At 68.9% G+C, this 55572-nt stretch carries 54 protein-coding genes and 1 pseudogene (2 of these 55 only partly in view); 28 read left to right on the top strand and 27 right to left on the bottom strand.

Features of this window, described 5'->3' with window-relative positions; genetic code table 11:
- From ACGFZW_RS01380 to ACGFZW_RS01370, 3 genes are all read left to right on the top strand, one after another.
- Positions 1-160, top strand: the 3' end of a protein-coding gene (locus ACGFZW_RS01380) for a peptide MFS transporter (protein ID WP_393890912.1). It extends 1247 nt beyond the left edge of the window; only the last 160 of its 1407 coding nucleotides appear in the window; its start codon lies beyond the left edge, outside the window; its stop codon occupies positions 158-160.
- A gap of 364 nt (positions 161-524) precedes the next feature.
- A complete protein-coding gene (locus tag ACGFZW_RS01375) occupies positions 525-995 on the top strand; it encodes a pyridoxamine 5'-phosphate oxidase family protein (RefSeq protein ID WP_393890911.1) in 471 nt (156 codons plus the stop codon).
- A 336-nt stretch (positions 996-1331) separates the two neighbouring features.
- Positions 1332-1886 carry a hypothetical protein gene (locus ACGFZW_RS01370; RefSeq protein WP_393890910.1) on the top strand — a complete coding sequence of 185 codons (555 nt, stop codon included), beginning with the start codon at positions 1332-1334 and terminating at the stop codon, positions 1884-1886.
- A 546-nt stretch (positions 1887-2432) separates the two neighbouring features.
- Here the strand turns inward: ACGFZW_RS01370 and ACGFZW_RS01365 are convergent.
- The gene (locus ACGFZW_RS01365) at positions 2433-2870 is read right to left on the bottom strand and encodes a cytidine deaminase (protein WP_393890909.1); all 438 of its coding nucleotides are present in this window, start codon (positions 2868-2870) and stop codon (positions 2433-2435) included.
- Positions 2871-3229: 359 nt separating this feature from the next.
- On the opposite strand from ACGFZW_RS01365, the gene ACGFZW_RS01360 reads away from it, so the two are divergent.
- The 3 genes from ACGFZW_RS01360 (at position 3230) to ACGFZW_RS01350 (ending at position 5451) form a co-directional block, all read left to right on the top strand.
- Positions 3230-3703, top strand: a complete 474-nt coding sequence (locus ACGFZW_RS01360; RefSeq protein ID WP_393890908.1) for a carboxymuconolactone decarboxylase family protein — start codon at positions 3230-3232, stop codon at positions 3701-3703.
- A 140-nt stretch (positions 3704-3843) separates the two neighbouring features.
- On the top strand, positions 3844-4767 hold the full coding sequence (locus ACGFZW_RS01355) for an RNA polymerase sigma-70 factor (protein WP_393890907.1): 924 nt from the start codon (positions 3844-3846) through the stop codon (positions 4765-4767).
- Positions 4768-4872: 105 nt separating this feature from the next.
- A complete protein-coding gene (locus ACGFZW_RS01350) occupies positions 4873-5451 on the top strand; it encodes a MepB family protein (protein WP_393891272.1) in 579 nt (192 codons plus the stop codon).
- Between the two features lie 126 nt (positions 5452-5577).
- Here the strand turns inward: ACGFZW_RS01350 and ACGFZW_RS01345 are convergent, their stop codons facing one another.
- The gene (locus ACGFZW_RS01345; protein WP_393890906.1) at positions 5578-6798 is read right to left on the bottom strand and encodes a PucR family transcriptional regulator; all 1221 of its coding nucleotides are present in this window, start codon (positions 6796-6798) and stop codon (positions 5578-5580) included.
- A gap of 125 nt (positions 6799-6923) precedes the next feature.
- On the opposite strand from ACGFZW_RS01345, the gene ACGFZW_RS01340 reads away from it, so the two are divergent.
- Positions 6924-8438, top strand: coding sequence for a flavin-containing monooxygenase (locus ACGFZW_RS01340; protein ID WP_393890905.1), 1515 nt, complete (start codon positions 6924-6926; stop codon positions 8436-8438).
- Between the two features lie 142 nt (positions 8439-8580).
- Here the strand turns inward: ACGFZW_RS01340 and ACGFZW_RS01335 are convergent, their stop codons facing one another.
- On the bottom strand, positions 8581-9885 hold the full coding sequence (locus ACGFZW_RS01335) for an aldehyde dehydrogenase family protein (RefSeq protein ID WP_393890904.1): 1305 nt from the start codon (positions 9883-9885) through the stop codon (positions 8581-8583).
- 223 nt (positions 9886-10108) lie between these two features.
- On the opposite strand from ACGFZW_RS01335, the gene ACGFZW_RS01330 reads away from it, so the two are divergent.
- A complete protein-coding gene (locus ACGFZW_RS01330; RefSeq protein ID WP_393890903.1) occupies positions 10109-10789 on the top strand; it encodes a trimeric intracellular cation channel family protein in 681 nt (226 codons plus the stop codon).
- A 159-nt stretch (positions 10790-10948) separates the two neighbouring features.
- Here ACGFZW_RS01330 and ACGFZW_RS01325 read toward each other — a convergent pair whose 3' ends face one another.
- From ACGFZW_RS01325 to ACGFZW_RS01295, 7 genes are all read right to left on the bottom strand, one after another.
- Entirely contained in the window at positions 10949-11305 is a 357-nt protein-coding gene (locus tag ACGFZW_RS01325; protein WP_393890902.1) for an FCD domain-containing protein, read from the bottom strand.
- Between the two features lie 49 nt (positions 11306-11354).
- The gene (locus ACGFZW_RS01320; protein WP_393890901.1) at positions 11355-11588 is read right to left on the bottom strand and encodes a GntR family transcriptional regulator; all 234 of its coding nucleotides are present in this window, start codon (positions 11586-11588) and stop codon (positions 11355-11357) included.
- A gap of 400 nt (positions 11589-11988) precedes the next feature.
- Complete coding sequence (locus ACGFZW_RS01315; RefSeq protein WP_393890900.1) at positions 11989-12378, bottom strand: VOC family protein; 390 nt, start codon at positions 12376-12378, stop codon at positions 11989-11991.
- Positions 12379-12653: 275 nt separating this feature from the next.
- Positions 12654-13397 (bottom strand): class I SAM-dependent DNA methyltransferase, encoded by a 744-nt coding sequence (locus ACGFZW_RS01310; RefSeq protein WP_393890899.1) that lies wholly within the window; start codon positions 13395-13397, stop codon positions 12654-12656.
- A 359-nt stretch (positions 13398-13756) separates the two neighbouring features.
- Positions 13757-13855, bottom strand: a complete 99-nt coding sequence (locus tag ACGFZW_RS01305; RefSeq protein WP_393890898.1) for a MerR family DNA-binding protein — start codon at positions 13853-13855, stop codon at positions 13757-13759.
- A 4-nt stretch (positions 13856-13859) separates the two neighbouring features.
- Entirely contained in the window at positions 13860-14072 is a 213-nt protein-coding gene (locus ACGFZW_RS01300; protein WP_393890897.1) for a hypothetical protein, read from the bottom strand.
- 199 nt (positions 14073-14271) lie between these two features.
- A complete protein-coding gene (locus ACGFZW_RS01295) occupies positions 14272-15120 on the bottom strand; it encodes an SDR family oxidoreductase (RefSeq protein WP_393890896.1) in 849 nt (282 codons plus the stop codon).
- 101 nt (positions 15121-15221) lie between these two features.
- On the opposite strand from ACGFZW_RS01295, the gene ACGFZW_RS01290 reads away from it, so the two are divergent.
- On the top strand, positions 15222-15683 hold the full coding sequence (locus ACGFZW_RS01290) for a MarR family winged helix-turn-helix transcriptional regulator (RefSeq protein ID WP_393890895.1): 462 nt from the start codon (positions 15222-15224) through the stop codon (positions 15681-15683).
- Between the two features lie 184 nt (positions 15684-15867).
- Here ACGFZW_RS01290 and ACGFZW_RS01285 read toward each other — a convergent pair whose 3' ends face one another.
- The gene (locus ACGFZW_RS01285) at positions 15868-16452 is read right to left on the bottom strand and encodes a lipoprotein (RefSeq protein ID WP_393890894.1); all 585 of its coding nucleotides are present in this window, start codon (positions 16450-16452) and stop codon (positions 15868-15870) included.
- Positions 16453-16974: 522 nt separating this feature from the next.
- The gene (locus ACGFZW_RS01280; RefSeq protein ID WP_393890893.1) at positions 16975-17724 is read right to left on the bottom strand and encodes a TioE family transcriptional regulator; all 750 of its coding nucleotides are present in this window, start codon (positions 17722-17724) and stop codon (positions 16975-16977) included.
- Positions 17725-17782: 58 nt separating this feature from the next.
- Here ACGFZW_RS01280 and ACGFZW_RS01275 point away from each other — a divergent pair, with 58 nt between their 5' ends.
- A complete protein-coding gene (locus tag ACGFZW_RS01275; protein WP_393890892.1) occupies positions 17783-19003 on the top strand; it encodes an erythromycin esterase family protein in 1221 nt (406 codons plus the stop codon).
- Between the two features lie 115 nt (positions 19004-19118).
- Positions 19119-19292: pseudogene (locus ACGFZW_RS01270) on the top strand (transposase); the annotation flags it as partial.
- 59 nt (positions 19293-19351) lie between these two features.
- On the opposite strand, the gene ACGFZW_RS01265 reads toward ACGFZW_RS01270, so the two are convergent.
- The 3 genes from ACGFZW_RS01265 to ACGFZW_RS01255 form a co-directional block, all read right to left on the bottom strand.
- The gene (locus ACGFZW_RS01265) at positions 19352-19954 is read right to left on the bottom strand and encodes a hypothetical protein (RefSeq protein WP_393890891.1); all 603 of its coding nucleotides are present in this window, start codon (positions 19952-19954) and stop codon (positions 19352-19354) included.
- Between the two features lie 110 nt (positions 19955-20064).
- Positions 20065-20763 carry an LPXTG cell wall anchor domain-containing protein gene (locus ACGFZW_RS01260; RefSeq protein WP_393890890.1) on the bottom strand — a complete coding sequence of 233 codons (699 nt, stop codon included), beginning with the start codon at positions 20761-20763 and terminating at the stop codon, positions 20065-20067.
- A 1141-nt stretch (positions 20764-21904) separates the two neighbouring features.
- Entirely contained in the window at positions 21905-22528 is a 624-nt protein-coding gene (locus tag ACGFZW_RS01255; protein WP_393890889.1) for a TIGR03086 family metal-binding protein, read from the bottom strand.
- 267 nt (positions 22529-22795) lie between these two features.
- On the opposite strand from ACGFZW_RS01255, the gene ACGFZW_RS01250 reads away from it, so the two are divergent.
- Positions 22796-23338, top strand: a complete 543-nt coding sequence (locus ACGFZW_RS01250) for a GNAT family N-acetyltransferase (protein ID WP_393890888.1) — start codon at positions 22796-22798, stop codon at positions 23336-23338.
- A 202-nt stretch (positions 23339-23540) separates the two neighbouring features.
- On the opposite strand, the gene ACGFZW_RS01245 is transcribed toward ACGFZW_RS01250, so the two are convergent.
- Together ACGFZW_RS01245 and ACGFZW_RS01240 are read right to left on the bottom strand one after the other, a co-directional pair.
- Positions 23541-23948: a GntR family transcriptional regulator gene (locus ACGFZW_RS01245; RefSeq protein WP_393890887.1), complete on the bottom strand. Its 408-nt coding sequence runs from the start codon at positions 23946-23948 to the stop codon at positions 23541-23543.
- Positions 23941-24738 carry a hypothetical protein gene (locus ACGFZW_RS01240; protein WP_393890886.1) on the bottom strand — a complete coding sequence of 266 codons (798 nt, stop codon included), beginning with the start codon at positions 24736-24738 and terminating at the stop codon, positions 23941-23943. Before ACGFZW_RS01240 ends, ACGFZW_RS01245 begins: the two co-directional genes overlap by 8 nt.
- Before the next feature lie 382 nt (positions 24739-25120).
- Between ACGFZW_RS01240 and ACGFZW_RS01235 the strand changes: the two genes are divergently transcribed.
- The 3 genes from ACGFZW_RS01235 (at position 25121) to ACGFZW_RS01225 (ending at position 27800) form a co-directional block, all read left to right on the top strand.
- Positions 25121-25801, top strand: coding sequence for a class I SAM-dependent methyltransferase (locus tag ACGFZW_RS01235; protein ID WP_393890885.1), 681 nt, complete (start codon positions 25121-25123; stop codon positions 25799-25801).
- 258 nt (positions 25802-26059) lie between these two features.
- The gene (locus tag ACGFZW_RS01230) at positions 26060-26731 is read left to right on the top strand and encodes a HEAT repeat domain-containing protein (RefSeq protein WP_393890884.1); all 672 of its coding nucleotides are present in this window, start codon (positions 26060-26062) and stop codon (positions 26729-26731) included.
- Positions 26732-26795: 64 nt separating this feature from the next.
- Positions 26796-27800: a MerR family transcriptional regulator gene (locus tag ACGFZW_RS01225; RefSeq protein ID WP_393890883.1), complete on the top strand. Its 1005-nt coding sequence runs from the start codon at positions 26796-26798 to the stop codon at positions 27798-27800.
- Between the two features lie 204 nt (positions 27801-28004).
- Here ACGFZW_RS01225 and ACGFZW_RS01220 read toward each other — a convergent pair whose 3' ends face one another.
- Positions 28005-28526 carry an AAA family ATPase gene (locus ACGFZW_RS01220; RefSeq protein ID WP_393890882.1) on the bottom strand — a complete coding sequence of 174 codons (522 nt, stop codon included), beginning with the start codon at positions 28524-28526 and terminating at the stop codon, positions 28005-28007.
- 468 nt (positions 28527-28994) lie between these two features.
- Here ACGFZW_RS01220 and ACGFZW_RS01215 point away from each other — a divergent pair, with 468 nt between their 5' ends.
- From ACGFZW_RS01215 to ACGFZW_RS01190, 6 genes are all read left to right on the top strand, one after another.
- Positions 28995-29696, top strand: coding sequence for a 2-phosphosulfolactate phosphatase (locus ACGFZW_RS01215; protein WP_393890881.1), 702 nt, complete (start codon positions 28995-28997; stop codon positions 29694-29696).
- 464 nt (positions 29697-30160) lie between these two features.
- On the top strand, positions 30161-30415 hold the full coding sequence (locus ACGFZW_RS01210; protein WP_393890880.1) for a polyprenyl synthetase: 255 nt from the start codon (positions 30161-30163) through the stop codon (positions 30413-30415).
- Positions 30416-30422: 7 nt separating this feature from the next.
- The gene (locus ACGFZW_RS01205) at positions 30423-31460 is read left to right on the top strand and encodes a polyprenyl synthetase family protein (protein ID WP_393891271.1); all 1038 of its coding nucleotides are present in this window, start codon (positions 30423-30425) and stop codon (positions 31458-31460) included.
- 25 nt (positions 31461-31485) lie between these two features.
- Entirely contained in the window at positions 31486-32649 is a 1164-nt protein-coding gene (locus ACGFZW_RS01200; protein WP_393890879.1) for an oxygenase MpaB family protein, read from the top strand.
- 455 nt (positions 32650-33104) lie between these two features.
- Positions 33105-33761 carry a TetR/AcrR family transcriptional regulator gene (locus tag ACGFZW_RS01195; protein ID WP_393890878.1) on the top strand — a complete coding sequence of 219 codons (657 nt, stop codon included), beginning with the start codon at positions 33105-33107 and terminating at the stop codon, positions 33759-33761.
- A complete protein-coding gene (locus ACGFZW_RS01190) occupies positions 33758-35131 on the top strand; it encodes a phenylacetate--CoA ligase family protein (RefSeq protein WP_393890877.1) in 1374 nt (457 codons plus the stop codon). The genes ACGFZW_RS01195 and ACGFZW_RS01190 overlap by 4 nt, the downstream gene beginning before the upstream one ends.
- Positions 35132-35225: 94 nt before the next feature.
- Here ACGFZW_RS01190 and ACGFZW_RS01185 read toward each other — a convergent pair whose 3' ends face one another.
- The 4 genes from ACGFZW_RS01185 to ACGFZW_RS01170 form a co-directional block, all read right to left on the bottom strand.
- Positions 35226-35987, bottom strand: a complete 762-nt coding sequence (locus ACGFZW_RS01185) for a GNAT family N-acetyltransferase (RefSeq protein WP_393890876.1) — start codon at positions 35985-35987, stop codon at positions 35226-35228.
- A 668-nt stretch (positions 35988-36655) separates the two neighbouring features.
- Entirely contained in the window at positions 36656-37405 is a 750-nt protein-coding gene (locus ACGFZW_RS01180; RefSeq protein ID WP_393890875.1) for a hypothetical protein, read from the bottom strand.
- Between the two features lie 493 nt (positions 37406-37898).
- Complete coding sequence (locus ACGFZW_RS01175) at positions 37899-38042, bottom strand: hypothetical protein (RefSeq protein ID WP_393890874.1); 144 nt, start codon at positions 38040-38042, stop codon at positions 37899-37901.
- 23 nt (positions 38043-38065) lie between these two features.
- Entirely contained in the window at positions 38066-38458 is a 393-nt protein-coding gene (locus ACGFZW_RS01170; RefSeq protein WP_393890873.1) for a hypothetical protein, read from the bottom strand.
- 303 nt (positions 38459-38761) lie between these two features.
- Between ACGFZW_RS01170 and trxA the strand changes: the two genes are divergently transcribed.
- A complete protein-coding gene (gene trxA / locus ACGFZW_RS01165; protein WP_393890872.1) occupies positions 38762-39091 on the top strand; it encodes a thioredoxin in 330 nt (109 codons plus the stop codon).
- A gap of 607 nt (positions 39092-39698) precedes the next feature.
- Here trxA and ACGFZW_RS01160 read toward each other — a convergent pair.
- Positions 39699-40295: a TetR/AcrR family transcriptional regulator gene (locus ACGFZW_RS01160; protein WP_393890871.1), complete on the bottom strand. Its 597-nt coding sequence runs from the start codon at positions 40293-40295 to the stop codon at positions 39699-39701.
- Between the two features lie 84 nt (positions 40296-40379).
- Between ACGFZW_RS01160 and ACGFZW_RS01155 the strand changes: the two genes are divergently transcribed.
- From ACGFZW_RS01155 to ACGFZW_RS01135, 5 genes are all read left to right on the top strand, one after another.
- Positions 40380-40829: a DUF1707 domain-containing protein gene (locus tag ACGFZW_RS01155; protein WP_393890870.1), complete on the top strand. Its 450-nt coding sequence runs from the start codon at positions 40380-40382 to the stop codon at positions 40827-40829.
- Between the two features lie 475 nt (positions 40830-41304).
- Positions 41305-41880, top strand: coding sequence for a hypothetical protein (locus ACGFZW_RS01150; protein WP_393890869.1), 576 nt, complete (start codon positions 41305-41307; stop codon positions 41878-41880).
- Positions 41881-42155: 275 nt separating this feature from the next.
- Positions 42156-43478, top strand: a complete 1323-nt coding sequence (locus ACGFZW_RS01145; RefSeq protein WP_393890868.1) for a M64 family metallopeptidase — start codon at positions 42156-42158, stop codon at positions 43476-43478.
- A 321-nt stretch (positions 43479-43799) separates the two neighbouring features.
- On the top strand, positions 43800-44402 hold the full coding sequence (locus ACGFZW_RS01140; RefSeq protein WP_393890867.1) for a TetR/AcrR family transcriptional regulator: 603 nt from the start codon (positions 43800-43802) through the stop codon (positions 44400-44402).
- A 224-nt stretch (positions 44403-44626) separates the two neighbouring features.
- On the top strand, positions 44627-45562 hold the full coding sequence (locus ACGFZW_RS01135) for a TauD/TfdA dioxygenase family protein (RefSeq protein WP_393890866.1): 936 nt from the start codon (positions 44627-44629) through the stop codon (positions 45560-45562).
- Positions 45563-45788: 226 nt separating this feature from the next.
- Here ACGFZW_RS01135 and ACGFZW_RS01130 read toward each other — a convergent pair whose 3' ends face one another.
- On the bottom strand, positions 45789-46757 hold the full coding sequence (locus ACGFZW_RS01130; protein ID WP_393891270.1) for an aldo/keto reductase: 969 nt from the start codon (positions 46755-46757) through the stop codon (positions 45789-45791).
- Positions 46758-46861: 104 nt separating this feature from the next.
- Here ACGFZW_RS01130 and ACGFZW_RS01125 point away from each other — a divergent pair, with 104 nt between their 5' ends.
- Entirely contained in the window at positions 46862-48298 is a 1437-nt protein-coding gene (locus ACGFZW_RS01125) for a glycoside hydrolase family 5 protein (protein WP_393890865.1), read from the top strand.
- A gap of 28 nt (positions 48299-48326) precedes the next feature.
- Here the strand turns inward: ACGFZW_RS01125 and ACGFZW_RS01120 are convergent, their stop codons facing one another.
- The 3 genes from ACGFZW_RS01120 to ACGFZW_RS01110 all read right to left on the bottom strand — a co-directional run.
- Complete coding sequence (locus ACGFZW_RS01120; protein ID WP_393890864.1) at positions 48327-49490, bottom strand: LCP family protein; 1164 nt, start codon at positions 49488-49490, stop codon at positions 48327-48329.
- Complete coding sequence (locus tag ACGFZW_RS01115; protein ID WP_393890863.1) at positions 49487-51580, bottom strand: bifunctional polysaccharide deacetylase/glycosyltransferase family 2 protein; 2094 nt, start codon at positions 51578-51580, stop codon at positions 49487-49489. The genes ACGFZW_RS01120 and ACGFZW_RS01115 overlap by 4 nt, the downstream gene beginning before the upstream one ends.
- A gap of 1235 nt (positions 51581-52815) precedes the next feature.
- On the bottom strand, positions 52816-55572 hold the 3' portion of the coding sequence (locus tag ACGFZW_RS01110) for a TIR domain-containing protein (protein ID WP_393890862.1). Its footprint extends 141 nt past the window's final position; 2757 of the gene's 2898 nt are visible here — the last part of the coding sequence; its start codon lies off the right edge, out of view; the stop codon is at positions 52816-52818.

Raw genomic sequence — 55572 nt, 5'->3', positions numbered from 1 at the left:
GGGGTCGTCCCTGGCAGGCCTGCTCGGGCAGCTGTTCACCGAGATCGACAATGCCTCCTACTTCACCCTCACCGCTGTCTGCGGCATTGGCATCGGCCTGGCCCTGTTCGCCGTGCGCGGGCCGGTGGGACGTCGCCTGGAGGCAGGGTTGGAGCGCTGACCAGGTGGTTTCCAAGTCCGGGCCTGGCCCCGGCCCCGGCCGCGTCAGGCCGGGGCCGGGGCGCCGTCTCCTCAGCCCTTGATGGCACGTCATGGGTCATTGACCGCCCCGTACAAGCCGTCGAAGCGGCTGGTCGGCTATGCGGACAACGACGCCAAACACCTGGGTGCCGGCCGATGAGGAGCCGTCCCACCTCGACGAGCAGCTGCCGCTCGCCCCCCATCGGGAGTGGGCGGTCGTCGCCGCCGGGACCACCGGCGTCACTGCGCTGATGTGACTACGCCCAGTACGACGACGTCCTCCGTCCAGAGCCCTAGTTCTGCCGCCGGATGTGATCGAGCGCTTCGCGCCATAGCCTCACCCCATGACATCAGTTGACTCTCGCCCCAGCGGACCGCGCAGCCAGGAGCAGCGCAAGCGCGAGGCGCTGGAACGGCTCGTGCGGGACAACGACGTATGGGTCGCCACGGCAGACGCTTCCGGCGAACCGTGCCTCGTTCCGCTTGCCTTCTGGTGGGATGGCGAGGCGGTGTGGCTGGCCACCCGCGACACCAACCCCACCGGGCGAAACCTACGTGCCTCGGGCCGGGTTCGACTCTCCTTCGGCCATACCCGGGACGTCGTCCTGGTCCACGGCACCTCGCGCATGCTGACCCGGGAGGAGCTCCCGGCCGAGGTGGGCGACGCCTTTGCCGCCAAGGATGGCTGGGACCCTCGCAAGGACCACCCGTCGTACGTCTTCTTCCAGGTCACCCCGCAGTTGCTGCAGGCGTGGGGAACGGTTCCCGAGATGGCCGGACGGACCCTGATGCGCGACGGGAAGTGGCTGGTCTAAGGCGTGCTCCGATGTGGGCACAGCCACTCGTTGAAGGCCGCGACCAGCACCGCCGATTCAGGGCGGACCGCGTGCTTGTCGTACCTGGTGGCCAAGCGGGCTCCGTGCCTTTCAAGGCGATTGTGCCTTGAGGGGCTCGGTAAGTCGCGTGAAGGCGACGCGCCCCCGGGTAGCCCCCTCGCTATCCAGCCCCGGCGGCGCGCCACACAGCTCGTTCCTACTCCACGATGCGTCTGCGTCGTCCGGAAGGCAGGGAAAGGAAGCACCGGGTCGCCGTGCAGCGGGCGGTGGGGCCTCGGGCGTTGCTGCCGGCGGGCGCTGCCATAGGGTCTGTCCATGCCAACCACAAGTGACCTGCGGCCCACCATCACAGGCCGCGCCGCAGGCGCCATCGGCCTGCTGGTAGCCCTCGGCATCTGCGGCATATCCATATCCCAGGCCGCCGTCGCGAGCGGTCTCGTGGGCACTGCCGGCAAGCTGACCGTCAGCGACTGCCACGACGGAGGTGGCAACGGGGGAGGCACGCGCCACTGCTACGGCACCTTCCACCCGGCCGAGGAGAGCGATGGCCGGGCGAGCGATCCGCGCGCGCGAGTGAACACCCGGGAGGCCGACCCCGGCGACACGCTCCAGGTCCGCAAGGGGAGCGGCGGCTACGTCGTCGCAGGCATGGGCTCGGCCTGGGTCCTCGTCGCTTTCGCCTTCCTGGGCCTGGCGATCGGCTCAGCGGCGCTACCCGTAGCGGCGAGCGGCGTCTTGCCGGGAAGGGGCTCGGGGCAGGACCTCTTCGCAGCGGTACGCGGCACCCGGCTCGCCTGGATCGCCAAGCGCTCGGCGCTGACCTCCATCGCCGGAATAGCCATCTCTGCCTACCTGGCCTGGCTGTTCTGACCCTGCACGTACGCCATGGACTCGGCGGAGGGCCGGCTGATCATCACCGCCCGCGGCTGACGGGCTTAGGGGCTTGGCAGTCATCGGGCGCCTACGAGGGCAGTCTCGGGCACGGTCGAACCATGGGCGTCATTCGGGTGGGGCGCAGACATGGGTTCGCGAACTGAGGAGTTCGGGTCATCGTACGAAGGGGCGCCGCGGTCAGTGCTCGCGAAAGCAGCGAGGCTCGGTGGGGCGCCCGCCCGGCATCAGCCCCTCCTCGTCGGTGACTGCGGCTGCCCGGAGGAACCCGTCGTGGGACGCGGCTGCGGCACCGTCTTTCGCGTCGCAGCTTCGGCAGCCGCTCGGTCACTGGCAGCCTGGGCAGCCCTGCTCGCGGCCGCGCGGCGAAGGGCAGTGATCTTGGTGCTCGTCATATCGATGCCAACGTTCGAGCGCACGATCCGTAATGGCTCCTGGGCCGAATGGGGCGGCGAAGGGCGGGCCTGGCGACGAGCCGCCGGCGCAGCATCGGGCAACGCTCGCCCTGTGGGGCGACTTGTAGGGTCAGCGTGTACTGGGGGACGCGCTCTGCTCAAAGTCGAGCTGGTGGTCGGCCCAGACGTAGCTTTCGGGAAGCAAGTCGGTGATGAGGACGGTTCGGATGCGGTCGGCCGAGCCGACGATGACCTTCAGGGCCGGGAAGTAGTCGAGGAGGACCTGACGGCACCGGCCGCACGGGGGAACAACGCCCCGATCGCGGTCACCCACGGCGACGATCGTGTCCAGTTCGTAGGCTCCCTGGGCAGCTGCCGTGCCGATGAGGACCAGCTCGGCGCAGGGGCCGCCGGTGAAGTGGTACGCATTCACGGCGGTGACGATCCGGCCGTCCCGGGCGCGGGCTGCGGCCGCCATGGTGTGGTTGTCGCCCCGGCAACGAGTGCGCGCGACGTGGGCCGCGGCCTGAATGAGTTCGTGGTCTACGTGATCGGTCTGCGTGGTCATCTTCCCTGCCTTCGGGTGGGGTCGAGGTGACGTTGGTCTGAGCGACGACGCTGCGCAAGCGAATATCGGCGGTGTGCATATCCCGCCGGCTGACGGCTTACGACTGACTGACGGTCAGGGACGCCTGGCCGCATCCTTCACGTTCGGTGGCGGGCCGGGTGTCGCTCGCCCTGGGGCGCGGTTCGCGCTCTGGTCGCAGTGCGTCCTCCACACGGTTGCCGTGCTGCTCGTGAGTGGTGAGGTTTCGGCAGGACGTGCGCCGCCGACGGGGAGATGCAGGTCACATTCGTCCGTGTCACAAGGAGTTGGGCTGTCTCGTCCAAGGGTGTGTAGCCACTGAGACGACGGAGGAGCACACCATGGATGCGCGTCTGAACTACTTCGCCAGCCCGACCGCCGGCAAGGCGTTCAAGTACTTCATGTCGTTGGGCAAGGTGCTGAAGGAGTCGCCGCTGCCGGCCGCGACGCAGGAGCTGGTGTCGCTGCGCGTGAGCCAGATCAATGGCTGCGCCGTGTGCATCGACATGCACACCAAGGAGGCCGCGGCTGTCGGGGAGACCTCGGTGCGGCTGCACCTGGTCGCCGCGTGGCGGGAGGCGACGGTCTTCACCGAGGCCGAGCGTGCCGCGCTGGAGCTGGCGGAGGAGGGGACCCGGGTCGCGGACGCAGCCGGCGGGGTCAGCGACGAGGTCTGGGCACGTGCCGCGAAGCACTATGACGAGGAGCAGCTCACCGCCCTGGTGCTCCTCGTCTCTTTCATGAACACGGCGAACCGCCTGAACATCATCGCCCAGCAGCCGGCCGGCGACTACGAGGCCGGCCAGTTCCACTGAACGGCCGGCGATGACCCGCCCGGGGCGCTGTCGCAGGTCCCGGGCGGGGGCGTTGTACAGCCCGTCGATGGACCACAAGATCACCGGAACGTGCCCGCGCCGGACATACGGTCGGGCGGAAGCTTCAAGGGGGATGCGGCGTGAGCAAGGTCGAGGAGTTCGAGGAGCTGCGGCCACTGCTGTTCTCGATCGCCTACCGGATTCTGGGCAGCGTGAGCGAGGCTGAGGATGCTGTGCAGGAGACGTGGTTGCGCTTTGATGGCTCGACGACCGTTCCCACCTCGGTCAGGGCGTTTCTGTCCGCTACGGTGACGCGGATTTCGATCGACGTACTGCGCTCCGCGCGGGTGCGGCGGGAGGAGTACGTGGGCCCGTGGTTCCCCGAGCCACTGCTCAGCGATCCCTATCAGGATCCGGCGCGTTCGGCGGAGCTGGCCGACTCGGTGTCGATGGCGGCGCTGCTTCTGCTGGAGCGGCTCAGCCCTCTGGAGCGGTCGGTGTTCGTGTTGCGGGAGGCGTTCGGCTTCGGGTTCGACGACATCGCCTCGGCGGTGGGGCGTTCGGAGGCGGCATGCCGGCAACTGCTCGTACGGGCGCGGCGGCACATGCAGGCCGGGCGGCCGCGGTTCGACGCGGACCGTCACAAGCGGCAGGAGCTGGCGACGCGGTTCTTCGATGCCCTCCGCGACGGCGACGTCGCCGGCCTGCAGGATCTGCTTGCCGCGGACGTGCAGATGGTCGGAGACGGTGGCGGCAGGGCCCCGCAGCTGGCGAGGGCTGTCGTCGGGTCCGAAAAGGTGGCCCGGCTGTTGGCCGCCTTCTTCCCGCTGCTGGCCCGGGTCGATGTGACGTTCGAGCCGCAGGAGGTCAACGGACAGCCCGGCGCGATCTTCCGCGACCGGGACGGCAAGGTCCTCCATGCTCTCGTCCTCGATGTGCTCGACGAGCAGATCCAGACCATCCGCTCGGTGATCAACCCCGGCAAGCTCGGTCACCTCGGCCCGGTCGCCGACGCCTGGGCCATTGACGGCGAAGTGAAGGAGGCTCGCCGGCAGATGAAGTGAGCCCGGTGCCGGGAGCCCCAGGGCGAGGGTGTGGCTGGTGAGGGGCTGGTCCGGCGAGCCGAATTCGTTCGCGTGTTCGATCTCTGGCAAGATGAGGGAATGACGATGGCACGCGCAGCCTCTTCGGAATTCGGCGCCCATGATTCGTGGTCACGCGCGCAAGGGATCCCCGGTGACCTCCTGAGGGCGAAATTCTTGGCGTACGACCCGAGTGGGTTCACCTGCTCACTGCCGGTGCCCGAAGTGGAGAGTGCCGAATACGGGGCGTGCGAGTTCACCTTGGACGGCCGCGCGATCAGGTTCCGCGTGGCCAAGACGACCCCGACGAAGGTCGGTCAGTTCGTCACGGTGTGGAAGAGGTCCGAGGGCGGGCCGATCCAGCCCTTCGATGCTGAAGATCCCGTTGATTTCTTCGTGATCAGCACCCGCGAGGACGAACGATTCGGGCAGTTCGTTTTCCCGCGAGAAGTACTCCGTGAACGGGGCATCGTGTCCATGAAGGGTTCCGGTGGAAAACGGGCATTCCGCGTCTATCCGCCGTGGGTGACAACCACCAACCGCCGAGCCGGCAACACCCAGACCTGGCAGGTGAAACACTTCCTCCAACTGCCCGAAGGCGAGCCGATCGACATTCCCCGCGCCCACGAGCTCTATCACCCCCGTGGGCACCGCGACTTTGCATGACCGCAAACAGTTCAACAGGTTGCTCGTGTGGGCACGCCCGGTGCCACCAGCTCGAACCGGCACCGAAACGGCGCGACGTGACCGGTGGCACCGATCGCCGCCCCTTCCCCGGGCGCTGCGCCGGAGTCAGTCGCGTCCGCGCCAATGGAGGACTTCGAGAGCGGCCGCGACGTCGAGGGTGTGGGCGGCGAGCGGGAGCGGCAGCAGCTCGTAGGCGCGGGTGAGACGTCGGAGCAGGGTGTTGCGGTGGGTGAACAGGCGGGCGGCGGCTCGGGAGGCGTTGCACTGTTCGGCGATGAAGACGCGTACCGCCTCGGTGATCTCGGCCGGTGCGGTTGCCAGGTCGCCGAGGACGCGTTTGACGAAGCGGTCGGCATGTTCGGGGTCCTGGGTGAGGAGCGCGACGAGTTCGACCTCGTCGTACGAGGCCAGGCGCTGAGTGGAATTCAGGCGGGCCAGCATCCGCTGCGTGGTGAGCGCGTCGAGATGACTGCGGCGGAAGCCGTCGACGCCCGGTGCGGACGAGCCGAGCGCGATGCGCACGTCGGCCAGCTGGTCCAGGGCGGCCTGCACGTGGACCGCGTCGGGACGGCCGTGAACCCAGACCCAGCGGGTCGCGGCACTGGCAATGACGCTCAACGGCGCTGTCCCGCCTGCCGTCGAGGCGAGGGCGTCCGCGGCACGGTCGAGTTGATGGAGGTCGGCATCGGGATCGTCTGTCCAGGCGACGGCCGCGGTGTGTATCGGCTCCAGGGCGTAGCCCAGTCGTGCCTGGGCGCGCTGGGCGGTGATCGGCGCGCCGTCGAGCAGCAGGGTCACGATCTCCCGGCGTTCGGCGTGGGTGCCCCGGGTGAGCTCCCCGCGCTCGATGCGCATACGGGCGGCGATGGCGGCCACGGTATCGTCGACGAACGCGGAAATGGATCGCAGGGACACGTCGAGCAGTTCACGCAGCTCATCGGCATCGGTGGTGAGCGAGCAGGCGATCTGTGTCCACACCCGCACGGCGACACTCTGGCCGACTCGGTAGGAGTCGAGCGCGGATTCGTCGAGGCCGCGCCGCACGAGGTCGCGGGCGATGGCCAGCGGCGCGTCTCCCTCGTTCGCGGGCACCGGTTCACCGGGGGCGCGGATGTTGGAGGCTGCCCAGAACAACAGGTTGGAGCGGTTGGTCCGACGCGTCCCGGCGGCGAGGACCGGGTCGGCGGCGACCTGCTGCTTCGCTTGGCCGGACAGCGTGACCGCGTCGAGTTCGGCGAGCCACTCCGGGCGAGGGTCGAGTGCGATCTCGGCGCCCTGGCGGATCAGTTCCCGTACGCGCGGCGACGGCGCTTTCCACAGCGGCATGCGACGACTGTAGTGGTGCATATTGCACCACGCGATTGTCGATACGGTGCACATCGCGCCTTTGTCCCCGGGGGCCCACCCTGCACCATGGACGAGCCGCACGTCATCGTCTGGAGTCGTCGCCCATGTCTGCTGCCTCAGCTTCGCCAGCCGTCGAACATCTCGACGTCCTGATCATCGGCGCCGGGATATCCGGTATCGGGGCCGGTCGCTACCTGAAGACCGAACTGCCGTCGAAGACCTTCGCGATCCTGGAGGCGCGGGCCGCCTCAGGCGGGACCTGGGACCTGTTCCGCTATCCGGGCATTCGGTCGGACTCCGACCTGCACACCTTCGGCTACGAGTTCAAGCCGTGGCGGGATGAGGAATCCATCGCCTCCGCGCCGCGCATTCTCACGTACCTGCGCGAGACTGCGACCGAGAACGGCCTGGACAGCCACATCCGCTACCACCACAAGGTGCTGTCCGTGTCGTGGTCGACCGAGCGCGCGCGGTGGACGGTGCACATCGAGCGCGCCGATACCGGCGAGCGGACGACGCTGACCTGCTCCTGGCTGTTCTGCGCCGGCGGCTACTACCGCTATGACCAGGGGTTCACCCCGCGCTTCGAGGGCCGGGAGCGCTTCCGCGGCACGATCGTGCACCCGCAGCGCTGGCCCGAGGACCTGGACTACACCGGCAAGCGCGTGGTGGTGATCGGCAGCGGCGCCACTGCGGTCACGCTGCTGCCCGCGATGGCCGACACCGCCGCTCACGTCACGATGCTGCAGCGGACCCCGTCGTACATCCTCCCGGTACCGAAGAAGGACGCAATCGCCAACGCCTTGAAGAGGTTTCTCGGACCGGAGCGGGGCTACGCACTGACCCGGCGCAAGAACATCGCCCAGCAGCGCTTCATCTGGGCCTTCTGCCAGAGGTATCCGAAGGCAGCACGCCGGATCATCCGGTGGGCCAACGCCAAGCAGCTGCCCGACGGCTATCCGGTCGACGAGCACTTCAACCCGCCGTACGACCCCTGGGACCAGCGCCTGTGTGCCGTGCCCGACGGGGATCTGTTCAAGACCATCCGCGCCGGAAAGGCCTCGGTCGTCACCGACCGGATCACCACGTTCACCGAGAACGGACTACGGCTCGCATCCGGTCGAGAACTCGAGGCCGATGTCGTCGTCACCGCGACCGGCCTGAACGTGCAGGCGTTCGGTGGAGTCCAGGTCACCGTCGACGGCGAGCAGATCCGCCTGTCCGACAGTGTCGCCTACAAGGGCATGATGCTCTCCGGGGTTCCCAACCTCGCCTACTCGATCGGCTACACCAACAGCTCCTGGACGCTGAAGGTCGGTCTGCTGTGCGAGCACTTCTGCCGGCTGCTGGCCCACATGGACGCCTTCGGCCATGACATCTGCCGCCCGGAGGTGGCCGATCCGGCGATGCCCACCAGGCCGTTCCTCGACTTCGGCGCGGGTTACATCCAGCGCGCCGTCGACCAACTGCCCCGGCAGGGCGACCGGATGCCATGGCTGACCTCGATGGACTACCACTCGGACGTCAAGCTGCTGCGCGCCGAGAGCGTCGTTGACCCGGAACTGCATTTCGCCCGGGTCGAGTCCTCCCACGCCACGGAGACGACGGTCGCCCCGTGAGCGGGCCGTGATCGTCGGCCATACCCGTGGCGCGGTGGCCACCGCCCTCGCCGAGCTCCACCCTGTGCTTGCCCGCGAGCTCATCTTTCCCCGAGTGGCCAGAGCCCGCGCTTCGGTGGCGGGCTCTGGCGGTGGGGCGGCTTCAGCGGCCGTGGTGGTGCATCACATGCTTGCTCCGGGAGTAGTCGTCCAGCGCGTCCAGCGACAGGCCGCGGCCGTAGCCGGAGCCCTTGAAGCCGCCCCTGGGAACCTCGTTGGCCAACGTCAGGTGTGAGTTGACCCAGACGGTTCCGAAGTCCGAGCGGCCGGCGACGCTGTGACTGCGACGCGCGCTCTCGGTCCACACGGAGGCGGCAAGGCCGAAGGAGACGTCGTTGGCGCGGCGTACTGCCTCGTCCTCGTCGGTGAAGGTCTCCACGGTGACGACGGGGCCGAAGACTTCCTCGCGGGCGACTTCCGCGTCCTCGGGGATATCGCCCACCTCGTGAACGAGGTGCTCCACAAAGCGATCCGCCACCGAGGCGTGGACCAGGACCCGGCAGCCGGCCCCGCACTCCTGGCCGGAGTTCCAGAAGCCGGCGACCCGGAGGGCCGAAGCGGCGGCCTTGAGGTCGGCGTCCTCGAAGACGACAACGGGCGCCTTGCCGCCGAGTGCGAGGTGTACCCGCTTGAGCGTGTCGGCGGCAGTGCGGGCGACGGCACGTCCGCTGCCGACCGATCCGGTCAGTGCGACCATGGCGATGTCCGGGTGCTCCGCCAGCCGGGCACCGACCGTCGGGCCCAGGCCCGTCACCACGTTGACGACGCCCGCCGGCAGCAGGTCGCCGATCAGTTCCGCGAACTTCAGCGTGGAGAGCGGCGTCTGCTCGGACGGTTTGATCACCACACTGTTGCCGGCGGCCAGCGAAGGCGCGAGCTTCCGCGCGGCCATCATCAGCGGGTAGTTCCAGGGCGCGACGACCCCGACGACACCCAGCGGCTCGCGGAGGATGACCGACAGGTGGTCGGCTGCGTACTCCCCGGCGGTCATGGTCGTGGTGGCGCGCAGGGCGCCCGCCATGAAACGGAAGGTGTCGATCGTGCCGTTGATGTCGTAGCGGGCCACGGCGAGGGGCCTGCCCGCGTTCGCCATCTCCAGCCGAATCAGTACATCGGAGTGTTCGGCCAGCAGGTCGGCGATCCGGTGCAGCAGCGCTGAGCGATCGCTCGGCACCATGCGCGCCCACTGCTCCTGTGCGGAGAGGGCGGCGGCGACCGCACGGTCGACGTCGGCGGCGCTGCCCTCGGGAATGCGGGCGATCACCTCCTCGGTGCACGGGTCGACCACGTCGGTGAACCGCTCGTGGGGCGCGTCGAGGAAGGAGCCGTCGATGTAGTGGCGGGCCGGAGGCAGGTCGGCCGCTGATGAGGGAACTGCCTCGGCGTTGCGGCGGACCCGTGCGGTCATGGAGCAGCCCGCCGTCCGCCCTTCTTCCGGGGCCTTTAAAATCGTGGCGCGAGGGGCGCATCTCGCGGCCTTTGAAAGGTGCGGTGGGTGCAGGGCCTCGCACCGGCATTTCTCCATCAGGTTTGATCTGCGCCCTCCGTAGGCCGGCCGCCGCATGCGGCGGGGCCCTCGATGGGCAGCCGGTCGCCGATGTTTCTTCCCAGCGTTCGGTAAAGAGGGCTTTGTGACCACGTACTTCGACCCCTCGGTGCAGCATGCATTGGACTTGGTCGGGATCTTCGTCTTCGGGATATCGGGCGCCTTGCTGGCCGTGCGGAAGAACTTCGACGTCTTCGGCATAGCCACTCTCGCCGAGGCGACCGGTCAGGGCGGCGGACTCTTCCGGGACGTGGTGATCGGTGCCGTGCCGCCGGCTGCCTTCCAGGACCTCGGGTACTTCCTCACGCCGTTGCTCGCGGCAGCGTTCGTCTTCTTCCTGCACCCGGTGGTGGAGCGGATCAACTACGCGGTGATGGTCTTCGACGCGGCCGGTCTGGGGCTGTTCTGCGTTACCGGCACGCTCAAAGCGCATCAGTATGGGCTGTCCCTGCCGGCCTCGGTCGGGCTGGGCCTGGCAACGGCAGCGGGTGGTGGCGTGTTGCGTGACGTACTGGCGAATGAAGTTCCCCAGCTGCTGCGCTGGGACCGGGAGATGTACGCGGTGCCGGCCATTGTCGGCGCTACCGCGGTCGCGCTCCTGCTGAGCACCGACACCTTGAACGCGACCACCATGTCGGCCGCCGCGCTGCTTGCCTTTGCGCTGCGGATGCTCTCACTGCGGCACGGATGGCGTGCACCTCGTGCCTGGCGTCGCACCAGCAGCGTCGGCGGAGCCGGCACCGAGGACTCTCCTGCGAGTACGTGATCAACCCCCACCCACGGGCGGCGGCCGGCTCCGCACGACTGACGGCCCCGGCTGCCCCGCCCCGCTCAGTGTGTACGGGTACGTGAACGCCAACGTTGACCGGGGACACCAGACCTTCGCCTTGTACGGCGGCGACACAGATCGCTGCCGAGGCTCCCACTACTCGGGCTGAGAGGCCGCGCGCGCCCCGCCCGCTTGCTTCGGAGCTGCCAACTGGGCCTCGATCCGAGTCGTTGCGTTGACCAGCGACTCGTTGGTGATCGAGGCTGCCGCCTGCACGTCGTGAGCAGCAGCCGCCTCGATCAGTCGCTCCTGGTAGCGCCACAGGGCGTTGACACCCGGGGCGTCGAGGGTCGCACGGGCACCTACGGTCCTGTAGGCCCGGCAGTGCTGCCACATCGTCCGGATGGTGCTGAGCAGTACGGGGTTACCGGCGGCCTCGTAGAGGACTGACAGCAAGTTCTCGTCATGGTCGAGGTAGGCGACGACGGCGCCTTCGGTGATGGCGCGCCGCATCTGGCTCCAGCTCCTCACGCATGCGGGTGAGGTCGGCTGCACCGATGCGTTAGGTTCCTGCCCGCGCGGTCTCGACCTCCAGGAGACGCCGCACGTCGTGGAGGTGCACCAGTTCGGCGAGGTTCAGCCCCTTGACCACTGCCCCCTTGTGCGGGGTGCGCTCGACGAACCCGGCTTCCTCCAGGCGCCGGATCGCTTCGCGTACCGGCATCTCGCTGGTTCCGACTTCCGCAGCGAGGCCACGGATGCGCAGACGGTCACCAGCCGGAAGCTCTCCGCTCATGATCGCTTCATGCGGCACCGCATGCACACGGTCGGCCATGGACAGTGTCGGCTCGATCCGCTTAGCCATAATCATCAGCGCATCATGAACAGCCTGGTCAGCCGAGAGGGGCGGGTATCCGAGACGATCTTCGGCCGACACGGCGCCCCGCGACGCTTACCGCGGCTCGGTGGCTCGTGTGATGTACAACTGACGACGCCCCAACCACGCCCCGCGCCCACCGAGTCCGGTCTCGTCCTGCCCCCAGTGCAAGGACAAGGAGGCCGCCATCACACGCGCGTGAGGCTCCAGCGTCTGCTGGGGAAGTCAAGCGCTAGCTCGCGGGCGTCCACGAGATCGAGACCCGGTGCTTTCTAAAAGACCGGCCGCAGGGGCAGTCAATGACCCTCGGAAATATCGGTCAGCTGAGGTAGTGGGCCCGACCCTCGCTGTCCAGCCCGACCGGGCCTTCGGGGATGATGCAGAACTCATTTCCCTCGGGGTCGGCCATCACCAGGAACCCGCCATCGGCGTACTCCTCCAGCCTGCGCCCGCCGAGCGCCTCGACCCGTTGCTGTTCGGAGGCCGGGTCGGGCGAGCTGATGTCGAAGTGCATACGGTTCTTGCCCGACTTGCTCTCGGCCGTCTGCTGGAATCCCAAGCCCATCCCCATTTCCCGCCGCAGCCATACGTACGGTCCCGTACGGTCCACGACCGGCCTGCCGAGCAGCTCCGACCAGAACGCGGCAAGCCGAGCGGGGTCGGTGGCATCGACGACGAGGGCATTGATCCACATAGGTGAGTCCGCCATGTCTCGATCCTCTCAGGGTGGACAAAGGCCGTTCAACGGCGCCGCCGGCTGTGCCGACACGATCGTGGAAATCAAGCCCGCACAGCCCTTTCGCCTCGACAGAGGGGCTGGTTGCTGCGGCCATGCAGGTGCGCAGCAGGGTGTGCGTTGGGGCGCCGCGCCCAGCTGAAGGCCGTCCTCCGAGATGGGTCCGCCAGGCGACGGCGGACCTGTCGCGCTGGGCGCTGGGCCGGCTTAGTGGTGGGCAGGACAGGGCGTGTCTGGCTGGGTGTTTGTTACGCAGTGCCGCCCGCGCGTTCGTAGACGCTGATGTGGCGCCAACTCTGCGCGGTGTACGGCTCGCCGTTCCACCCGCCCCACCGTTCGCGTAGCCGGAGTCCAGCGATGCGGGCCATGAGGTCGAACTCGGGTGGGTGGGCCAGGCGTAGCCTGATGGGGGAGAGCCTGATACCTCCGCTGCTGATGCGGATGTGGTTCAGGTCGAGCACCTGGGTCAGCGGGTCGTACTGGCCGGCATCGAGGTCGACGTGGTCGAGGCCCACCTGTTCCGTATCGAGGTACTGATGACCCAGTCGCGAGGGCGCGGTGGGGATGCGGCATTCGAGGACGAACGCGCCGTCGTCGGTGAGATGTTCGGCGGCGTTCTGGAAGCATCGGACCTGGTCGTCCTGGGTGAGCAGGTTGCCGATCGTGTTGAAGACCAGGTAGGCCAGCCCGTAGGTGCGGCCGGTGGTGACACGGGACATATCGCCCATGGTCACGGCGACTTGATCACCACCTGGTTTCTCACGCATCCGATCGACCATGTCCTGCGACAGCTCGATCCCGTCCACCCGTACCCCCGCCTGCATGAGGGGCAGCGCGATGCGACCAGTGCCCACTGCGAGTTCCAGGGCGTTCTGCCGGTCCGCGAGCCTGGCCAGGAACGCGACGGTCTCGGCCTCGTCACCGCGTGGCTCGTCGTCGTACCGCTGGGACACTTCATATCCGAAGCTGGCCTTGGGATCGAAACCCTCCACGGAACGTTCCTCTCATGATCAGCCGGTCGATGGCTGATGGCTGATGGCTGATGGGACCTCGCGCGTTCGGGCCGGACCCTACCGCCGAAATTCTCCGCACCGCCATGCAATTTGGTGAGGCTGCGCATCGACGCACGGGGCGGGATGGGTGAGGCGAGCCGGGGCAGCCCCGGATGAGCCGGAACCGATCGGTGTTGTTCAGTTGAGCAACCAACCTCACCAGGCAGCCCCGGAGGAGAGAACTGCGGGCAGTTGCGGACCCCGGGACAGCCGTTCCTTGCCCTTGATGCCGACCCGATGCCGGCCCGGGGCGTGTCAGTTGACGGTGTCGTGGCTGCCGCAGGGGTGAGCGGCGATGGCTAGGGGTCGGTGTGGCCGCCGACCTTCACTAGCTCGGCGATCTCCTCCAGGGTGAAGCCCAGGCACTGAGCGGCCTTGATCACGCGCAGTGCGGTCACGGCCTCACCAGCAGCAGCCGCTCTCGCGCGCCACCAGGTCCCGGACCCGGTCTTCGACGCCTGGCCCGCCCGCAAGGTAAAGCTGCAGATGGAGGGGCCGGGGCCTCGACAGTGAGGTCAGCCGCTCGGAGAACAGCGCATCCCACTTCGCGACCCGCAGGGGTCGCTCCTCGGTGGGCAGCGTGCAGGACTGCGGCACCCACGCGAGGTCCTTCATCGCGCTCACTCCCTCATCTGCTCATCAGCCCCCCCCGCAGCGGGGGACACCTCCGACGGTAAGCCTGTACCTGGGTACCGGTTGCAAGGCCGAGCCGCCGACGGATTAGCAGAGGCTTTGCGACCTCGCCGGGGAGACCGGTCCCGCCAAGTCATCTCGACGGAATCGAGGGGTTGGCCCCCTCGCCGAGTGGGTGCGGTCAGGCGACCCAGCTGTTGGTGAGGCCGAGGACCGCGGAGCCGTCCAGGTCGGTGAGCTTGGTGCCCACGAAGCCTCGGGCCCAGTCGGTGGTCTGGAGGCGGAAGGCGGGCTCGTCCGCGGTCAGCGCCTCGATCACCGACTCTGCGGCGGCCTCGGCGGTCTGCGCGCCGTCGAGGAACTGAGCGGTCATGCGGTTCAGGTAGGCGCTCAGCTGGGGCGCGTACGCACCGGCATCGGCGATGGCCTCTTCCAGGTCGACGCCGGCGTTGGCGACGAACTCGGTCGCCACGGCGCCGGGCTCGATCACGGAAACGGACACGCCGTGCGCCGCGGCCACGGGTGCCAGGCTCTCCATGTATCCCTCGACGGCGAACTTGGCAGCGCAGTAGGCCTCGTTGAAGGGCTGGCCGATGACGCCGCCGACGCTGGTGACGGTGATCAGGCGGCCGCCGGAGGTGCGCAGGTGGGGCATGGCCGCCTTCGAGACGTTGAGCACGCCGAAGAAGTTGACCTCCATGACCTTGCGGACCTCGGCCACGGACTCGTTCTCCAGGGTGCCGAGATGGCCGGCGCCCGCGTTGTTGACGACGGCGTCCAGGCGGCCGTAGTCGGCAAGCACGCCGTCGACGGCGGACGTGATCGAAGCCTCGTCGGTGACGTCCAGCCGGCGGATGTCGAGCTCCACGCCCGCTTCGGCGGCGGCCTTGCGCAGGGCGTCGGAACGGCTGAGGTCACGCAACGTGGCGACCGTCGTCCAGCCGGCGCGTGCGGCCGAGACGGCGGCGGCGAGGCCGATGCCGGAGGAGGTGCCGGTGATGAGCGCGACCTTGGGGGACTGGGAAGACATGAGTGAGGCCTTTCGTGGTGCAGGGATGACAGCACATTTAAGTGCGTGTACACACACCATAGTGTTTATGTGTGCGTACACGCAACCGCTAAGCTGATGGCATGCCGAAGAAGAAGCTCACGCAGGCAGAGATGCCGGTGGCCGACCACGCTTTCTACGGGCTGGTCTGGGCCGGGACCGTCATGACGGACCGCGTGGATCGTGCCCTGATCAAGGCGCACGACCTACCGGTCTCCTGGTTCGAGGTCCTGCTCTGGCTGGCGGCGAGCCCCGACCCCGTTCCGGCCTCGGTCCTTGGCAACAGCACCATGCTCAGCCGCAGCCAGGTCTCACGCGTTGTCGACGCCCTCCAGAGCCGTGGGCTGGTCACCCGCACCCCCTCGACCAGCGACGCCCGCTCCGTCGAGGTCTCTCTCACCCCGGAGGGCCACCGACTCTTCGAGGCGGCCGACGCCACCCGCCGCGAGTGCCTCGCCCCCGTCTTCACCGACCTCCTCGACCAGGACGATCTGCAGGCGCTCAGCACGGTGTGGAAAAAGCTCAAGGCCAACAAAGACGCGTAGGCCGTTGCGTTCGGAGCTGGGCAGAGGGTCCGCCGCTTGCTCGCAAACATCCGGCGACTCACCAGGGCGCGAGGAACTGGTGCCCACTCCGCGATCGGGAGCGGCGCGCTGGTCGAGGGCCGGGCTGCCCTGGCCGCGTGTCCGCTGCCGGGACCCAGAAGCAAATTCCGTGGACGCGGCGGCGTCACTCCGAAGTCAGGCCGAGGGTCCTTTTCGCCTGCTCGAACGCCGGGAGCATCGCCTTGTGCTCGTCTGCGTTGAGCCCGCCGAGATGAATGACCACGCCACCCTGCTTGGTCATCACTGCCAGTGCGCGCTCGGGCCTGATCTCGCCGGCGGAAAGGTCGGTGACGGTGTACGTGGCCTCGGTGGCGGGCAGGCCATTTGCCTTGATCTCGCGGAACTTGACGTTGCTCTCGAAGTTCTCGGCGGTGACGAACTGCTTCATCAACGTGTGCGACTTGCTTCCTGGCGCGGCGGCGCCTTTGGTGCCGGACCATACGATGAGGAAGCCGATGTGTCCGGCAGGCTTGGCGTCGAGCTCGCAGACGGGTGTGAGCGGACCCTGATGGCCGAGTGGGCCCATCTGCTCCACCGTCGCCTGCGTGATGGCCTTCGCCGTCCAGGACGTCGCGGGCGTGAAATGCACGGGCAGATCGCAGGCCGTGCCCTTGTCGCCGAGCTTCTTCGCGGCGACCTTCTCCTCGTCACCGCCCCAGCTGAACGAGCAGCCGCTGAGCATGCTCAGCGCGACCACCGCACCCACCACGGCTTGTGACACCTTGCGCATTCCGGAAATCCCCCACCTTTGAGCATGTAGTTGTGAAAGCCGCCGCAGCTTATACGACAAATCGAGTCGCATTCGTCGACCGGCGTGAGATCGAGGCGGCGCACGGGCCCGCCATCGCCGTGGTGCGGGAATGGATAGTGGCCCAGGTGGCGGTGATCCCGTGCGACGGCTCGCGTTGGGTCGCCCGACGGCCTGATCGCCGCCTGCATTCGTCGCCAGGAGGCCCGGTCAGGCGTGCCGTTGCTGCATGAAGGCCACTGCTGTCGGCGAAAGGGCAGCGAGCGGCGAGAACTTGGGGTCGGTGCACAAGGAGTTGGGTCCTGTATGAGGATGTGGCCCCCCGCCATGACCTACAACGAAGCCGTGGTGTCCGGGGCATTGGGGCCGACCTCTGAGTCAGAGTCGGCAACTACTGACTGTGCGGGGCTAGTTCGCGCAAGGCGGAAGACCGCGACGCAACCGTTGGCGATCGGCCTTCTCTTCGCCTGGGCGACCGAAATTTCATCCGCGCTCGCGGAGGTACGCCTCCAGCTCTGCGGCCCCGGTCAGCATCGCCCGCCCGCGGGCGGACAGTCGGCCGTGCCAGTCGCGCAGTGTGGCCTCCAGCGGCTCAAGGCCGCCGGCCGTCCGTACCTGGGCGATCAGCGGGGCGATCCGCTCCAGCAGGTAGCCGCCCCGCCTGAGCTGGTGGGCCAGGCGGGCATCTCGAACGTCGGCCTCGTCGTAGACGCGGTACCCGGTGATCGGGTCGCGGCGTGGGCGCATCAGCCCGGCGCGCTCCCATTTGCGTAGCGTCGCGGGCCGGATTCCGAGCTTGTCCGCCAGCGGCCCGATGAAGGTGCCGCCGGGCTCGGTCATCGCGGCTGCCTCGGACCCCACACCGAGTTTGGGCGCTGTAGTGGACTCCAGGTCGCGGAGGGCGCTCTCCACGGCCTTGAGGGTCCGTCGGTCGTCGAGGAGTTGAGCGTGACTCTCGTCGATGAGGTGAAACGCCTCATCGACCGCGCCCTGGTTCACTGCCCGCATGATCGACGCAGCCGTCTGGTGACCGTGGCCGGGCACCAGGGCAAGAAACGCGCGCAGGGCCCCCGCGTGCAGCGAGGTATAGGTGCGGTAGCCGTGGGGTGTGCGACCGGCGGCCGGAAGGATGCCGGCCTCCTCGTAGTTCCTGACCGCCTGCGTGGAAAGGCCGTGCTCACGTGCGAGATCAATCGGCCTGAGCCGATCACCGCTTTGAAGGTTTCTCCCCATGCGAGCGACCATATCGCGGGAAAGTTTCAACCGAAGGTTCAACGATACCGTTGAAGCCATGGCTACTGACATCAAGGACTCCGCCCATGCCGTCGAGGCTGCCGCTGTCATGAGGCTGCTCCGGGCCCGGCCCCGGCTGCTCGCCCTGGGGGAGCCCACCCATGGTGAGGATTCTCTGCTCGACCTGCGTAACGAGCTCTTCCGGCAGCTCGTCGAGCAGGAGGGCTACCGGACGATCGCGATCGAGAGCGACTGCATGATGGGCCTGGTCGTGGACGACTACGTCACCTCGGGCACGGGCACTCTCGACGAGGTCATGGCGCAGGGAATCAGCCATGGCTGGGGTACCTCCGCGGCCAACCGCGAGCTCGTTCGCTGGATGCGCGCCCACAACGTCCGCGCCGACAAGGACGGCCGGCCCGCGTCCGAGCGGCTCCGCTTCGCCGGCTTCGACGGTCCGCTGGAGATCACCCACGCCGCGAGCCCCCAGCAGGCACTCACCGCACTCCACGGCTACCTCGCGGCGCAGGTGGACGCGGACCTGCTCCCCTGCACCGGGGAAACGCTCGACCGCCTGCTCGGCGCCGACGACCGGTGGACCAATCCCGCCGCAATGATGGACCCGTCCCAGTCCGTGGGGCAGTCGGCCGAGGCCGGCCGCCTGCGGCTGCTCGCCGACGATCTGGTGGCGCTGCTCGACGCGCAGACGCCGCACCTGCTCTCGGCGACCTCGTGGGACGACTGGGACCGGGCGCGCCTGCACGGGCGCACCGCGACCGGCCTCTTGCGCTACCACCACTGGATGGCCGACACCTCACCGGCCCGCATGACGCGACTGTGCGCGCTGCGGGATTCGATGATGGCCCACAACCTCCTTGCCGTCGCCGCTCGGGGCCCGGCACTCATCCACGCCCACAACTCCCATCTCCAACGGGAGAAGAGCACGATGCAGATGTGGGAGGGGGCGGTGGAATGGTGGAGCGCCGGTGCGATCGTGAGCGCCCAACTCGGCGAGGAATACGCCTTCGTGGCGACGGCCCTCGGTACGATCCGGCACCAGGGAGTGGACACCCCTCCGCCGGACACCATCGAAGGAATCCTGTACGCGCTCCCGGAGGACCGCTGCGTCATCGATGCCCCGCGCCTGGCCACCGCCCTCAGCGACACGCGGCCCGCGCCCCGCGTATCTCCCTGGTTCGGCTATGCCCCGCTTGCTCCTGCCCACTTGGCGGACAGCGACGGCATGGTGTTCGTCAAGGATGTCCCGCGGAGCCAGTGACCGTCTTCAGATATCGTCGAGTGGTGGATCATGGTGGAGTGAGGCGTCCGCATGAACTCACCGACTGTGAGCGGGAGTTACTCGCCCCGCTCATGCCGCGGGCCGTCACAGGGCCGTCGCCGGACCGCCTCGGGTGGCAGACCGCCAGGTCGTCAATGGGATGGTCGACAGGGTCCGCATCGGCATCTCGTGGCGTGACTTGCGGGAAGGTTATGGGCCGTGGCAGACGGTCCGCCCCCGCTTCCGCCGCGGCACCGTCCGGACGAACCGGATGATCCCGCCCCCCTGAAGACGGACTCCAGGGAGCTGCCGCCGTCGGGCCGAGACGGCGGCAGCTCCCCGCAGGTTTCAGCCCTTGCGAGGGTAGAAACCGCCGCCGGCGTCGGCATGGGCCGTGCAGTCCATGTCGCGGTAGCGGTCGACGAAGGTGCCGGTGAGGCGGGTGAACGTGTCGTACGTCTGGTCCAGGGGCAGGTCCTTACTCACCCTGAACCGCAGCTGCACGTGGACGGACTCGCGGGGCTTCAGCGTCTTCGGGCCGGGGATGGGGCCGCGGGCGTTTCCACCGGCCTCGCGCAGCGTCTTCCAGGCGCGCTGCGAGGTGTCCCAGTGCTGCAGATCGCCGTACGGGCTCAGGTCGCGCTCGCCCTCGTTGTAGACATAGCTGCCCAGCTTGGCGCTGAGTTCGAATGACTTCAGCTCCTTCGCCGAGGTGTTGGTGAGCGTGGCGGTGTAGGTCGTCCAGTGAGTGCCGAGAGTGATCGACTTGGGTATGCCGAACGAGCGGCCCACGAAGGTGTTGTCGTGGTACTGCCCGTAGGCGGTGTCGAGGTCGTAGCACGTCGGGATTTCCTTGGCAGGGGCCGCCTGGGAGGTGGGCGCGGCGGCCACCGCCACGGGGAGCAGGGCGGCCGTCGCGGCCGAGACCGACAGGGCGCGGCGCAGTTTCATAAAGATCTCTTTCCCGGTTCTTCGGATCCCTGGAGCCTTCGTTTCCAGTGTCATTGGGCTCTAGGGGCCGTGGATGCTTGGGTTATCAGGTTCCTAAACAATGGTTGGGCTTACGCGGGGGCGTCCGTGGCGCCCGGACCGGCCATGCCCTTCCGGCGACGCACGCCGATGACCGCACCCGCGCCGACCGCCATCGCGGCTCCGCCGGCGAGAGCGATTGCCGGGAGGGCGGACGAGGAGCCGGTCGCGGCGAGGTGGGCGCCACCCTGCGGGCCGAGGCCACCGGCGGAATCGGAACCACCCGTACCGCCGCCGGACGCGGAGCTCTGGCTGGGCTCGGCCGCGCCGCCCGGCTTGCCAGGCTCACCCGGCTTGGTGGTCGGGGTCTGCGTCGGTTTCGCGTTCGCGGGGAGGATGGTGAAGCCGTACCAGGCTTCCTTGGCCGAACCACAGGAACCGTCGCGGTTGCTGTAGTCGCCGGCGGCAAGCGCGTACCCGGCGCCGGGCTTGGCGTCCTTGACCACGCGGGTGCGCAGTTGGAGCGTGAGGGTGCTGCGCGGACCGACGGCAAAGAAGCCGAACAGGTCGTCGGGCGTCGCGTCATGGAAGGTCTTCCACTGCCCCGTCTTGGCGTCGCGGTACTCGGTCTCCAGCTCCCAGTACGGTCGGTCGACGTCTTCGGCGGAGGACACGAGCAGGAAGGGCTGGACCTCCCCCAGGGGCTTGCCGGTGGTGTTGGTGAGGGTCATGGAGAAGGAGGTCCAGGCGCCGCCCGCAGTCAGCTGGGGCGGCAGCCCGCGGACGGCCACGTGTAACCGGTCGGACTCGAAAGCGCAGGACTGATCCGCACCATCGGAATCACCGGCGTCCTTGCCTCAAGCGATGGCACCATCCGCGCCGGTGGTCCCTTCGGCGGTCCCGGCGGCTCTCGGCGGCTTCCTGGGACGGGACGGGCGGCCCCGTCGCGGTCCCGGGATGCCGAGCCATCTGCAGCGGCTTCGCCCGGGCGCCGCGGCTCGTCAGGGTTGCCCGTTCCGCCGCCGCTCGTTGCGGTATCCCCTGGCCGGTCCGCCGGTGTTGCGGCACCGGGGGAGTCGAGAGAGGCGGGCGTGCGGGGGACGGCATCGGGCACCGGCTTCGTTGCGAACGCGGCGGTGGGCGCGGCCAGTACGGCGGCGGGCGCTATCACGGCAGCCGCTGCGGCGGCTGTCAGGGGCGGCGAATCTTCATTCAGCAGACCTTTCGGATCCCAAGTGCCGCCTGGGCGACGCAGGTTGACGTTCGTCATGGTCAAGTCGTGCATGGCGCACGGTGTCACGCGAGTGCGCTTGCAGAAAAATGCGTACATACACGCACCTTCGTCCCTTACAGAGCACTCGCACTGCAAAAGGGTTGCACCTGCGCCGCCATCGCGGGCGCCGCGGGAGCCAACCACCAGAATTCAACCGGGAGGGTCTACCGCGGACGCCACCTCGTCGAACGCTGCTTCAACCAGCTCAAGAGCTTCCGCGGCATCGCCACCCGAAACGAGAAGACCGCCACCTCCTGCGAAGCAGCGGTCACACGCGCATCACTCCTGCTCTGGGCAGGATCCGTTTGAGGACGGGCCCTAGGAGGCTGCTGCCGTCGGCAGTCCGGCCTGTCGGGGCTCCTCGGATGCGCGGGGGTTCCGGCTGTCAGCGGCGAGCGCGATATGCCCGCCCGGCACATGTGGTGTCGCCATTTCACATGAGCCCGCACGGTGCCCATCCTCGGGTCGGGAGCACGCCGGGGTCCGCTGAGCGGACCGCAGTGATCGGCGTGAGGGGCCGCCCCGCGTCTCCCTCCCAGAAACGACGTCGAGGGACCGGTCACTGATCTGAGCGATCTTGGTGAGGCGTCGTGCGGCTCGGCCAGGCGGTCTCTCATTCCAGGCCGCCTGGCCGAGCCGCAGCCCGTCACGACAAGCGCTCAGGCATCCAATTGCACCTCCCGTCCCAGCCAGGCAGCCAGCCGGGTGTATGCATCCGCTCCTTGGGGGGCGGGTCGTACCGGTTCGAAGGGGGCGGGGGCGCCGCGCCGCTGCGGCGGCAGGAGTTCGCGGGCGTAGGCCAGAGAGAACTCAGCCGGCTCCGGGGCGAGTGCGGGGGCTGCGCCGAGTGCCTCGCGCAGATCCCAGGTGTGTGCGGCGATTTCCATGACGATCGCGCTCAGCGCGCCACGCAGGGGCACCTTCGCGAAACCGAGGTCCACCACGCGCTTCAAGGCGTCCTCGTCCAGCATCTTCCCGGCCAGGGTGAGCCGTTCGCCGGCCGCTGCGTACGCTCCCTTCCAGTCGCCACCCGGGACCTCTGCGATGTCACCCGGTGCGTCCTGGACGGAGCCGCCCTCCGCGATGAGTGCGTAGGCGATCGTATTGCCCAATACGTGGCCGATCAGCGCGCGGACGTCGAACTCTGTGCAGGGAGTGGGGGCGTTGAGCTGCTCGGGTTCGACGGTGGCGAGCAGCGCGCCGAACTGATCCGTTACGCGTTCCAGCAGCGGTCGGGGGTCGATAGTGGTGTGCATCGGCGTCGTCTCCTGTCCCTCGGTCATGCATGTCGTGCACCCTCAGGTGCGAGGTAGGGAGGGAGCATCCCGCGATAACTTGACACCTGCCGTCAAGTATTGAGATCGCGTGCGAGGCATGGCCTCCTGCCTGGTGAACTCCGACCGCCAGCTCCCAATCGTTACGTCGGTGCCGGCAGCGAGCGTCTGGCAGGGGTGGGGGTGGGGCGCGGGCGGCCGGGAAATCCATGTGAGCTGGAAGACCGCCACCGAATATCCTGTCTCGTCCGGAACATGCCAGAGAGGTCTCTCACCATGAGCAGCAACACGCCGTCCTTCCCCGAGCAGATCGAGCTCACCGGGGAAGGGCTCGTCCTTCGCGACTGGGCGGAGGCGGACCTGGCCGCGATGCCGGAGCTGTTCGACCATCCGGACATCGCGTACTGGACACCGATCGTCTCCCCCTTCGACGAAGGGGCCGCCCGTGCACGGCTGGACCGGGACCGGCAGCTGCGGGCGGAGGGCACCGCCATCCTTCTCGCCATCACCGTCGACGGCGGCGCACCGCTGGGCGAGGTGATGCTGCGACGTGCCCCCGAGGGCACGGAACTCGGATACGCAGTCGGCCCGGCGCACCGTGGCAAGGGACTGGCGGCGCGGGCGGTGCGGCTGATGGCCGCGTACGCCTTCGAGCAGCTGGGCGCCGAGCAGGTGATCCTGGAGCTGGAGGCCGAGAACGCCGCCAGCGTCGCCGTGGCCACGAAGGCCGGTTTCAGTCTGCTTGAGGTGCCTTTGATCGAGGGGCAGGAGAAGGGGAGGCCCTACGCCCTGGAGACGTGGGGCCTCGACCGCCCTTGATCTCGGCCTCCATCACGAGCGGTTCCCCAGGCCACGCCGGGCGGTGCCTGGTTGCGGGTAGCGCGTCAGCTCCCCGTGCCCACGGCTTGAGCCCTGCCCGGCGGCACGGCAGGGCGATGGGCGAACCACGCCTGCTGCTCACGTCTGATCGCCACGCGTGTGACTCGCCGACGCCTCGGCCGTCCTGGGGTCACCCGCTCCTCTACCGGCGGTGGCCGACCGAGGAGGTGGGCCCAGGGTCCAGGGCGTCGCGGACTGCGGTCAGGATGTCCTCGGTATCGGCGCCGAGCGCACGGGCGGCGGAGGTGAAGTCCCGGGCCAGCGTGGTGAGTTGGTCGGCATCGTGTGCGTGCGGCTCGGCCGGGAGCCCCGCTACCCGGGTGCCCGCGCCGCGGCGGGTGCGGATCAGCTCGGCGGCCTCCAGTTCGCGGTAGGCGCGAGCCACGGTGCCCGGAGCCAGACCGAGGTCGACGGCGAGCTGGCGCACGGTCGGCAGGCGCTCGCCCTCGGCCAGCCGCCGGGTGCGGATCAACGCGGCCAGCTGGGCGCGGATCTGCTCGTACGGCGGTACCTGGCTGGTGGTGTCGACGCGGACGGCGGGGTCACTCATCGTCGAAAGGGCCATCGTCGGCTGCCGCGTCTTCGACCGCCCGGGGTGCCACCACGGTGACCAGGGACCAGACGAAGGTGAACAGGCTCAGCAGGCCCAGGGGGCAGATCACCGCGATGGTGGCGGCGCCCAACGGGCCGGCGCAGGTCTCCTTCTCCGTGAGCGCGACGAAGATCATCAGCACGACGAGCAGCACCTGACTCGACACCAGCAGCCCCCAGGCTCCGGTGATCGCCCAGGCGCGGTCGCGGCGCTGCTGGTCACCGCCCGGGCCGTGGGCGATACGGCGCAGGGCCCAGACGCAGACGGGGGTTCCGATCGCGAGGGCGGCGAACATCGGGCCGCTGTAATACAGGCCGGGCCAGGGGCCGAGGGGTGTGGGCATCCCTTCGCAGGTGACGGTGATGACATGCCCAGCTCTGCCCATCCGGTCGAGCTCGGAGGAGGCCGTGCCCGCGCCGATCACCAGCAGGGTGACGAGGGACGCAGCCTGCAGAAGAAGCAGGGGCGCCATGCGGGGCGGCACTTGGTCTCTGACCAGGCGCGGGGCGACACTCGCGGTGCGTACCGCTTCCTGGGGACGCAGGGTCAGGGCGTCGCCGAGCAGCACACCGCCCACCGCGCACAGCCCGAAAGCGGTGATGGCGAACACGAGGGGCATCGTGATGTCGCCGCTGTCCATGGTGACCAACCGCTGTGCGGCCACGATGCCGATGGCCAGACCGGACCAGCGGGCGTAGTAGTCGGCGTGGTCGAGGAACCGGGACCGGAGCGGGACGGTGTCGAGCATATGGAGATCCCCCCAGATCTTCTTGTATCAAGTGGTGGGTACAAGATGCCCCGGTTGGGATCTTGTGTCAAATGATCGATACAAGGCGAGTGCAAGGGGAAACGGCGCCTGGCGCAAGGGAGTTCCCTCCGGAGTCAAGAGGGGGTGCGGCGGAGGGGACAGTTCGTCCAGAGCTACCAGGCACCCGTTCCCTGGGATCCCGTGCCATCGAACGTCACCGCTACCACCGAAGATCGACTGACGGCGGTTTGCGCCATCGAAGATCGACTGCGCAGGTCGAGAGGCTGCGGGCAGTCTGCCTTGAGGACGTATAGGGGACTCCCTTTTGCCGGACCGGCAACAAGAGTGGCGTGACCGGGACACGATGGGTGACGGTGAGCCCATGACCGACAACGTGACAGCAGGATCGCCCGCGCCCCACACCCCCTCGCCTGCCGACGGATACGTCGGAGACCCCGCGTTGCGGGCGGAGTGGGACAACCGATACGCCGACCGACAACAGCTGTGGAGCGGCCGGCCCAATGGTGCGCTTGTCGCCGAGGTCGCCGGGCTCACACCCGGGCGGGCGCTCGACGTCGGCTGCGGTGAGGGCGCCGACGCCGTCTGGCTCGCGCGCGGCGGCTGGGACGTGACCGCGATCGAGGTCTCGGGCGTGGCGCTGGAGCGGGCAGCCGGGCACGCGCGGGACGCCGGCCTCACCGTTCGCTGGGTACACGCCGCGCTGACGGATGCGGGGCTCCCGGCGGCCTCATTCGACCTGGTCTCCGCGCAGTACCCAGCCCTTCTGCGTACGCCCGACGCCGCAGCCGAGCGCGCGCTGCTCGCGGCCGTCGCGCCCGGCGGCGTACTGCTGCTCGTGCACCACGCGGGGATGGAGACCCATGAGGCGCACGACAGCGACTTCGACCCCGCTGACTACGTCTGGCCGTCGATGGTCGCCACTCTGTTCAACGACGACTGGGAGGTGGAGGTGGACGAGCAGCGGCCACGCGTGGCCCCCGACGGCGGCGCCGGCGCGCACCACACCGACGACCTGGTGCTGCGCGCGCGCCGACTGCGCTGAGCCCTCCGCTCCCGGGTCCGTCAAGGTGGCGGCGTGGAGCCGGGTGCCCTGCGCTTCGCCTGGGCTCGGCGGACTGGGTGCCTGGGGCCGACACCGAGGCCGGCCCTCGCCACAAGCCACGCTGAACAGCGGGAGCTGCTGGTCCATCACGATGCTCAAAGACACGCGACGGCCGGTGGCTGGTGATCACTCAGCCGCATCCTGTTTGACCTTGACACAGTGACAGGGCCTTCACTGCTTGCCAAGGAGGTGGTCTCGATGACGATCACAAGACAGGACAAGGATGTGACACGAGCGCTCCAGGGGTTGCAGGACGCCCGTTCGTCCGTGCGGCTGCGGGCTGCTCTGGCGGTCGGGACGACGCCTGACCCGCGCTTCGTCGACACACTCATCGAGCGATGCGCGATCGAGCCCGAGTTCCTCGTCCGCGACATGCTGACCTGGGCGCTGACCCGCCACCCGACGTCCATGACGGTCCCCGACCTGGTCCGCGAGGTCCGCTCGGAGCGTGCGCAGGCGCGGAGCCAGGCGCTGCACACGCTCTCCAAGATCGGGGACCGGCAGGCGTGGCCGGCGATCACACGGGCGCTGTTGTCCGACGCCGACGACGAGGTGGCGCGGAGCGCCTGGCGGGCCGCGGTCGTACTCGTGCCGGAAGGCGAGGAGTCCGCGTTGGCCACGGTGTTGGCGACGCAGCTCGGGCGCGGTGAGCGGGAGACGCAGCTGAGTCTCAGCCGGGCGCTGGTCGCGCTGGGCGAGGTGATTGTGCCGGCTCTGCGTGCTGGGACGACGGCCTCTGACCCGTTCGTGCGCGCGCATGCGCTCGCCACACAACGGCTGCTGCGCGACCCGGATGCCGGATTCGAGTTCGCGATCGAGGAGGCGAAACGCGCTGTGGCCCTCGGCGGGTCCGGCCAGGAGGGGCAATAGAACGTCGGGAGGAACGATAGAACCGTCAGGAGGGACGACAGAACGTAAGGAGGGTCGACAGGACGTGTTGATCGGTGAGGTGGCACGGCGGTCCGGGGTCAGTGCCCGCATGCTCCGGCATTACGAGTCGCTCGGTCTGGTGCGGCCTTCGGGTCGTACCGGCTCCGGCTATCGGGAGTACTCCGGGGAGGACATCCGGCGGATCTTCCATATCGAGAGCCTGCGGTCGCTGGGACTGTCGCTGCGTGAGATCGGGCGCGCTCTCGACGATCCCGGCTTCACGCCCTCGGCGCTCGTCGACGACCTCATCCGTCAGACACGCGAACGCATCGCGGCGGAGACCGAGCTGCTCACGCGGCTGCGCCGGATCGATGCCGCCGACCCCACCGGCTGGGCGGACGTCCTCCAAGTGGTCACGCTCCTCCAGGCACTTGGGTCCAACAGCGCGGGCGCGCGCCAGCGCGCGGCTCTTTCCTCGGTCGACGAGGTTCCGGTGCCGGTGGAGGCCCTGGTCGAGGCCGCACTGAGCGAGACGGAGCCGAACGTCGCCGGAGCCCTTCGATGGGCGCTGGCGCGATCAGGCGACGGCGCCCTGGCACTGCTGGCCGAGGGCCTCGGCTCACCGGTGGCCGCGGTGCGGGAACGTGCCGTTCAGGCACTCGCCGAGATGCCTGGTGGTGAGGCTGCCGCGAAGCTGCGGGATGCCCTCACGAACCCGGACGTCGTGGTCCGCGGGTACGCGGCTTTGGCGCTCGGAACACGTGGTGTGACCGATGCGGTCCCGATACTCATCGACATGATCGTGGAGGGAAGGAACGACACCGACGCAGCCGATGCACTGAGCGTGCTGGCGAGCGACACCGTGACTGCGGACCAGATCGCGACCGAGCTCGTGGACCGCCTCGCCCACGACACCACCAAGGCGCCTGGACGCGGGCGGCTGACCCAGGCGCTGGCGGACATTCCGGGGACGACGGCGTCAAGCGCACTCGCGGAGCTGTCGCATGACGGGGACCCTGCTGTCGCGCTGACTGCGGCGTACCTTCTTCAGCTACGCGACACACGGTGACGGACCGCTCCGCCACCTCCCGAAGGGGAGCGGCCCCCGGGCCCGGTTTCCGCAGTACCGCCCATTCGGGGTGGACGCACCCCGGCGATGGGCTGAGCTGGGCCCCTGGTCGAGCCCATTCCCACCACTTGACGCCAGAAGGTCGTTCTGTGTTGCCACCTGCGCCTGTTGCACCTGCGCCTGTCTTGGTGTGGCGGGCGGGCCTCAGTTCTTGACGGCTTCTGCGATCTGCAGGGCGGCCTGGGTAGGCGTGAGGTGCGTGGTGTCGATGACCTCGGCCTCGCCGTGTAGCCACGTGCGGGCCGCCTCGGCGTAGGGCTCAAGATATTTGAGACGGAACGGGGAAGGGCCAAGAACAGTGTCCCCCTCGATGCGCCTGCGGAGGGTGTCCTGGTCGGCGTGAAGGACGAAATGCCGTACCGGGATCGCATGTTGGGCGAGGCCCGTGCTGATCTCGCGCCAGTACTGCTCGACCAGGACAGTCATGGGCATCACCAGAGTGCCGCCGGTGTAGTCGAGTACGCGGCGGGCCGTCTCGACGACGAGCGGCCGCCACGGAGGCCAGTGCTGGAAATTGTCCGTCGGGGGCAGTCCTGGCGTGATGTCCATGAGTGTCTCGCCGACCTTCTCGGCGTCGAACACCCGTGAATCCGGGATTAGCTGCTGCACGAGTGCACTGGTCGTCGTCTTGCCTGCGCCGTGAGTGCCGTTGAGCCATACGATCATGAGACCCGACGCTAGCGCTGTACGGGTCGCAGAGCGGGCACAGCAGAAATCCGGTACCGCTTCGGCGTTTCTCGGGGTGATGTCACGATCTCGAAAGGTCGCATCCGGCGGGCCAACCGCGACGGGAGTGCGAGGGGCCCGCCCGGGGGAGGGGCGAGTGTTTCGGTGGCGGTATGGGCGGCGGCGAGGCCGAGGCGGTCGCAGCGCTGGACGTAGCGCATGCTTTTGGCGCCCGGTCGTGGGGGGCGTGATCACGTTGGCGGAGACGCAGGCGTCGCCGAGGAGGTGACTGCAGTGTGCCTTGTGCCCACTGAGGTCGTATGAGGGTGACCGGTGTGGCGATTAAGCAGGCTTACTGCGGACCGATTTCGCGACGCAGGCAGCCAGAGGGGTTGCACTCCGAGACCGCCGATGTGATGCGCATTACTCTCCGGGCGCCTCGGGTCGGGCATGCGCGATCATGACCCGATGGACGCTCGTTTCCTTGGCATCGCCGAGCTGGCCGAAGTCCCGTCGGTGGCCGTCGTGGTCGACGTCATGCGCGCTTACACCGTGGCTGCCTGGGCCTTTGCCCAGGGGGCGGAAAAGATCGTCCTTGCTGAGTCGCTGGGCGACGCCCTGGCGCTCAAGACTCGCCACCCGGAGTGGGTAGCGCTCAAAGATGGTCCGGCCGCGCCCGGGTTCGACGCCGTCAATTCGCCGGGGCTGCTGCGGTCCATTGACCTTGGTGGACGGACCGTTGTGCAGAAAACCACGGCAGGGACGGTCGGTGCCCTTGCGGTCAAGGATGCGCCGCTGGTGCTGTGCGCCGGCTTCGTGGTGGCGGAGGCAACGGCTCGGCTCTTGCGGACGCGCAAGAGTGACAGTGTCACGTTCGTGGTAACTGGCGAGAACGGGCAGGCCGATGAAGATCTGGCATGTGCTCAGTACATCGCTCGGAGGGTCACCGAGGCTGGGGTGGATGCAGCTGAGTTCCTCCGCCGCGCCGCCGAGTCACGCGCCGCCGCTGAGCTGACGGAGGGGGTGCGTCAAGGGGCCCATCCTGATGACGTCGCACTCTGTCTCGAGCTCGACCGGTTCCCCTTTGCCATGGTGGCGACCTTGGAGGACTCGCTCATGGTCCTCCGTCCGTGCGCTGTGCCTTCGCTGAGCGGCGAGGCTTCGGTCTGATCGCTCGTGACGTCCGACTCTCGCCCGCCATGTGAGAGGCGGCATCCGGTCGCGTACGCGGCATCAGCTGCATGTCTCGTAGTCGACGCGACCGGGGGACCGATGTAGTCGGAGCGCAGCGCGACGTTGCGCAGGCGGCTTGCTGCGGAGAGGGCGCCGGCGGATGCGATCGCCGGGGCAAACGACGCAGTGAGCAATCTGAACGAGCCTGGTGGCCTGCCCAGCCGCTCCCTCCCTCCCTTACGACGCTGCATGTTCTCAGCTCAGTACCGAATATCGGGATCTTTATAGAAAGATCACTCGATAGGGCAAAAGGGTCGCGTTGCTGTGGCTCGGCGGTCACACTCGAATCGGATTTCGCTGAACGCCGCCTGAGCTGTTCTGTGCCAACTGGCCGGAAGTCTCAGCGGACTTGCCATGCTGGGGGAGACGCTGTGACACATCATGACGGCCGTGGACCGGGCGTGACCGGGGACGCTGTGGCTCTGGTGGCCGGCCTTGCCGATCTGGCCGTATCGGGGCTGAGCAGTGCGCTGAGCGGAGTAAGCGGCCTACTGCGCCGAGCCGATCTCGGGGATCTGCTGACTGAGGGTCAGGAGGAGACCAAGGCGCGTGGCCGTCTGGTCCTGGACCGGTATACGGCTGCGCCGCCGGCTCACATGGAGGTGCTTGCCCGCACTGTCGCCGCTCGTGGCCAGACGGAGAGCAGCGGTGGCTGAACTGGATATGCACGCCGTACTGAAAAGCCGCATCGATGAAGTTCTCGACGAGTTCGTTACGGCCGAAGCGCAGGCGATCGAGGACATTGATGCTTCGCTGGCGCCGGTCGCTGATCAGTTACGTGTGGCGACGGAGCAGGGCAAACGGTTCCGGGCGGCGTTTTGTTACTGGGGCTGGCGTGGGACGGGCCAGCCCGACAGTGAGTCGCTGGTACGCGCCGCCAGTGCGATCGAGCTGGTGCACGCAGCCGCCGTCCTCCATGACGACCTGATCGACCGAAGCCGAACCCGACACGGCCGGCCCACCGCGCACATCGCCTTGCGCGGCGTGCTCACCCGCCACGCGCGGCCCAAGGCCGGTGCCCGGGCTCTGGCCATGCTGACGGGTGATCTGCTGGTATCGCTTGCCGGCCAGCTGTTCGCCACATGCGGCCTACCCAGCGCTTACCTGAGCAGGGCCCGGCCCCTGTGGGGGGTGCTGGCTCGCGAACTGGTGGCGGGGGAGTGCCTGGAGATCATGCGCACCGGCGCCGAGCCGAACCCGGAGACCTCGGTGAAGGTGATCCGCTACAAGACAGCCAAGTACACCGTCGAACATCCCCTGCACATCGGCGCGCTCCTGGCCGGCGCCCCACCGAGGTTGCTTGAGGCATACAGCGGCTATGGCCTGCCGCTTGGCGAGGCATTTCAACTGCGCGACGACCTGCTGGGCTTGTTCGGTGACCCGGCACGCACCGATAAGAACCCGGCCGACGACCTGGCCGGCAACCGCCCTACCGCGTTGATGGCCTACACCCTGCAGTCCGCCGCCCCGGAAGAGCGCCGCGAACTGCGCCACTTGCTGGGACACGGAAACCCGAGCGAGCAGCAGGTGGAACGCGTACGGACGATCGCTCGCCGCACCGGAGCCGTCGCCCGAGTCGAAGACATGATCACCGCCCGGCTGCGTGAAGCACACGAGGCTCTGGCGGACGCCGACCTGACCGCCGAAGCACGCGGTGCCCTGTCCGGCCTGGCGACGTCCGCCACCGCCCGCCAGCACTGACCGCCGCATCCTGGGAGCGACACCGATGGCCTACACCCAAGCATTCATGAACGCGCTGCGACCGGCCGGCGACGAGCTGGCCGACGCCACCGTGGCAACCCTGTTCGAGCGCGGGGAGGTGGGCAAATTCAACACCCTCATGCGTTACGTCTCCACCGTCGGCCAGGAACTGCCCGAAGGCCTGCCGGAAGTGGCCCGGGAGTACTTGCACGAGACCAGCGCGCCCCCTGCCTGGGTGGACTGGGACGAGATGGAGAGGGCCCGCCTGTTCTTCATCGACAACAACGTGCACATCTCCACCGCCTTGTCCTTCGCCTCCATGCCCGCCTGCTATGTCGTGCCGCACATCGCGAAGCTGCTGTCGGCCACCCATGCGTTGAAGTACCCGTCCAAACGGATGGCGGAGACCGGGCAGTTCACCGTCTACCTCATGCAGCCCGACGCGTTCGAGGCCGGCGGCCGCTTCATCCCCGCCGCCCAGAAGGTCCGCCTGCTGCACGCCTCCATCCGCCACCACCTCACACGCGAAAACCAATGGGACACCGCCGGTCTGGGTACACCGATCTGCCAGGAGGACATGATCGGCGGGCAGATGATGTTCTCCATCCAGGTCCTGGACGCCCTGCACCGCCTCGGCATTCACATGAGCACCGAAGGCGCCGAGGCGTACTACTACGCCTGGCGGGTCGTCGGCGCCATGCTCGGCATCGACCAGAACCATGTGCCCAAGGACCTCCAAGCCGCCCGCGAGTTCTCCGACCTGTACATGACCCGCCACATGGGCCCCAGTGAGGAAGGTGCTCTGCTCACGCGTCAGCTCATCGATCTCTACGAAGAAGTCGTCCCCGGCACCTTGTTCGACCCCGTCGTCGGCGCTCTCATCCGCTACCTCGTCGGCGACACCTGCGCCGACTGGCTCCAAGTGCCCCGCACCCCCTGGGACACCGCTGTCAAAGCCGCTCCCGCCCTGCTCAACATCTTCGAAATGATCGAGGACAGATCTCCCTTCGGAGCGTGGGCGCTCGATCGACTCGGCCACTTCACCACCCTCTTCGAACTCAGCTCCCTGACTCGCGGCCGCGTCATGCACTACGCCATTCCCGAACAGCTCAAGAAGGACTTCGGAGTCAGCAGCACCGTGCCGGCCGCAAGCCGCTGGACCCCGCCCCCGGCAAGCGTCAGCGGGTAGGAACGGCAGCCTCCGAGTTGACGTTGCCGCCCTCTTCCCCTGGCTCTGGCGTGGGGGAGAGGTGGCGCTACCTGCGGGCGACTTGCCCACCGGGAATGACCTGGGGGACGGGCGTTGTCCGCCACCGGGACCGCCACCGGGACCGCTACCGGGGCCAGCCTTCCGGTCGGCCCGTACGAGGACTTCACCCGAAGGGTCCCGTTCCCGCGCGCGGCCCTCCGACCCGGCCGCGCTCCTAGCGGGCCGATCGACACTTGCCGGGGCGCGGTACTCGACGGCGAACTGGTTGGGTGTCGACCCCGGCCAACGGCTGATCGCCGTCGAGAGTGGCGGCAGCGGTGGTGTTGATGTCGATGCGCGCGCACTGGACGTTGGGGGGCGCTGACACCGGCGCTTGTGAGGGCACGAGGCGATTACTCAATACAATACAGAGCTGTGCTGTATTGTATTTAACCGTGAAGCCTGACAAGGATCCCGAAGGGCACGCCCTCGCCGTCTCCGCCCCGTCCACGAGGACTCCCGGCCGGCCGCGTAGTCGGGAGGCGGACGAGGCGATCCTCGCGGCGGCGCTCGATCTGCTCATCGAGGGAGGCGTGGGATCGGCGAGCATCGAGCAGGTGGCGCGCCGCGCCGGAGTCACCCGCGCCACCGTCTACCGGCGCTTCCCGGCCCTGACCGACCTGTTGGTGCGTGCGGTCGAGTGGGAGTACCGGGACGTGGCTCCCAGCTCGATGGACTGGCCGGACATCGACAGCATGGTCACGGCCTGGGCCGACCACCTCGGCAAGCCCCGCGCACGCAAGCTGATCCGCCGCCTCTACGGCACGGTCGACGACCTCCCCGAACTGCTGCACGCCTATCAGAAGGCTCACGGCACCCACCGCAGCCTTGCGGTACGCACCACCTTGGAGCGGGCTCGCGCGGCCGGGCAGCTCCCCCCGGACAGCGACCCGGAAATCCTTCAGCAACTGCTCGGTGGCGCGGCCCTGCAACACCTCGCCGCACGCCCCGACACCACCGGCGCGGAAGAGGTCAAGGCCTATTTCCTCGCCGTCCTGGGACAGGTCGGGCTGTCGACCGCCCCCGTAACCCGAAGGAGGACCCCACGATGACCGAGAGCATGGCGTGGCTTGGACGGGACGTCCGCAGGGCCCGCAAGGAGGGCATACCCGCCGTCACGCGGCGGCAGCGCGACCGGTTGGCCGACATGGTCGCCCATGCCCGGGCCAGCTCCCCGTACTACCGCAGTCTCTACCGCGGCCTGCCCGAGCGGGTGGAGGACCCGGCGCTGCTGCCGGTAACCGACAAGAAGAGACTGATGGGGAACTTCGACGACTGGGTGACGGACCGCGCCATCACATACGAGAAAGTGCGCGCCTTCAGCGACGACCCCGACCGGATCGGACAGCGGTTCCTGGGCAAGCACATGGTGGCCACCACCTCGGGAACCAGCGGCCGACGGGGCCTCTTCGTCCTCGACGACCGGTACATGGACGTGGGCGCCGCGCTCACCTCCCGCGCGCTCGCCTCGGTTCTGGGCCCTGCCGGCCTCCTCCGGGCAGCCGTTCAGGGCGGACGCTTCGCCCAACTCGTGGCCACCGGCGGGCATTACGTCGGCTTCGCCGCGTACTCCCGTACGCTCCGAGTGGGCGGGTGGCGCAGCAAGCTGCTGAGGGCGTTCCCGGTGCACACACCGATGCCGCAGCTGGTGGCCGAGCTCAACGACTACCGCCCGGCCTTCGTGATCGGCTACGCCAGCACGATCATGCTGCTCACCGCCGAGCAGGAAGCCGGCCGCCTGTGTGTCGACCCGGTGCTGATCCAGCCGGCCGGCGAGACGATGACCACGGACGACACCGACAGGATTGCCCGCGCCTTCCGCACCACCGTCCGCGCGATGTACGGCGCGACCGAGTGCACCTACCTCAGCCACAGTTGCACTCACGGCTGGTACCACGTCAACAGCGACTGGGCCGTGCTCGAACCGGTCGACGCCGACCACCGGCCCACCCCGCCGGGCCAGTTCTCGCACACCGTGCTGATAAGCAACCTCGCCAACCGCGTGCAGCCGTTCCTGCGCTACGACCTCGGCGACAGCGTCCTGCTCCGGCCCGACCCGTGCCCGTGCGGCAACCCGCTGCCGGCGGTTCGCGTGCAAGGGCGCTCCGGCGACATTCTCACCTTCCCCGCCCACTGCGGCGACCCCGTACAGCTCGCCCCCCTGGCCTTCGGCACCCTCTTCGACCGCACTCCTGGGGTCGAGCTGTTCCAGGTCGAGCAGACCGCCCCGTCGACACTGCGCGTACGCCTGCTACCGACCACCGGCGCTGACCCGGAGCGCGTGTGGCGGACCGCGCACGTGGAGTTGACCCGCCTCCTCGCCGACAACAAACTCGATCACGTCACCGTCCAGCGTGCCGAGGAGCCGCCCCAGCAGACGGCCGGCGGCAAGTACCGAACGGTCATCCCCTTCGACCGATAGGGCACCCGCCCAGGGTTCCCACGGCGTTGCGTCCGCCCCCGCCAGCCTTCGTCGATCTCCGCCGGAGCTCCTACGCTTGCACCGCTGAGGAGTGTCAGTGCGTGCCGATTCGCGCGGCCACGCAGGGGTCCTCGTTGCGGTATCCGAGTCGGGTGTAGAGCCGTTCGGCCGGGGCGTTCTCGGCGAGCTGCCACAGCGTGCAGAACCCGTACCGGCGAACGGCGTACCGGGTCAGCCACGAGGTCAGCGCCGCACCGAGCCCCTGGCCGCGCATGCGGGCATCCGTTGCCACGGATGCCATCAGCGGTGCGCCGCTGTCCCGCAGGCTGCTCAGGGCGCCGCAGGCCACCAGGTGACCGTCGGCGTCGCGGATCCCGGCCCACACGCTGACGGCGGCGGAACCGGGACCGGTCGAGTGCCCCGGACTGTGAGTGTTGAGAAAGGCTCGCAGCTCTTCGTGCCGGCTCTCGTCCAGCTCGGTCACCCGCTCCTCGGACCGTTGGAGCGCCGGTTCCTCCAGAGTCCAGCGGAAGACCCACTCGACGGCATCGGTCACCGGCAGATGGCGGCCGGCCAGCACGTCGGTGCCTCGGGGACCTGTGAACTCCCGCACCCGGCCCGGCAGCCCATGGGCGGCACGCAGAACCAGGCCGGCCGCTGACTCGGGCTCGCCGACACTCCACACATGGCCGCGGGCGTCGTCGAGCCAGGCGGCGGCACCATCACCGGACCAACTGATCCGGTCGGCCGTTCGCTGCCGCGCCGCGCCGAAACGCAGCAGGGCGGAACCAGCCCGGAACTCCAGGTTCTGGTGGAACATGTCTGCGGCCCTGGGGGCAAGAGTCGTTGCCTGCATCGCTCTCTGAAGGGGGACGTAAGGGGAGGGCGGCGGCCGGACGCGCGCACGCGCGCGACTCGAACCATCCGTCTGGAATATGGGGCCCGGCAGCGGCTGCGCACATGGCGCGCTCCGGCCGACCGGACGTCCCACTGTGGCACAGGGCCCCTCCCAGAGGGCAAATTCAGGGCCTGCGCGCCGTATGTCCATGGCATCGCGGCCCCTGGAGCTGCCCGCCGCGTCATTGCTGCGGCGGGGCGGATCGGAGCTCGCAGCGATCAGAAACGGCCCTGCTCCGTCCACCTGAGCTGGGGTTGAGCAGGTCGAGAGAACGCCGGCGTCACCTCCTGCCGGGGCGGGCTGCCCTGGGTAGGGGGCAGCGGACGCGGGCATGGCGAAGGAGACGGCGCGGCTGCGGCGGACCAGGGCCGCCGCTTCTTCGCCGTCATGCTGTCGTCCGAGTCCGAGTCCGAGTCCGAGTCCGAGGCCGCACCGACCAGGACGCCCGGGGTCAGGGGAACCCAGCACGGCCGGCGCGGCCAGGAACAGGGCCTTCGAGGGTGCTGCCGCCCGGACCGCCCGAGCCGCACCGCCTCGATGGTTCCCCACAGCGGGGCGCGGGCGCCCGCCGGGATCGCCCCGCCCCTACGCCGAACGTCAGCCCCCGCCGCACCACGGCGCGCGGCTCACGCCGGCCATTCCCGGTCCCCTCGCCACGCCACGTGCGTCACCGCGGCCAGGCCGCCGTTCGCCAGGCCCTTATAGGTCACCGTCCGGGCGGGACCGAGTTCGAGGGCGACCTGCTTGGCCAGGTCTCTGCCCTCGTGAAACAGCCGTTGCCAGGTCTCGTCGTACTTGCCTTCCACCCTGTCGCGGATGTCCAGGTTCAGGGTGGTGTCGATCTGGTCCGCCCATCCGTACAGGGCGGCGACGAGGCCGTCGGACAGGTTCAGGGCGGCGGCTGGATCATCGGGGAAGAAGTCCCCAAATCCTTCGGAGCGCAGCGGGCCGAACTGGAACTCGCCCTCGACGGTGAGGTCCACCGGGTGCGGAGGGTTGCCGTGGCTGTCGCGCTCCCAGTGGAGGCAATCGCAGGCCCAGCAGACCCACTTCGACGTACGGCGGAGCTCGTCCCAGTACCGCACCGCCCACGACGGCCCCAGGTGCCCGGCCAGTCGCTGAGCCGCCAGCAGGCCCTGCTCGACCTGCTTCCGCAGGTCCGGACCGGGGGCGAATCCGCTCGGCGGGTGCGACAGCGACCATGAGCGGAGCGTGTGTGTCAGGTCCTCCGGCAGGCCCAGGACGGAGTCGTCCAGCGGCACGTTGACGGTGAAGTTCCCGATGTCTTCGTACGTCCCGGCCCCGTGCGGCGCGTACAGGGGTGAGGGCTCGGATCGGGCCCGTACGAGCAGGTAGCGCGGTCCTTCGAGGGGCATGCGATCTCCACGATCTGTCGGGAGGCGGCCCGTAGGCGGCTGTCGAACCAGGGCGCCGAACTCCCACCCTTCGCAGAGGGCTTCTTCGGACCCGCCTCGCAGACCGAGTTTCCCAGCGCGTCGGAAGCCTACGGGGCGCCCGGCTTGCCCAGGCCGGCTGTGGCGACCGGTGCGCATCGGCCGAGCTGTGCACGGTGCGGGCCCGCCCCAAAGGTGCTCGTCCTGTATCGCCTCCGTGGCGTTTCCGGGAACGGATGGCCCTGGCGGCCGTGCTGCGGGTACGGGACCCGGTGTTCGCTGACCGCCATGCTCGTTGCGGGCAAAGAACACGGGAGGCAGCTCGGGCAGGGGGTCCAAGTCACCGAAGTCCTGATCGCTCTCACCGAGACACTCGGGCGGATCACCGCCGGCCGCGCCCGCGCCGAGCGCTCAGCGGGCCGCACGTCCCCCGCGTTACCACTCGCGGGTGAGCGACACCCAATGGGTTGGCCATTCAGCGCTCGTCGCCCACCGGCTTCTGACGGGCGAGGAACTCTGCGAACGCGACCGACTGCTTCGGCCCCATGTACCCCTGACGTCCGTACATCGCCTGTTCTTCCAGCCACGCCACCGTTTCGACGTCACGCAGCTCGGCCACGACCACTGGACCCCGAGTCAGAGTCATCCCGCCGTGCGGATGGCTGTAGCCGATGTATGGCCCGTACGCAGTCGGCCCGGCGGGTACTCGGGTGCTTCCTCGTCCTGCGGCCGCGCGTCCTTGTTGTGACGTGCGACCCAGTACTCCAGTGCCGTTAGCTCGGCCGCCGCCAGCAGCACTCCCGACGGCTCGCCGTCCTCGGTGAGCCGGACGCGCTCGCCGGTCTCCTCGACCTCGGCGATCAGGCGCCCAAACCCGGGTTCTCCTTCTATCAGTTCACAGTCCATGCGCACGGACGCTACACAAGCTCTGAGCGGCGGGGAGCAGTTCCCAGGGTGGCGGGCGGCCACTGCCGCGGCCGCGTCGGCCAGCAGGTCGACGAGCTGGATGGAGGGGTGATCGGGAGGAGGATCCATGGCCGATCTCGGTTACGTCGGCGCCGCGTTCACGTATCAGCCAGGTCATGCCAACAGAGCTGCCGGCATAAGCGCACCTGCGAAGCGCGTCGTCTGCGAGCAGGCGCCACCTGCCGATTCCGGGCAGAGCCGGTGAGGCGGCAGCGGCGCGGTGAAGCAGTCGGCCACACTGGGATCCAGGCGCAGCGTCCTTGCCGCGTGTGGCTGTGGATGCTGGGCGCTGCCCGTCCGCTGCCCGTCGCCCTCCCAACAGGGCTGTGGTTCCACTGTCGTTTGGCTCGAACTGATGAAGAGGAGTCCCTCGTGGCCCTGAAGACCGTGACCGATGCTTCCTTCGAAGAAGACGTCCTCAAGAGCGACAAGCCCGTACTGGTCGACTTCTGGGCTGAATGGTGCGGTCCGTGCCGTCAGGTAGCCCCATCGCTGGAAGCCATCGCGGACGAACACGGCGACAAGATCGACATCGTCAAGCTCAACATCGACCAGAACCCGGCGACCGCTGCCAAGTACGGCGTCATGTCGATCCCGCTCATGAACGTCTACCAAGGCGGCGAGGTCGTCCAGACCATCGTCGGCGCGAAGCCGAAGGTCGCCCTCGAAAGGGAGCTGGACGCTTTCCTGAGCGCCCGCTAGGTCCAAGCTGGCGCGATGACCGCGCGACGTCACGTGGCCTGGCGGTGCCGGTGAGCAATAGCCGACTGGGGCGGCCGGTTCAGCGTCCCACTGGTGGGGCGCCTTGAGCGGCTGCCCGTCGGGGCGCCTGATGCTCACCAGCACGTGGTCGGGGCCCCGTAAGAAGGGCCCCGGCCGCCGAACCGGAGGACCACGCCGTCGGTCTCGCGGGGAGCTGACCACCAAAGGGCCTCACGCGCGACCGCAAGCACCTGCGCCGGCGGCCTACGGGCGGTGATCCGGTCCCGGCAGATCAGCGTGGCACCGGCTGCGGCGGGGCAGCCGGGGCAGCCGGCGACCAGCCTTCGACCGCGCGACGTACAAGCAGCGCAACACCATTGCGCGGTGCATCAACCGCCTCAGGCAGTGCACGGCATCGCCACCCGCTAGGAGAAGGCGGCGACCATTCAGCCGGCGGGCGCGCCGCCACCCTTGCCGGACTCCGCGTCGTCGGCATCTTCCTGTGGTCCGCCCGATGAGCCGACGAAGGCCCCCAGCTGAGGTGGACGCGCCGCGCGCCCCTGCGTGCGGATCGATGGCCGCTCCGGCTTGCACCGGACTCCCCGGCCTACTCGCGGAGATGCCGAACCGCCCCATGGCCGGGAATCAGGCCGTCCAGCGCATGGTCGAGGACTGTGAGCAGGTGCTCGCGCTCCTGGGGGGCGTACAGCATGCGCAGTGCCAGGCCGTCGGACAGTGCGATGACGGCATCAGCGACGACCGACGCGTGAGCTTGGTGCCCGGCCGACTCCAGCCAGTTGGCCAGCGCCTGACGGATGTCTCGGTCGACCTGCTGCCGGATCGCGGCGAGCCGGGGGTGGTGTGCCGCGTGCACGGCGAAGGCGAGTTGGGCGGTGGCCTCTGCGCGTCGCTCGGCGTCCACCGGGAGCGTGGTGAGGATCAGGTCACGCAGCGCCTGACGCAGCGGCAATGCGGTGTTCACCTCGGCCATCCGGCGCTCGATGCGCTCACCGGCCAGCTCGGCGGCGAACGTGAGCATCTCGTCCTTCGTGCGGAAGTACTTCTGAACGGCGCCGGGGGAGCGGCCCGTTGCGACGGCCACGGTGCGCACGCTGACCTCGTCGAGGCCGCGTTCGGCGACCAACTGGAGCAGGGCCGCACCGATCCGGCGGCGCTGTTCCTCCCTGTCGACGGTCTTGGGCATCGGTCGCGCTCCCATCTTTGAGATACAGTCGTATTCTAACCTCCCGTCAGGTGAAGTGCTGCACGGAGTCGAATGGAGACAGCGGTGGATGACCGACGTGAGCCTGCCGTGCCCGCCGTGCGGGTCTCGGACCGCGACCGCGACGAGGCGCTCGGTGTGCTGGCGGCGGCGCTGGCCGAGGGACGACTCGATCAGCACGAGCACGAGATCCGTTCCAGGTGCGCCCTGCGGGCGCGTACGGCCGGTGAACTCGCCGCGCTGACGGCCGACTTACCCGAACCGGCACCGACCCGCTCGGAGCAGGACCGCAAAGACCTCAGGGAGTGGCTGGCCGAATGGCGCTACTGGTTCGGTGGGGCGGTGATCATGTCCGGGGTCTGGGGCGCACGCTGTGCGCAGAAGGGAGAACTGACCTACTACTGGCCGGTTACGCCGCTGGGGATATGGGCGGCCGTGCTGATCGCCATCGCCATCTGGCCACGCTACACGGACGGCAGCGATGAAGGAGGCGGTGGTCGCGCTGCGGCCCGCTGAGGGCTGAGGTTCGGATCAGGTCGCGGGGAGTCGACCACATCTCCTCAGCGCCGCAGATGCGCCTGCCAGGCCCCGCGTCTGCGGCCTGATCCAAGCGACAGGCCCTAGTGGTCTGCCTGATCCGCCTGATCCGCCTGGTCATCCGGCGCCCTGCTCGGTGAAGTCCGCTCACCGCAGGCGTGCTTGGTCTTCGCCTGCGGTTTCGTCATCCGTACGCGGAGGCGGGAGCTGCGCGGTGACATCGTGCTTGCGTTGCCAAGGCTGCTGGACGAGGCCGGGCCGGTCTGCGTCGCCTGCATCGTGCGCCGCGGAGGTGGCGAACCGTTCCTTGCCGGGGCTGCCCACCTTTCACGACAACTTCGATGACCGTTTGGCCAGAAGCCACCCCGCAAGGCAACGCCTTCGCCGCTCCTGCCCTCCTATCACCTGCACTCGTACGCAAAGTCGTACGCACATCCTGTTGTGGAGGTACATCATGCGACGGTTGGGAACGGCGTCCACGGCGCTCGTGCTGGCGGGCGTGGGGCTGGTCGGCGGCGCCGGGGTGGCCGAGGCAGCGACCGCCCCGGTGGGCAAGGCAACCCCGGCCACGGTCTGCTCGACCGCCTGGGGAAGCGGCACCAAGTCGGCCGTCAACGAGAACACCAAGCCGCTGAAGAACATCACGACCAGCCAGAACCCCTGCTTCGACCGCATGGTCTTCGACATCGGCAGCGGAGCGGACAAGACGGGCTACCACGTCGGCTACGTCGGCGCCTTCCACCAGGACGGGTCCGGGGAGCGGATACCTGTCGGCGGAGGGGCCATCCTCCAGGTCTACGTGTCCACGCCGAGCTACGACCCGGCGTCCGGCCGGCTCACCTACGCCGGGAAGGCGGGCAAGCCTCTGCCGGGGGTGAACATCTCCGGCTACAAGACCTTCAAGGACACCAAGTTCGGGGCGAGCTTCGAGGGCCAGACGCAGGTCGGCCTGGGCGTGCGCGCGAAGCTGCCGTTCCGCGTGCTCCAGTCCGGAGGCCAGCTGATCGTGGACGTCGCGCACACCTGGTGACGCACCCCGCCACGCCATGTCGGCTTCCGGGCCCTGCACGGAGCCCAGGGGGAGAGCTGCGAATCGGAGAGGTCGTCCAGGCGGCCTTCTCCTGCATCTGCGGGGCGGCTTCCCGGATCTGAACCCGGGCCCGGGGCTGGTGGCCTGAACCGCCCCTCATCACAAGTCACTTGAGTAACACTTGTTGTCCGACGCCTCCCCAGCCCATACATTGAGCCGCGCCAAAATCTGGCTCAACTCGCCGCCGTCGCGGTGAGCTTCGGGAGGACCCCCACATGCGTAGACGCACCTCCATATCCGGACGCACCGCAGCGGTCATCGGGACGACCCTCGCGGCCGTGGTCGCCGCGACAGCCGCCGCGACCACGGCCCAGGGTGCGGCCCCGGCGCCGACCCCTCAATCCCCTGAGACCCGGCAGACGGTCGAGTACTTCACCGGCCCGGACGGCCACCCCCAGCACACCACCGTTGCGGCTCCGAAGCCGCTGTCACCGGCCGACAAGGCGTCTATCGCCGCCGACGGGGACGTCACCTCGATCGTGCAGAGCGGACCCGTCGACAGCAAGCTGGACGTCGTCTTCGTCGGAGACGGTTACACCGAGGCGCAGCAGGAGGACTTCCACGCCGATATCCGCGCCAAGTGGGCCAAGATGACTGAGGTCGAGCCATACGCCTCGTACACCGGCCTGTTCAACGTCTGGGCCGTCGACGCCGTCTCCCGTGACTCCGGTGTCTCCGGTGACCCGACCCAGGACGTGACCCGAGACACCGCCCTCGGCTCGGCGTTCTTCTGCGACGGTACCGAGCGGCTGCTCTGCGTCGACACCAACAAGGTCGAGTCGTACGCGGCCAAGGCCCCCGCCGCCGACCTCGTCGTCGTGCTGTCCAACTCCACCAAGTACGGCGGCGCGGGCTACAACGCCGTCTCCTCGCAGGTCGGTTACGACGGTATCGCCACCGCCTCGTCCGACAATGCCCAGTCCGACCAGATCGCGGTGCACGAGACGGGCCACTCGCTCGGCAAGCTCGCCGACGAATACGACTACGGGCAGCCGGGGACGTACTCCGGCCCCGAGCCCACCGAGGTCAACCTCTCCACCCTCTCCGCCGACGAGATGACCGGCCGGCAGCAGAAGTGGTACCGCTGGATCGGTCAGGAGTCGCCGGACGGCGGGACGGTCGGGGCCTACGAGGGCGGCGGCTACTACCAGTTCGGGCTCAACCGGCCCACCGAGAACTCGATCATGCGCACGCTCGGCCGCGAGTTCAACCTCCCGGGCCGCGAGGCCATGATCGCCGGCTTCTACCGTCACGCGAGCGTGCTGACCAGCGGGGTCGGCACCGCGTCCACCCTGTCCCGCGACGACCGGATCCGCGTCACCCCGGCCGCCCGCGCGCGGGTGACGTGGTACGTCGACGGCCATGAGGTCGCCGCCGCCCGCGGCCGGACCCCGGTCGAGCCCAGCTCCCTCGGCGTCCCCGCCGACGGCCGCACCCACACCGTCACCGCCAAGGCCGCGGACCCCACGCGCGCGGTCCGCACTCCGGCCCTGCGCAAGCACCTGTCTGCGGCGCTGACCTGGCACGTCACGGGCTGACCGGCAGACCGGCGTACGGGTGGGGCTCCGGAACCCCACCCGTACGGCTTCATACGCCCCCCGTGCCGCGGCCAACGTGGTGGTGCCGCGCGACAGTGCGCAACAGCACCTGGAGGGTGCGTACGTGGAGGGGGCCGCGGATCGATCGCCACAAGATGCCACGCGAGCTGGTGTCGGGGCCGGGATTGCCTCGTACTTTCTCGGGGAGGGGTACCAAGCATCTGCTCCGGGCCGACTTGGCCGAGGCTGCGCGTGTGGTGAGCGGCTGAGGAGACACGTCCCCCACGGGCGGCGCGGTCGGGGGCCGCGTAGGGTCTCGGCATGGCTGACGAGCAGGTGCATCGCACACGGAGGGGGCCGGGCCGACCGCGTCAGGAGCACGTCACCGGGGCCGTTCTCGACGCCGTTGTCGACCTGGTGGCGGAGAGCGGTATGAACGCGCTGACCATGGACGCCGTGGCGACCCGCGCCGGGGTGAGCAAACCTGCGATGTACCGGCGCTGGCCCACCAAGCAGGACCTCGTCATGGCTGCCATGGAGTCCCGGATCGGCCCGCTGACCGTGCCCGATATGGGCGACTTCCGGGAAGAACTGCGGGCCGTACTGACCGCGCGCATGGAGGCGTATCGGCAGCCCGGTGTGGGGCGACTGCTCGCCGGGGTGATCGGTGCCGCCGCGGAGGCCGGAGCGGAGCCCGGGACCTATCGCGACTACACGTCCCGCGTGATGAGCGAGACGCGGCACCTGCTGGAGCGAGGGATCGCGCGCGGTGACGTACGGCCGGACGCCGACGTGACCGACGCCGCGACGCTCGTGGCGGCTTCGCTGTTCTTCCGCCTCGTCGGCGAGCAGCGGATGCCGGACGAGGCGCTTGTCGAATCGATGGTGGACCTGATCGGCCGGGCAGTCGGCGCCCGGCCGTAACCCGTCCGACCCTCCTGGCGCGCTCGCACGCACTCAACCACGCACCGAATCCATGTACGCATGATGGGTGGTTGGCCCTGTGCGCCGCTTCGCCGTGCGCGGCTTTGGCTGCGCCGCACATGCGCACCACGTATCGAAACAACTCGCCCCCGACCCCTTGCCCCGCCATGGGGTCATATCGATACTGGCGGTCACGTAATTGGTTTCCGCGTCGGGAGGTACCCATGAAGGCCATCGCCTCGACCCCAGTGGCCAACCCCAGGCCCGTACTCGACAAGCCCCTCATGCACTACGGCAGTCGCGTCCTGGAACGACTCGCCCCCGGAGCCGAGCAGTTCGCGTACCGGCTGCTGGAGATCGCTCCACTCACCCCGCACTTCGGCGCCGTGCTCGGTGGCGTCGATCTGACCCTGCCGATCACCGACGAACTCGCCGCGGAGCTGCGTCAGGCGCTGCTCGAGTGGAAGGTGATCTTCTTCCGCGGCCAGACCGGCTTGACGGCCGAGCACCAGCTCGCCCTGTCCGGCATCTGGGGCCCTCCGGAGGCCAACCCGTTCTTCGCGCGGACCGGGACCCCGGGCATCTCCCGGCTCGCGAAGGACGCCAAGGCCGCAGGCAACAAGAACATCTGGCACAGCGACCACTCGTTCATGGCCAATCCGTCGCTCGGCGCCGTCCTGCGCGCCGTGGAGGTGCCCGCCGCGGGCGGCGACACGATGTGGGCGGACATGGCCGCCGCCTACGACAACCTGCCCGATGACCTGAAGGAGCGGCTGGAGGGCCTCACCGCTGTCCACGACTGGGAGGCCAGCTGGGGCGCTCTCATGAACGACGCGCAGAAGGCCGCCTTCCGGGAGACCTGGCCGAAGGTCCAACACCCCGTCGTCGTGCGCCACCCGCGTACCGGCCGCAAGACCCTGTACGTGAACGAGCCGTTCACCCGCAGCATCACGGGCCTGTCCGACGCGGAGAACCGCGAACTGCTCGACATCCTGGTACTCCAGGCACGCATCCCCGAGTTCCAGATCCGCTTCCACTGGGAGCCGGACTCCGTCGCCATCTGGGACAACATCGCCACCCAGCACTACGCGGTCAACGACTATTTCCCGCAGCGCCGGGTGATGGAGCGCGTCGCCATCGCCGGCGTCCCGCTGTCCTGAGCGGCTCTGCCAGTTCCCCAGGAGTGCCGATGACTCCGGCCCCGGGTCCGTATCAGGGCTCCATCCGTACGACTCCACACCCCTCGGCGGACGCGAGGATCTGTGCCGTTCGTTGAGATCGGCCTGGCAGGCGAGACCGATCCAGCAGTAGTGGGTGACCCCGGCGACGACGTCGGCTCGGTACGGTGCCGACGCCGGAGCCGCGCGGCAGGTCCGCCCTACGGGGTCAGAACCCGGCAACCTCGTGCGGCCGGTACGGCTCCTCCAGCTGCTGGACCTCGTCCTCGGTCAGCCGCAGGTCGAGGGAGGCCAGTGCGTCGTCCCAGTGGTGCGGCTTCGTCACACCGACGATGGGGGCGGTGACCCCGGGCCGCGAGGACAGCCAGGCGAGGGCGACCTGGGCACGGGGCAGCCCCCGGGCCTCCGCGATCCGGGCGACGGTCTCGACGATCCGCCGGTCCTCGTCGTGGTAGAGCTTCTTGCCGAACTCGTCGGTGCCGCTGCGCGCGCTGGTGGCCTCCCAGTCCCGGGTGAGCCGGCCACGCGCCAGCGGGCTCCAGGGAATGACGCCGATGCCCTGGTCCGCGCAGAGCGGCAGCATCTCCCGCTCCTCCTCGCGGTAGAGGAGGTTGTAGTGGTTCTGCATGCTGACGAACCGGGTCCAGCCGTGCCGTTCGGCGGTGTGGAGCGCCTTGGAGAACTGCCAGGCGTGCATGGAGGAGGCCCCGAGGTAGCGGGCCTTGCCCGCCTTGACGACGTCGTGCAGCGCTTCCAGGGTTTCCTCGATCGGGGTGTACGGGTCCCAGCGGTGGATCTGGTAGAGGTCGACGTGGTCGGTGCCCAGCCGGCGAAGGCTGTTGTCGATCTCGGTCATGATCGCCTTGCGGGACAGGCCCCTGCCGTTGGGGCCCTGGTGGGTGATCCCACAGACCTTGGTGGCCAGCACGATTTCGTCGCGGCGGGCGAAGTCCTTGAGGGCCCGTCCGACGATCTCTTCGCTGGAGCCGTCGGAATAGACGTTCGCGGTGTCGAAGAAGTTGATACCGGCTTCAACGGCCTGGCGGATGAGCGGGCGGGCGGCCTCCTCGTCGAGGGTCCATGAGTGGGTGCCGCGGCCGGGGTCGCCAAAGCTCATGCACCCCACACAGATCCGCGAGACATCCAGCCCCGTCGATCCCAGCTTCATGTATTCCATCGTCACGGTCCTCGCCTTACCGTCACCTCACGTCGCCGCACAGCGACCGCAGTTGATCCTCTCAGGCCGGTCGGCAGCATCACGGCATGACCAAGGAGTGCAGCATGCGTACGGTCAGCTCGGTCCTTCGCCGCGCCCTCGCGGGGCTCGGAGCCGCCCTGCTGGTGCTGGTGATGACGCTCGGCACCGTCGCCCCACCCGCATCCGCCGCCACCGGTCCCGGAGCGGAGGCGGGGGTGCCCCGGTTGCTCGACGACGACGGGCGGGTGGTGACGCTGCACGGCTGGAACGTCGAGGACAAGGTGCACCGCGGGGCCGACGCGCTGTCCGCCATCACCGAACGCCACTTCCGTGATCTGCGGTCGCACGGCTTCCACTTCGCCCGCCTGCTGATTTTCTGGGACGACCTCGAACCCCGCCAGGGCCGGTACAGCGAGCGGTACCTCCGCAGCATCGAGCGGATCCTCGACTGGGCCGAAAAGTACGACGTCCAGGTACTCATCGACGCCCATCAGGACGTCTTCGGCCCGGCGTTCGGGCACCGCGGCATCCCCGAGTGGGCGACCCGCACCGACGGGCTGCCCTTCACCCCGCACCCCGACGACTGGTTCGCGGAGTACTTCGAACCCGCTGTCCAGCGTGCCTTCACCCACATCTACACGGATGCGGACCTGCAGCGTGCCCAGTCGCGAATGTGGCGCCTGCTCGCCGACCGCTTCGGCGGCCATCCGGCGGTGTTCGGGTACGACCTGATCAACGAGCCGATGGGAGAACTCCGCGAAGGCGAGGAGCTGCCTGCCGCGGCGCGCCGTATCGAGGCGCAGTACCTCACACCCATGTACAACCGCATCGCTCGTCACATCCGCACCGTCGACCGTGAGAGCCGGCTGTTCATCGAGCCGACCCCGATCGTCGGCGAGGGCGTGCCGACCGGGCTCGGCACCGTGCACGACCCTCATGTCGTGTACTCCCCGCACTTCTACAACGCGGCGATGGAGGCCGGCGCCGACTACGACCCGGACGCCGGCTGGATCGAGGCGTACGAGGTCGCCGTCACCGCCTATCCCCGGCGCCACCGCGTCCCCGTCGTGGTCGGCGAGTGGGGCCCGCTCAACAACACACTGCCGCACAGCCGCCGTTTCCATCGTGACGCTCTCGCCTCCTTCGCCCGCTACAGCTCGGGCTGGGCCGGCTATGTGTGGTGCTACGGCGGCGGCTACTGCGCCATGGACGAGGACGGGAAACTCCGCACCAACAAGGAGCTGACCTCGACGGTATACGCGGTGGCGGTTGCCGGGCGGCCCCGCTCGGAGAGCCAGGACCCCGGCCGCTATCGCCTCGTGTACTACGCGCGCCGGGGAGGCCGGACCGAGATCGCGCTGCCGCAGGCCACCGGATACCGGCGGGTGTCGGTGGCCGGCGGCGGGGCGTGGAGCGACACCCGGACCGTGCCCCCGGGGAAGCCGGCCGTGGTCACGGTGCGTTCGCCCCGAGGGGCGGGCGTCACGGTGACCGTGACCACGGTGCAGGGACGGGGGTGACAGTCGATCGCACCTCCTCGGGGGCCCGCTACCGGGCTCGCCCGCTCTCGACGTCCACCGGCCGGTCCCGTGCGAGCTCGTCGAAGAGCTTCCTGGCCCGCGCCTCGTCCCAGAGCACCGCGTTCCCCTTGGAAGTGGGGATGCCGACGTCGCTCACGGGGACGTTGATCTGCTTTCCGTGCCCGCCGTTGACGCCCTGGATCGCCCGGAACATGGTCGTCAGGTCCAGCAAACCGGTCTCCCGGTCGACGATGAGGGTGTCCAGACCGGCCTGGAGCGCGGGATAGAGGGCGAAGGGATTGAGCAAGGTGCCCCGCGCCGTTGCTTTACGGGCGAGCGCTGACAGGAACTTCTGCTGGTTCTTGGTGCGGCCCAGATCGCCTTCGGCCTCCTGGTGGCGCTGGCGGACGAACGCGAGGGCCGCGGTGCCGTCCAGAATCTGGCAGCCCTTCTTGAGGTCGGCGCCGGACTTCTTGTCCTTCAGGTCCCGGTCGAGACACATCCGTACGCCGCCGACCGCGTCGACGAGGTTCACGAAGCCCGCGAAGCCGATCTCCGCGTAGTGGTCGATCCGCAGACCGGTGTTGTGCTCGATGGTGCGGGTGAGCATCTTGGGGCCGCCCATAGCGAACGCGGCGTTGAGCTTGTTCTTCGTGGGGCCGAAGTGCTTGCCGGTCCGGGGACTGGTGAAGCCGGGCACGGTCAGCCAGGAGTCACGCGGCAGGCTCACCATGGTCGCGCCGTGCGCGCCGGTGTGCAGAAGGATCATCGAGTCGGTGCGCCGACCACCGGCTGACCCGGTGTGCAGCTCCCGTTTCTGGCTGTCGGTGAGACCTGCCCGGCTGTCGGAGCCGACGATCAGATAATTGGTGCCCTCGCCGGTCCGCCCCGCCCCGCTGGGCTCCGCGAGATCGACGCTGTTGTTGAGCGTGTTACCGGCCCAGGCGAGGGTCCCAGCGGGGACCCCCAGCAGCGCCAGCGCCAGCGCGACCACTGCCCGGCGCAGCGGACGCACTGGCTTGGGGCGGCGGCGCCGGCGGCGCGGGCCGTAGCGGGACACCCGTGCCGTACCGCTGGTCTGCGCACCGCCGCCCGCGGGCGGGAGCGGGCCGGTGCCCTGCCCCGCCACGGACGATTCACTGTCGGCCCTCCGCTCAAGCGGGTCCTCCATGGTCCAGCTCTCCTCGGTCATTTCGGCGCCAGGGTGGTCGGGTAGGTAACGGGCTCCTTGAGCAGATGCTCGTCGGCCGTGCCGGAACGCTGCATGCGGTGCCACTTCAGCCGGGTGCCGAGCAGTGCGGTGAACACGGAATGGATCACCACGAGGTACAGCAGCTGTCGGTAGACGAACAGCTGGAGGGGAAGGACCCACAGGGCTCGCAGCTTTTCGTGGTCCAGCCGCAACGCGTATCCAGCGATGATCAGTTGCACGGCGAGGAAGCCGAACCAGACCCCGACCGCCTGAACGGTGTCGCCGAAGCACACGCCGTACAGGGCGAAGACATCGACCACCGGCGCGAACAGCGGCAGCACTACCTGGAACAGCACGAGATAGGTGAGGCCGCGGCGGCCGAACCGTCCGGCCGGACCGGCTTCCACCAGAGCGTGCCGGTGCTTCCACATGGACTGCAGCGTTCCGTAGCACCAGCGGTAGCGCTGCGCCCACAACTGCGGGAGTGTGCTGGGTACTTCGGTCCAGGCGATGGCCGTCTCCTCGTAGACCACGTGATGCCCCAGCCGCCACAACGCCATCGTGAGATCGGTGTCCTCGGCGAGGGTGTCGCCGCTGACGCCGCCGATGGCGATCAGTGCGTCCCGACGGAAGGCGCCGATGGCCCCCGGGACCGTGGGCATGCACTCCAGTACCTCGTACATCCGCCGGTCCAGGTTGAACCCGAGGACGTATTCCAGGTGTTGCCATCTGCCCAGCAGCCGCCGCCGATTGCCGACCTTGGTGTTCCCGCTCACCGCGCCCACCACGGGATCGGCCAGCGGCTGGATCAGCCTGTAGAGAGCTTCCGGCTCGAATACCGTGTCCGCGTCGATCATGACGATGATCTCGTGACGCGCGTAGCTCAGGCCGGTGGTGAGCGCCCCGGGCTTACCGGAGTTGGGCTGCCGCACCACCGTCACCCTCGGGTCGCGGATGCCCAGGGCGATCTCCGCGGTCCGGTCGGTCGAGCCGTCGTCGATGACGACGATCTGCAGATCCGTGTGGGTGGAGGCGAGCAGCGAGCGCACCGTGGAGGCGATGCCTGCCTCTTCGTTGTGCGCGGGCACCAGCACCGTCACCGGCTCGTTCACCTCGCCCAGGACGGGCACATCGGCACGGTATCCGCGCCGGCGCCGTACCTGGACGCGGGCGAGATGGGCGAGCAGCAGCAGCCGGAAGATGCCCAGTACGCCGGCTATGCCGAGCGCCCAGGTCATCGAGCGCGCGAAGGCGTGCCCGATGGACTGCATCCAGATCAGCGCCTGGCCCTGGAGGCGTTCGACGAGGGAGGCCGGTGTGACGAGTGTGGGCCGCCCGAGTCCTTCCGTGACGGTGGTGAACCGCCCCACGTCCGGGTTGCCAAGCAGCTTCTTGGTCTCGGCGTAACCCAGTGGGGTATTGCTGAACTGCCGCACCACACCCTCGGGTGGCTTACGGGAGCGTGGGGTCGCCGCGACGAGGAGATAGCCCTTGTCGGTGGCGTGCCGGGCTGCCGTCCACTCGGGTCCGCACATCGTGTCGGCGGTGGTGGTGTGCGGCAGGCGCAGCAATCCCGTATTGACCTGTCCGGAGCCGGCCAGGGCTATCTGAGTGAGCGTCAGTTCCAGTCGACGGCGGACGGGCGAGGCGGTGCCGAGGTCGCCGCCGGTGTAGGTGTACGAGCCGATCTCGTGCCCCTCTTCGTGGATCCGGCGCACCAGGTCGGGATGCCGGGCCGCCTGGGTTCCGTAGAGGAAGAAGGTGGCGTGTGCATGCTGCGCGCGCAGCAGGTCGAGCAGGCGGGGCGTCCACTTGGGGTCGGGCCCGCCGTCGAAGGTGAGCGCCACGGTACGCAGCGGCATGGCCGCCGTCTCGGCGCCGCGCGAGGTGACGCGCAGCACCGGGTCTCCCTTGTCCGCGGACTGCGGAATCGGGCTGGTACACGCGCGTTTGGTGCGGGCGCCGTCGACCTCGTGAGTGGTCCAGCCCTCGAAGAGCAGCGACGCGGCGACTATGGGGAGGATGAGCATCAACAGTAACCAGTGCCAGCGCGGAGGGCGGCGCCTTGCGTGCCGCCCTTGTCCTGCCATCGCCACGATGGCCCCTTTCTGTCCAGGAGACATGCCAACGAGCGAGACGTGCGTCCGCGCGCCCGCGCCATGGCGGCACGCGCGGACGACCACGCCTCGGAGATGCGGGAAGGTCACACCTCGCGGGTGGAACTCACCGGTCGGCGTTTCTCACAGGGACAGCGCTGGGGATGGACGTACGGGCATCGGTAGGGGCAGTGGAACTGCCGGTGGACGGTCGCGATGTGGGGTCGCGGTGGGGGAGTGCAGGCCCGGGTTCATCGGCGCCGGCGGGCGAAGCGCCAGCCGGCACACCGGACTCGTCGCGTGCGGTGTGCGTCGGAAGCGGATCAGCCTTTCCCGGTGCCGGATTTCCGGCCGGTTCCAGGAGGCTGCCGAACACCGCGGCAAGGACCACCAGATATCCGGCGCAGATGCATCCCAGGGTCAATGCGGCACGACCCAGGAGCCTTCTGCGCCGACCTGAGTGATCGACAAATACGGGACGAATCTCTTGCTTACCGAGGCGACTGCTGTGGGGGGTAGCGGTTCGCATGGGGGGTGAGTGTAGCTATTCCCCGCGAAGGAGAATAGACAAGATCAGCAACGCGTTCCCGGCCCACTGAACGGACAAAGCTCGCAGGATGCGACAAGACCCCTGGCGCTGAATTATGTTCGCTGCTCAACATACTTATTCATCAACCCGCGCAACGCCGCGCTGGCACGGGCCCGAGCCCTCTCCTCGTCGGGTCGCCGAACGTGCCGTCCTCCGTTGCTACTGTGAAGTAACTCACAGGGCGTGTAAGCCAGTCACGGCCCCGCCGCTCACCAGCACACAACGCGGGGGGCGCTGACGCGCCATCACGCACTGCCGCCGAGGACCCCCTTTCCCATCACCCCCGCCCATCCCTTGATCCCCACTCCCTGATCTCCTCGACACAACCCCGAAACGCTCACGACATACGGGTTCCACAGGACTCCCAGGATTTCACCACCGAAATCCTCACCGGCTCAACAAAAATCCAACCCCGCCGACTCGCCCCGACCCGTGCGCTTAATATCCACGAAATCTGCACCGCCACCTCCCGCACCCGGAAACATCTCCAGCGGCCCGAAATTCCCCTTCCACAAGAAGGACAACTCCACCTGCGGGAACCGCCCCTGGCGGCGATACCTCACTACGCCCCGGCCGGGCCGTCGGGGGCAGGCGGCAACATGATGGGGATGACCTCGGGTGCCGGGGTGTTGGTGAGTCGTCAGCGACACAGGTCTTGATAGGCGAGGCCCGGCGCGTGCTGCCGCCACTGCTCGCGGTCCAGACCGCCGCCGGCCACCTGGCAGGCCAGGCGCTTCGGGGCGTGGGTGACGGCGGGCAGCGGGCCGAGGCTCCACAGGCGCAGCGTGCCGTCGCCGCCGCCCGTCAGCAGCGTACGACCGTCGGGGGTGAACGCCACGTCGTCGACGCTGTCGTCAAGCGGTGGCGTTTCGACCGCCACGTGGGGACGTCGCAGATCACCGATGTCCCACAGCACCGCCGTGCCCTGGTCATCCGCCATGGCCAGCAGGTCGCCGTCAGGGTGAAAGGCCACCCGCCCTGAACCGTTGGTCGCGTCGGGGAGCCTGGCGGTGGGCTCGGACAGGGACGTGCCGCTGATCCGGTAGACACTGGAGCCCTCGGCGAGCAGCTTGCGTTTCGCGCTGAACGCCGTGTCCTGCTGGAGCACCGCCACCGGGTCCCACTTGAGGTGACGGGGCCGGTTCGGGTCGCCCATGTCGTACAGGCCGCTGCCCGCGCCCGGCAGGGCGAGCAGCCTGCCGTCCGGACTGAACGACGCCACGCTCGCGTGGGTGTAGCTCTTGAGGGTGTACGAGCGGATCTCGACGGGCCGTTCGCCCTTGAGGTCCCACAGTGTTGCCCAGCCCTCGATACCCCCGATGAACATGGGCTGGTTACCGGAGGTGACCAGGAGCGGAGCACGCGGGCTGAAGGCGAGCGAGGCCACTGGGCCGCGCGTGCGCAGGGTGGCGGTCTTGCGGGGGTGGCGCCGGTCCGCCGCGTCCCACAGGATGACTCGGCTTGCGCCGTCGCCTCCTGCCAGGTAGCGGCCGTCCGCCGAGAACGCCACGTCCGTCATGGTCTCGAAGAAACCGCGCAGAACGGAGAGTTGGCGGGGCCGGTCGGGGTCGGTGATGTCCCACAGCACCAGGGCGCGCGTGCCCGCGGTCGCCGCCGTCCGTCCGTCCGGGGAGATCGCCACCGCAGCTACGGCAACTGGGTCCGCGGTCACCCGGGCGCGTTGCAGTGGGCCGGGCCCGGAATCCGTGCGCCAGGTGGCGACCGCATCTCTGCGGTCGACGTTTCGGATGTACCGTCCGTCAGGCGTGAAGGCGATGTCCTCGCCCGCGCGCAGCTCGGCGTCGAGCAGCTGTCCGCGGGAATGCGGCTTGTCGGGTTGTGCCAGGTCCCAGCGCACCACCCTGCCGCTGAAGTCGACGGTGACCGCCGCCTTGCCGTCGTGCCGGAAGGCGGCGTCGGCCACGGCGTCGCGGTGGCCGCGGAGTCTGCTGAGCAATTGCGGTGCGCGGGACGGGCGGATGCGCCAGACATAGGCGGTCCTGCCGTGGCTGCTGATCAAGGTGTCGCCGTCGGGGCTGAAGGCGAGGGTGCTTCCCCATCCGTCGTCGCGCCCCAGGCGGCGCGGACGGGCCGGGTCGGAGGCGTCCCACGCGGTCATCCCGCTGCTGTGCTCAAGGGTGGTCTTCCCCGAGTCCGCCACGTCGAGACTGACCTTGCTGGTGGCGCTCACGACGGTCTTGCCGTCGGGGCTCATCCGGACGTGCTGGGCGTCGTAGATCCCGGTCCGCGAACCGAGGCGGTGTGGCCGGTCCGGGTCCGCGACGTCCCACAGGTCCATCCGACCGGTGCTGCCCTTGCCTGCGCGCACGGTGGCCAGCGTCCGGTCGCCGTTACCGAATCCGCCGCCGTCCAGGGCCGTCGCGCCGGGCAGTTGCGGTAGTCGCCGCGGCTTGCCGGGCGTGGCGATGTTCCACAGGGCGTGGCCTTTGGTTGCCGCCACCAAGAGGGTGTGTCCGTCTCGGCTGAAGGCGATGTCTTCGACGTCACCGTGCGGCGCAGGCAGGCGCTGGAGCAGGCGGCGCCGACCGGGCTGGGAGACGTCCCAGAGTTTGAGAGTGCCCTCGCCCGCGGTGGCCAGGACACCGGCGTCGTCCGAGAGCCGCCTGGTGAACGAGCCGACGTCGTCCGGCCCGTGGGATGTGCCCGCGTACGGTGTGCGCCGCAGTACGTCGACCAGGGCGGCGCGGGTTTCCGTCGTGGGGCGCACGCGGTACGCGGTCAGGCCGAGTCGGACGGCGGTGCGCGGGTCGTCCGTCAGGCGGTTCTCCGACTCGGTGAGCAGCGCGCGTGTGATGGCAACCCGCCGTTGCTCATCCGCCTCTTTGCGCCGGAGCTCCGCCTCGCTGCCACGCACCTGAGCCATGACGCCGAACACGAGCGAGGCGGCGAGGGAGACGGCCATGCTCCAGGTCAGCCAGCGCCGCACGCCGACCGTCCTGGCGTGCTGGCGCACTTCCTCGCTGTCGAGTTCGTCCTTGCTCACTCCGTGCAGGGCCGCCGCCAGGGTGCCGATGTCCTGGCGGAACCGTGCGTGGCTCAGGGACAGCTCGTTCTCGCTGCCGACCCAGGTCAGGTCGACCCACAGGGGCTCGGCCGCAAACCATCCGAACACCTCTGGCGGCAGGGCGGTGGTGCGTGCCTGGTCGAAGTCCCGCGCGCTGTGGTCCCAGTGGATCGCACCACTGGTGAGCACGATGAAAAAGGTGGCCGGCTCGCGATGCTGCTTCCAGTGAGTGATCTCCCGGCCCACCCAGGGGGAGCGGGCGGCCTGCGGTGAGGCGAGCAGGACGAGATTGCGGCTCGTGTCGAGCTTGGACTCGATGGTCGCCCACAGGTCGGGCCCGGCTTCCAAGGATGCCTGGTCGCGGAAGACACG

The sequence above is a fragment of the Streptomyces sp. NPDC048248 genome (assembly GCF_043201875.1).
Classification (GTDB): domain Bacteria; phylum Actinomycetota; class Actinomycetes; order Streptomycetales; family Streptomycetaceae; genus Streptomyces.
Note: the sequence above shows the minus strand (reverse complement) of the source record. Positions and strands in the feature narration are given on the sequence as shown.

Bases quoted from the DNA above. Each gene is read 5' to 3' on its own strand.
- ACGFZW_RS01315 (WP_393890900.1), bottom strand. From the start codon at position 12,378: ATGGCGGACTCACCTATGTGGATCAATGCCCTCGTCGTCGATGCCACC.
- ACGFZW_RS01125 (WP_393890865.1), top strand. From the start codon at position 46,862: ATGCGTACGGTCAGCTCGGTCCTTCGCCGCGCCCTCGCGGGGCTCGGA.
- ACGFZW_RS01240 (WP_393890886.1), bottom strand. From the start codon at position 24,738: ATGCTCGACACCGTCCCGCTCCGGTCCCGGTTCCTCGACCACGCCGAC.
- ACGFZW_RS01245 (WP_393890887.1), bottom strand. From the start codon at position 23,948: ATGAGTGACCCCGCCGTCCGCGTCGACACCACCAGCCAGGTACCGCCG.
- ACGFZW_RS01170 (WP_393890873.1), bottom strand. From the start codon at position 38,458: ATGGATCCTCCTCCCGATCACCCCTCCATCCAGCTCGTCGACCTGCTG.
- ACGFZW_RS01325 (WP_393890902.1), bottom strand. From the start codon at position 11,305: ATGCGGCGCGCCATCACCGAAGGCGCCGTCGTCGCCTACCTCGACCAT.
- ACGFZW_RS01180 (WP_393890875.1), bottom strand. From the start codon at position 37,405: ATGCCCCTCGAAGGACCGCGCTACCTGCTCGTACGGGCCCGATCCGAG.
- ACGFZW_RS01370 (WP_393890910.1), top strand. From the start codon at position 1,332: ATGCCAACCACAAGTGACCTGCGGCCCACCATCACAGGCCGCGCCGCA.
- ACGFZW_RS01135 (WP_393890866.1), top strand. From the start codon at position 44,627: ATGAAGGCCATCGCCTCGACCCCAGTGGCCAACCCCAGGCCCGTACTC.
- ACGFZW_RS01280 (WP_393890893.1), bottom strand. From the start codon at position 17,724: ATGGGGAGAAACCTTCAAAGCGGTGATCGGCTCAGGCCGATTGATCTC.
- ACGFZW_RS01115 (WP_393890863.1), bottom strand. From the start codon at position 51,580: ATGGCAGGACAAGGGCGGCACGCAAGGCGCCGCCCTCCGCGCTGGCAC.
- ACGFZW_RS01275 (WP_393890892.1), top strand. From the start codon at position 17,783: ATGGCTACTGACATCAAGGACTCCGCCCATGCCGTCGAGGCTGCCGCT.
- ACGFZW_RS01130 (WP_393891270.1), bottom strand. From the start codon at position 46,757: ATGGAATACATGAAGCTGGGATCGACGGGGCTGGATGTCTCGCGGATC.
- ACGFZW_RS01340 (WP_393890905.1), top strand. From the start codon at position 6,924: ATGTCTGCTGCCTCAGCTTCGCCAGCCGTCGAACATCTCGACGTCCTG.
- ACGFZW_RS01320 (WP_393890901.1), bottom strand. From the start codon at position 11,588: ATGAGCGGAGAGCTTCCGGCTGGTGACCGTCTGCGCATCCGTGGCCTC.
- ACGFZW_RS01185 (WP_393890876.1), bottom strand. From the start codon at position 35,987: ATGCAGGCAACGACTCTTGCCCCCAGGGCCGCAGACATGTTCCACCAG.
- ACGFZW_RS01230 (WP_393890884.1), top strand. From the start codon at position 26,060: ATGACGATCACAAGACAGGACAAGGATGTGACACGAGCGCTCCAGGGG.
- ACGFZW_RS01295 (WP_393890896.1), bottom strand. From the start codon at position 15,120: ATGTCTTCCCAGTCCCCCAAGGTCGCGCTCATCACCGGCACCTCCTCC.
- ACGFZW_RS01365 (WP_393890909.1), bottom strand. From the start codon at position 2,870: ATGACCACGCAGACCGATCACGTAGACCACGAACTCATTCAGGCCGCG.
- ACGFZW_RS01145 (WP_393890868.1), top strand. From the start codon at position 42,156: ATGCGTAGACGCACCTCCATATCCGGACGCACCGCAGCGGTCATCGGG.
- ACGFZW_RS01160 (WP_393890871.1), bottom strand. From the start codon at position 40,295: ATGCCCAAGACCGTCGACAGGGAGGAACAGCGCCGCCGGATCGGTGCG.
- ACGFZW_RS01120 (WP_393890864.1), bottom strand. From the start codon at position 49,490: ATGACCGAGGAGAGCTGGACCATGGAGGACCCGCTTGAGCGGAGGGCC.
- ACGFZW_RS01290 (WP_393890895.1), top strand. From the start codon at position 15,222: ATGCCGAAGAAGAAGCTCACGCAGGCAGAGATGCCGGTGGCCGACCAC.
- ACGFZW_RS01250 (WP_393890888.1), top strand. From the start codon at position 22,796: ATGAGCAGCAACACGCCGTCCTTCCCCGAGCAGATCGAGCTCACCGGG.
- ACGFZW_RS01215 (WP_393890881.1), top strand. From the start codon at position 28,995: ATGGACGCTCGTTTCCTTGGCATCGCCGAGCTGGCCGAAGTCCCGTCG.
- ACGFZW_RS01190 (WP_393890877.1), top strand. From the start codon at position 33,758: ATGACCGAGAGCATGGCGTGGCTTGGACGGGACGTCCGCAGGGCCCGC.
- ACGFZW_RS01255 (WP_393890889.1), bottom strand. From the start codon at position 22,528: ATGACCGAGGGACAGGAGACGACGCCGATGCACACCACTATCGACCCC.
- ACGFZW_RS01345 (WP_393890906.1), bottom strand. From the start codon at position 6,798: ATGCCGCTGTGGAAAGCGCCGTCGCCGCGCGTACGGGAACTGATCCGC.
- ACGFZW_RS01220 (WP_393890882.1), bottom strand. From the start codon at position 28,526: ATGATCGTATGGCTCAACGGCACTCACGGCGCAGGCAAGACGACGACC.
- ACGFZW_RS01200 (WP_393890879.1), top strand. From the start codon at position 31,486: ATGGCCTACACCCAAGCATTCATGAACGCGCTGCGACCGGCCGGCGAC.
- ACGFZW_RS01335 (WP_393890904.1), bottom strand. From the start codon at position 9,885: ATGACCGCACGGGTCCGCCGCAACGCCGAGGCAGTTCCCTCATCAGCG.
- ACGFZW_RS01265 (WP_393890891.1), bottom strand. From the start codon at position 19,954: ATGAAACTGCGCCGCGCCCTGTCGGTCTCGGCCGCGACGGCCGCCCTG.
- ACGFZW_RS01350 (WP_393891272.1), top strand. From the start codon at position 4,873: ATGGCACGCGCAGCCTCTTCGGAATTCGGCGCCCATGATTCGTGGTCA.
- ACGFZW_RS01205 (WP_393891271.1), top strand. From the start codon at position 30,423: ATGCACGCCGTACTGAAAAGCCGCATCGATGAAGTTCTCGACGAGTTC.
- ACGFZW_RS01235 (WP_393890885.1), top strand. From the start codon at position 25,121: ATGACCGACAACGTGACAGCAGGATCGCCCGCGCCCCACACCCCCTCG.
- ACGFZW_RS01150 (WP_393890869.1), top strand. From the start codon at position 41,305: ATGCGACGGTTGGGAACGGCGTCCACGGCGCTCGTGCTGGCGGGCGTG.
- ACGFZW_RS01300 (WP_393890897.1), bottom strand. From the start codon at position 14,072: ATGAAGGACCTCGCGTGGGTGCCGCAGTCCTGCACGCTGCCCACCGAG.
- ACGFZW_RS01140 (WP_393890867.1), top strand. From the start codon at position 43,800: ATGGCTGACGAGCAGGTGCATCGCACACGGAGGGGGCCGGGCCGACCG.
- ACGFZW_RS01360 (WP_393890908.1), top strand. From the start codon at position 3,230: ATGGATGCGCGTCTGAACTACTTCGCCAGCCCGACCGCCGGCAAGGCG.
- ACGFZW_RS01375 (WP_393890911.1), top strand. From the start codon at position 525: ATGACATCAGTTGACTCTCGCCCCAGCGGACCGCGCAGCCAGGAGCAG.